Genomic DNA, 57671 nt, shown 5'->3' with positions numbered 1-57671 from the left:
ATAATAGAGGATGCTCTGAGCCAGGCATTTGGTTTTAACCGGCCCTCAGACGATGCTGATAGCGACGGTTCGCCAATGGTGGTCACCATTGACGACCCTTTTTCGCAGTCAGGTTCCCTTCGTGACGTGGCCGATTGGATTGAAGGATTGCAGAGAGGCTAGCGTTGATAGGTGATCAGATTATGAGCGCGCCTTTCTCGCTCAGCGCCACGCGGCTGGGCGAAGCATCGCTTCCCTGATCATCGCGATGGGATCGAGCGAAAAGCGGAGGTGGTGCTGACCTGCAGGCATGCAGATGGCCCTGAACAGGCCATTCGCTCGGAAATGCTGGGCCTCCTCGCCATCGACTGTGGCAACCCACCCAGGAAAGTCCAACTCGCTCACTACGACCCAGGCCGGCGCGGAGCTCTCTACGGAAAGCAGCTGCTCATTGTTGCCCCATCGCGCCGTCCGAACCTTTGACCTGCCCTGGCATATCCTCGCGGCACGCGCGATGGCTTCATCTTCGCCTGGCCTGCGCGCGGTGAGGATCAGCGCTTCGCTGAAATCCATCGTGTCGAAGTGGCTCATGACGCGGGAGAGGTCGCTCGGATCGACGACGCTCCCGCGAAAAGGCGTCAGAACCCGTGGATAAGGCATCTCCATGCGCTGGACGCTTGCCTTGGCATCCGAATAGATGACCGAGGGATCCGTCGCTTCAATCCCGGTACTCTCCGACACGACATATCGGACGCCGAGAAGGCGGTTCATCGGACTGTCGATCGAAGCATTCACCGGGGTCGACGGCCGAGGGCCGTTTCCGTCGCCATAGGCGCCGTACCATCGGTCGTAGAGAGCCCATCGCAACGGGCCGTAGCCTTGGGTGCCATGGATGCCGTAGACGGATCCCATGTTCTTCCAGACGGCACCGAGACCATTAACCTCGACACGCACCGGCGTGGCTCCGTCGGCTGCCCTGGACTCGTTCACCAGAAACCGCACCGCCCCTTCTTTGCCGTACTTCTCCGGCGTATTACGAAAGTGGTTAAATTCGCCATTCACGTTGAAGCAGCGGTAGTCGATGACAAGGCAGATCGCGCATACCGCAGCCAGCGAACGCGGATGGTCTGTTCGTAATAGCCACGCGCAACCGGCCACCAGTGTTACGGGGAGCAGGATGGACGGAACGAACCAGTCCTCGCCGTCGCCCCGCATCGAGGCCGTACCCGCCATTGCTAACAGAAGGCTGACGACAAGGGCATTGCGGAGGCATACCTGCGACGTGAGCCTCGGGGACGACACAGCCACGGCAGCGAGGGCAGCCAGCGCCACGTTGGCCAGGTAGAGCGCATCCGAGGGGCGCCTGAAGAGATTCACGCCCGGTACGTATTCGTAGAGAAACCGGTAGATCGGTGTATGACTTCCCGCAGCATAAATCGCAGACATAACCAGCAGGCCAACGAAGTAGCGACACCAGGTGCTTCGGACGGCCTGACTGACGAGATGGCGCCATTCGACCAGTAAGATCGCGAGTGGAAGTGCACCGATATAGAGGAATGTCTCGATGCGATCGACGGAGCCCCAATAAGTGCCTCGAAGGCTCTGCAAGGCGTTGGGAAGAAATAGTGTCAGGGCGGACGCCGGCCCCACGGACATGTCGAGTGCCACCGCGACATCAAGCGTCGGTCTGTTCGAGACCGCCAGAAAGGCACTGGTGAGGAGGATCTGCGGTAGCGACAGAGCGGTGCAGACGACACCGGCCGTTAGTAGGGCGGCTGATGAGACCCACCGCTGCCGGACGTTGAGCCTCGGCCACGCCTTGTACACACCGCCTGCAACTAGCGATAGCAACATCCAGAAGGCGAGATAGGTCAACTGGACGGGTTGGACCACCATGCCTGCAGCTGAGCTTCCGAGCACCAAGCCGCGAACCATGGAAGGCCGTTCCATGAAGCGAACGAGGGAGAGCATAGTCAGCGCAAGGAAGCCGTACACGACGACAATCGGTACGTGCTGAAGGCGAGATGCCGCAACGCCACCGGCCATGAAGACCAGCGCTCCGACAACGACACCGACGTCGGTGACCTTCAGGCGTTTCAGGAAGGCAGCAAAGCTAAGAGCCCCCAGGAGGACGTGCAGCAAAACGGACCAAACAAACCAGGTGGTGCCCGGTCGATCAATCAGAAGCATCCATAACGTGATCAGCGGCGAAAAGAGCATCGCCTGGGGATCCGCGGCCTGCGGATATCCGGAGAAGATGTAAGGGTTCCACCAAGGCATCTCACCCGAGCGAAGGGTGTCCACGTTGAAGCGGACCATGGGATAGAACTCGTTGACGGCATCACCTGGCAGGACGCGGAAGCCGAGCAACAGCGGCGCGTTGATGCAGAACCAACTGATGATGATCAGCGTGAGCGGTCGAAACAGCAGTTGGCGCATGGCGTCGTCGCCCCATCCTGACGAAACGCGTATTCGGCTGCATGCGGACGCTTAGTTCTATGGAAGGATTCTGAAAATCATCTACGAACTTTCGTTGCGGGCGAGATTACGGGAGCGCACTGATAGCCCACGATCGCGCGACCTGATCGTCTTTGTAGGCCTAAACTCGATGCACCGACTCCACGCCCCAGAAGCAAGGGATAGCCATGCTGAGCCTCAAGTCACCGTTCTGCTTCTTTGGCATCGCACTCGCGGTCAGCGTGCCGGCGATGGCCGAGCCACCAGCCTGGATCAGCTCGCCGACCGCCTACAGTCTGAGCAGGCTGAGCAGCGCGCAGCTGCCTGGCGTGAAGCGCTATACGTTGGTACCCACGCCTAACAGCAAATCCAACGTGGAATGGGTTACCGAAGGCCCAACCACGCGTGGCTGGCCATTGATGTTCATCGTCGACAAAAAAACAGGCAAGGCCTGCCAGGTCATGCCTGGAGGCGCTTGCCTCGGTGGCAAATAGGCGCCGCGCCCTGCGCGCGGCACCTGATCCTTGATTACTTACCTTCGGGAACAAGATTCGCCATCTTGCCCTTCTTGTCGAACTCACACGTAAAGTTCTTCTTGCCGTCCATGCCCGCATCGGCAACGCCGGCAATCGAATAGCCGGAATCGGCAGCCTGGATCGGCTGCAGCTGGACATAATCGTTCTTCACGTCGAACTTCTTGGCTGCGGCATCGAGGCATTTCGTGGTCAATTTGCCCGGATCGGGCCGGTCGGAAGCAAAGGCGCTCGAGGCCACGACGAGGCCGAACGAGGCGGCCAACAGCAGGGTGAGGTTGCGCATGGGTCTATCTCCGTACGGGGCACGAGGCCGGGTGAACTGCCATTTCGAATATGCCCTCGAATTCCTTGCGGAAAACTGAATCAGTCCGTGCATGAGCTCTTCACGTTCAGTTTGGCGGCCCACGTCTCACTGGCTATTGGTACGGCATGCGCCTTATGGCAAAAGAAAACGGCGCCACTGCCATAGCAGGGCGCCGTCGGGTGATTCGTATTGGAGCGTTGCGTTAGAACAACGCCGCCGCCTTCCCAATCGCAATCCACACGCCGATAAGGAACGGAATGCCCACCGCGGCCCAGGCAAGCAGGCCGACGACGCCGAAGCCGCCCCGTGCCGCATCCTGCGCGCGTGCCGAGACTTCCGCCGTCTCGCGCTGCAACGACTTCTCGTGCGCGAGTTCGGCTTCCGTCATCAGCGCGCTTTCATTCACCGGCCGCACCAGCAGGTTGCAGATCAGGCCGATGACGAGCAGCCCGGCGAGGATATAAAGCGTGCGGTCGTAGACCAGGTTCTTCGCCACGCCTGCGTCCAGCTGCGCCTGGCGGACCGCCGCAATCAGGAACGGACCAGCGACGCCCGCCACCGACCAAGCCGTCAGCAACCGCCCGTGGATCGCGCCGACCATCTGCGTACCGAACAGATCCGACAGGTACGCCGGCACCGTAGCGAAGCCACCGCCGTACATCGAGAGGATCACGCACACCGCGGCAACGAACAGCGCTGCGTGGCCCGCATGGCCGAGCGAGGGCAGGGTGCAATACAGCAGGATACCGAGGGCGAAGAACACGAAGTACGTGACCTTGCGTCCCATGAAATCCGACATCGACGCCCAGAAAATCCGCCCCAGGCTGTTGAACAGGCTGATGAGGCCCACCAGCCCCGCCGCCGACGCGGCAATCGCCGCCTTCTGCTCGGTCGTCAGCGTCACCGATGCATCCAGCCCGAGCAGCTTGCCGCCGAAGACGTCCTGGAACATCGGGCTGGCCATCGCCAACACGCCAATGCCCGCGGTGACGTTCATGCACAACACCATCCACAGCAGCCAGAACTGCGGGGTTTTCCACGCGCGATTCAGATGCACATGGCGGTTCGTGATCAGCTTGTTCGCCGATTCCGCCGGCGGGGTCCAGCCCAGCGGACGCCAGCCCGACGGCGGTACCCGGAAGCCGAACGCACCGGCGGTCATCACCACCAGGTAAAGCACGCCCATCACCATCAGCGTGGAGGCCACGCCAGGTACGCCGTTAGTGGTGAACTTGCCGATCAAGGCCACGGCAATCGGTGCACCAATCAGCGCGCCACCGCCATAACCCATGATGGCAAAGCCGGTGGCCAGGCCGCGCCGGTCCGGGAACCATTTAATGAGGGTAGAGACCGGGGTGATGTAGCCCAGCCCCTGGCCAATGCCGCCCAGGACACCCGCCCCCAGGAACACCAGCCACAGCTGGTGGATGGAGACGCCAATGCCGGCAAGCAGCAGGCCGCCACCCCAGCAAAGGGCGGCGATGAAACCCGCCTTGCGCGGGCCGGCATGTTCCAGCCAGGCACCCCAGATCGCCGCCGAGATACCCAGCATGGCGATAAAGGTTTCAAAGATGTGGGTGACCGCCGGGACGGTCCAGTTACAGCCGGTGGAGAACAGCTGGTCGAAGAAGCCCAGCTGGGCACACAGGGCCGGGTCGGCCTCGGTCACCAGCTTGCTCATCGGCAGCCAGAACACCGAGAAGCCGTAGGCCATGCCGATACACAGGTGAATCGCCAAGGCGGCTGGCGGTACCAGCCAGCGGTTGAAGCGCGGCCCGGCAATGGTGTTTTCACGGGCCAGAACGGAGCCCGCACCACGCCCCGACGGCTCAGCGCCGCCCCTTACTGCGTCATCCATACGTTTTCCCCCAGGGTTATCGCGAGCGAAACCAGCGGGGGGATACTCCCATGGACCGGGAGGCGGATAAAGCGTTCTTTGGTCTAGGCCTGTGGGAACCCTAGACCAGTTCCACATCCAGCCCGTAAAGAAGCCCGAAGGCCTCCGCCCGGCTGAACTTGGCCCCCTTCACCTGGTTGGCCTGGATGTCGATCAGGTAGTTCGTCGCCTCGGTGAAATCGACGCCCGCGAGCTTCGTCTTCCCAAACAGGCTCTCGGTGAAATCGGTATAGCTGAAGTTGGATTTGCTGAAGTTGCCTTCGCGCAGGTCGACCGAATGCGCCTTGCATTCTTCCAGCGTGATTTCCTGCAGATCCAGTCCGAAGAACGATGCGTAACTGACGTTCGATTTGCGGAAGATCAACTTTCCCGGTGCGGTGAAACGAGGCCAGTCGGCGCGCGTCCAGTCGATGCCGAGGAGCTTGCATTCGTCGAAGCTTGTTTCCTGCCATTTGCTCAGCGTGACCTTCGCATTACTGAGGTCGCGCGAGCGAAACGTGCATTCGATGAACTTGCAGCGTTCAAGCGCCGCGTCGCTGAACGAGCACCGTAGGAAGGTGCATGATTCAAAGGTGCGGGAGGCCAGCGTTTTCTCGGCCAGGTCCAGGCCTTCGAAATGCTTCAGGTAAAACTCGGCGTCGTCGGTGATGAGGTCAGTCATGCGCCCAGTGTAGTAATTCTACCGAGGGGCCGGTGAGGGTTCTTCGGACGCGGGCAGGCGCGGAACGTGCTGGACTGGTGGGACCCCCCAAGGAGGACCGGCCATGGCAAACGACGCGCAGTCCGTTGAAGGCATCACCCGCGCCTACGACGAAGCGGACCTCGCCCGGGCCATCCAGGCCTACAAGTTCTTCTACCCCACCGTGTCCGGTGCGGCCATCGTGAAGGGCAATGAACAGATTGGCCTGATTCCGAATGAGGTGTTCGCCACACTGGACTGCGGGCCGGAGCAACTGGTGTTCACGGCGAACTCCGACACGCCGTATGGGCCGATCCTGCTGGACCTTGCCGTCGGCCCGCTGGTCATCGACCTGCCGCCCGGCCCGCTGATCGTCTGCTCCATGGACATCAACCAGCGCTGGGTGGCCGACATGGGCCTGCCCGGCCCGGATGGCGGCAACGGTGGCAAGCACCTGCTGGTGCCGCCGGGCTACAAGGGCGCGCTACCGAGCGAGGGCTATTACGTCCACCACGCCAGCAGCAACCGGCAGATCGTCGGCGTCCGCTCGCTGCCCGTGCATGGCAACGTCGCCGAAGCCAAGGCGCGCCTGACCACCGTGAAGGTGTATCCGCTCGACAGCAAGGCGCCGTGGAAGGAACCGCGCTGGATCGACGCGACCGGCAAACAACAGGACACCACGCCCGCCGCCTGGGAAACCAACGAGGCGTTCTGGAAGGTGCTCCACGACACCCTGCAGAAGGAGCCGGCCTATGAGGGTTACCGGGCGCCTTACGGCGACCTCGCCGCCCTGGGCATCGAGAAGGGCAAGCCCTACAACCCGGACAAGCGGATGACCGCCATCCTCCAGCGCGCGGCGACGGAGGGTAATGCGCAGATGCGGGCCCAGTCTTTCTTCGACCGACGGCCCGATCGCCACGTCTGGCCGGACCGCCAGTGGGAATGGGCCAGCCTTCGTTTTGAAGACGGTGATTTCAATACGGGCGGTTATGTGGATCTCGGCGCCCGCGAGAAATGGTTCTACCAGGCGATTGGCGCCTCGCCTGCCATGTTCCGTCGCGATACCAAGGCCGGATCGCTTTACTGGCTGGGCCTGCGCGATGCGCAACGGCAGATGCTCGACGGCGGCAAGCGCTACCGGCTGAAGGTGCCGCTGCCGGTGCCGGGGAAGCTGTTCTGGTCCGTGACGGTGTACGACACGCTAACCCGCTCGCAGATCCGCACAACGCAGAACCGGGCGGCGTTGCGTTCGCTATTCGAACTGTCGACGGTCAGCGGGGACTCGGTGGAACTGCGTTTCGGCCCGGATACCGAAGACGACAGCGACACGCCCGGTATCCAGACGATTCCCGGCCGTTACTGGTTTACCTATTTTCGTATTTACGGCCCCGAGGCAGCTGCCTTCGATGGCAGCTGGAAACCGGGTGAGATCGAGCGGATATCGTGAGACGACCATGGGTGGTGCTTACTTGCCTTAGCCCCGATACCGTAACGCCTCCACCAACGCCGCCAGGGCAGGTGCCCCCTGTCGGCGATGCGGGTAATAGATGTGATAGCCGGAGAACGGTTCACACCACTTCTCCAGCACGCGCAGCAGTTTGCCTTCGGCGACATACGGCAGGGCGATGTCTTCAGGCACCCACGCGAGCCCGAGCCCGCGTAACGCGGCATCCGTCATCTGCGTGCCGCTGCTCGCGATCACCTGGCCTTCGACGCGCACCTTTACCTCGCGTCCGTCCTTCTCAAAATCCCAGATCATCAACCCGCCATGCGTTGGCAGGCGCAGGTTGATGCAGTTGTGGCCTGTGAGGTCCTGGGGGGTCTTCGGCTTCTTGTGCCGGGCGAAATACGCAGGCGCGCTCACGACGGCCATGCGTATCGGCGGCCCGATCGGCACGGCGATCATGTCGCGCGCCACCTGCTCACCCAGGCGAACACCAAGATCGAAACGCTCGGCGACGATGTCGACCAGCCCGTAATTCACCGCGACTTCCACTGAGATATCGGGGAACTGCGGGAGGAACCGTTCCAGCGCCGGCCAAAGGATCGTATTGGCGGCGTGTTCGGCCGTCGTGATCCGGAGATTGCCAGCCGGCTTCTCGCGCAACTCGCCCAGCGCATCGACTTCGGCTTCGATCTCCTCCAGCCGCGGTGCGACGGTGCGCAACAGGCGCTCGCCGGCCTCGGTGGGCGCGACACTCCGGGTCGTCCGGGTGAGCAGGCGTACGCCAAGCCGGGTTTCGAGCCCACGAATGGTGTGGCTCAGCGCCGACTGCGACGTCCCCAGCTTCGCCGCGGCGCGGGTGAGGCTCTGTTCGCGGGCCACGGCGATGAACGCCATGATGTCCTGGATGTCCTTGCGCATCGGGGGTTCCGGGCGGGGGAGTGGTTCCAGGGATGCTAGCACCGGCAGGGCACATTGATATCAGGCATTCATAAGCGCATGCCGAATTAACCGTCTAGTTCACAAGCGGCCCCGGGCTTAGATTGAGCGTCTACCTTTCCCCCATCCCTGAGGCACACCATGCAAACCCGCACACTTGGCACCAGCGGCCTCGAAGTTTCCGCCATCGGCTTCGGCTGCATGGGCCTGAACTTCGGCTACGGCACGGTGACCCCGGAAGCCGAGGCCATCGCCCTGATCCGCAGTGCGTACGAGCGCGGCGTCACCTTCTTCGACACGGCGGAGGTCTACGGCCCGTTTACCAACGAGGTGGTCGTCGGCAAGGCGCTGGCGCCGATCCGCGACAAGGTGGTCATCGCCACGAAGTTCGGTTTCGACATCGATCCGGACACCGGCAAGCAGATTGGCCTGAACAGCCGCCCGGACCACATCCGCCAGGTCGCCGAAGCCTCGCTCAAGCGCCTGGGCATCGACACCATCGACCTGCTGTACCAGCACCGCGTCGACCCGAACGTGCCGATCGAAGACGTCGCTGGCGCGGTGAAAGATCTCATCGCCGAGGGCAAGGTCCGTCACTTCGGCCTCTCCGAGCCGGGCGCCGCAACGGTGCGCCGCGCCCACGCCGTGCAGCCGATCACTGCCCTGCAGAACGAATATTCGCTGTGGACGCGCGGCCCGGAAACCAACGGCATTCTTGAAGCCTGCGAAGAACTCGGCATCGGCCTCGTCGCCTACAGCCCGCTCGGCAAGGGCTTCCTCACCGGCGCGATGAACAAGGAAACCCAGATCAACGACGGCGACTTCCGCAAGATCCTCCCGCGCTTCACCGCCGATGCCATGCAGGCAAACGAAGCATTGGTCGATCTGCTGAAGACCATCGCCAGCGAGAAGCAGGCCACGCCCGCCCAGATCGCCCTCGCATGGCTGCTCTCCCGCAAGCCTTGGATCGTCCCCATCCCGGGCACCACCAAGCAGCACCGCCTCGAAGAGAACATCGCCGCGGCCAGCGTCGAGCTCACGAGCAGTGACCTGGCGAACATCGAGAAGGCGGCTGCGGCGATTGCCGTCAGCGGTGAGCGGTATCCGGAGCATCTGATGCAGATGGTGGGGCGCTGACTCTCGCCCTGATGGACGATTCCTGTACGCCGAGCGCTTGGACTAAAGGTAACGTATGTGTTACCTTTGAGGTCATCAGGAAGAGGGCAAGGAATGCCGCGCGTGCAGGAGTTCGTCGACCGGGAAGGTCGTAACCATTACCGCCAGTTTTTCGAGTCGCTAGCGACCGCCGCTGCCGTCAAGGTGGCGGCGGTGTCGTACCGGCTTGCTGTTGGCAATACGTCCGGGCTGAAAGGACTCGGTGCCGGCTTGGCCGAGTGGAGACTCGATTGGGGGCCGGGCATCCGGATCTATGTTCATCAGGACGGAGCCGACCTGATCCTTCTCATGGGAGGAAGCGACAAAGGCGATCAGCAGAAGAAGATCGACTTGGCGCGTGATCTGGTCCTTGAATATAAGGCGAGAAAGAAAGGTGCTAACAGAGCGGTGAGAGGGCAATGACCTGTCCCAAACCACTCTCATCCAGGAGGTGTAACGCCATGGTGCTGACCGTCGACTACCGCGAGACGATCGCGAATCGTGTCCAGACTGACCCCTCGTTCGCACGGGCGCTGCTTGATGAAGCGACCACCATGCTCATCAATGGCGAAACCGAAGCTGCGCGTCTTCTGATGCGTGACCTCACGCATGGGCTGATGGGCTTCGAAGGTCTCGCCAGAGCTACTGGCACGCCTTCCAAAAGCCTGCACCGCATGCTGTCCGCCAGCGGTAATCCTGGCATGGACGCGCTGGGTGCGATCTTTCGACAACTGACGCGAGCGGCGCTTCACGCACCGGCTGCGTCGGTACATGTTGAGCCCGCGTAACGGCGGTTTTGCCGTGCGAGCTTTTGGAGCAAACGTATTGCGGATAGAGTCGGACTAGCGCGTTCAGCGAAGTCGCGAAAGATGTCGCCCACAGGGTGGGCACCTACGAGAAGCGGCGATTACGCCGCTAGGGTTGCCAGGCGGGTTTGCATGAAGCGCACGAAGGTAATCGTGGCATCCGAGGCTACGCGGCCGCTCACTGTTAACGCGTGCAACGGCGACGGCTCTGGTTCGAAGGCTTCGAGCACGGCGATGAGCTTGCCGCTCTGCAGATCCTCCGCGACAAGGTAGTGCGGTAGCTGGGCCATCCCGAGGCCGCCTTCCACGGCGGCGAGCAGGGCGGCGACGTCGGCGAAGGCCACGCGCACCTGGCGGCGACGCGGGGCCATGCCGCGGAAGTGCCAGAACGCCGCGCCGTCGGCGCCGAGCGACAGGCAGTGGCTGTCATCGAGGTCGCCGGGGAGGTGCGGGGTGCCGACGCGGCTGAGCAGGGCGGGGCTGGCCACGGTGACGCGGCGGATGCCGCCCAGCGCGCGGGCGACCACATCGCTGCTGTCTGGCGGCGTATCGCGCAGGCTGAGGATCACATCGGTCTGCTGGCGGAGCAGGCGCTCCATGTCGCCGCTGCCGACGGTGACGGAAAAGCGCGTCAGCGGATGGATGGTGGCGAAGTCGGACATCATCGACGCGGCCATCGGGGAGACCAGACCGTGGGCTTCCACGCGGATCAGTCGTTGGGACTCGTCGGGAGACTGGGCGGCTCGGCGGGCGGCCGAGGCGGCTTCGCACATGGCGGCGGCGTGCTGGTACACCCGCTCGCCGGCTTCCGTGACGCCGAACTGCCGGGCATTGCGGTGGAGGAGGCGGGCGCCGAGGCGCTCCTCGAGGGCCAGGATGCGCCGGCTCAGGAGCGAGCGGGTCGTGCCCAGCCGGTCCGCGGCCGCGGAGAAACCACCGGCCTCAACCGCCTGTACGAACAGGTACAGGTCACCAAGATTGTCAATTGAATCCATGCCTTGCACTGGCGTCCCGCCGTTGCTGCGTCGATCCGAATCTGCCGCTAACGCCGTGCCTCCCGTGTGAGGAAGACGGCAGCAGAACCTTGAGGCCCCCGGCCTCGCCGGAATCATACCCTCCATGGCCACGTTCTCCCCCGGCAAACCCGGATCGGGAAAAATTCCTAGTTGCCGATTCCGCGCATGCTCGCACACTGAGAATGCTCGCAAACCGCGCCACAGCGCCGTTTCGGCAAATTGCCCACCCTCGCGAGGCCCTCGGTCACACCGAGCGTGACATAAGTTCCTGCGTTTGCCCCTTCCCTGTATCAGCGCTGATACATAGGATCACGCGACTGGCTGTGACCGCCGTCACAGTTTCTATACCGAACCTTTACTCCTGCGACCGTTCCGGGCGCGGGATAGACCCGTTCGGTCCGTGTAATGGCTGCAATGAGCAAGGCGCATCATGTCAGGGTCCACGACGAACCACCGCTTCCGCCCCCGCACCCACCGTTACGCCCTCGAGCCCCGTCAGATGTACGACGGCGCGGCCCTGGTCGAAGCAGCCCACCACGCGGATCCCGCCGAAGCCGCCCATGATGCGGGCAAGTTCCACAGCGCCGCCACCGACCAGCCCGGCCATGCCGTGCAGGCCCCCGCGCCGGCGCCGGCCCCGGCAGCGGCCCCGGCCGCCGCACCGGTCGAGGCGCAGCCGAAAGAGGTCTACGTCGTCGACGAGAGCGTCGCCAACTGGCAGTCGCTCGTCGCCCAGCTGCCCAAGGGCAGCCAGGTGGTGGTGATCAACGACCAGTCCTCCGGCGTGCAGCAGCTGGCCGACGCCCTGCGCGGCGAGCATGACATCAGCGCCATCCACATCATCAGCCACGGCTCCAGCGATTCGATCTCGCTGGGCACGGACACGGTGAACGCGGCGAACATCGCCAGCTTCACCGGCCAGCTGGCGGACGTGGGCCATACGCTGACGAAGGATGGTGACATCCTGCTTTACGGCTGCGACGTCTCCAGCAAGGACACCACCCTCGTCACCCAGATGGCGAAGCTGACCAGTGCCGACGTGGCCTCGTCCACCGACGAAACCGGCGCGGCCTCCCGCGGCGGCAACTGGACCCTGGAAGCCAGCACCGGCCATATCGAAGCGCGCACCCTCTCGCTGGACTACGACGGCCTGCTCGAAGCGCCGACCGTGGCGTCCACCAAGGCCATCACCGTTTCCGAACCCAGCTCGCTCAACGCGGCGGGCGCCGACCGCGCGCAGCTCAGCGGCTGGACGGTGACGGACTCGGGCAACGTTTCCGTCGACGCCGTGGTCTCCGATACCAACGTCGGCTCGCTGCAGTCCGCCGCGGGCGGCACGGCCATCACCGGCGGTTTCCGTTTCACCGGTAGCGCCGCGCAGGCGGCCGCGTGGCTGAACCAGCTCACCTTCGTCGCGGCCGATGTCGAACTCGGCAACACCGCGGCGCACGCCACCATCAAGGTGACGGTCACCGATGTCGCCTCCTCGCTGACGGCGACACAGTCCGTGATCGCGACGGTCACCCCGTCGAACGACCCGGTGAGCGTGGCCGATGCCACGCAGGATGTCGCCGAAGTCGACGGCGGCGCCGGTACGGTCATCACCAAGGACACCCTGGTCGCGGTGGATCAGGAAGTTAAGGCGGGCACGCAGACCGCTTCGCAGATCGTCTACAGCCTCACCGTGGCACCGGTGAACGGCTACCTCACGCTGGCCGGCACGCGCCTTGGCGTGGGCTCGGTGTTTACCCAGCAGGATGTGATCGACGGCAAGGTGCGCTACGTGCACACCACCACCGGCGCCAACCAGGACGCCGGTGACAGCTTCACCGCGCGCGTTAACGACGGCGCGACGCCGCTGGCCAGCTCGGATACGGTGAAGGTCACGCTGAACGTCGTGCCAGAGAACCAGGCACCGAACATCGGGGGCGACGGCAACGTGTACGAAGGCCAGCCGGCCAACGCCGTGAATACCGGCAACGTCGGCCAGTACATCGTGGCTGACGGCGGCGGCGATCCGCAGGACACCACGCTCACCGTCACCATTACCGCGCTGCCCACGCACGGCACGCTGTTCTACAACGGCGTGGCCGTTACCGTTGGCCAGACCTTCGACTATGCGAACCGCGACCTGCTGACCTACAGCAACGACGGCGTCGACGGCATCACGCAAGACACGTTCGGTGTCCGCGTCACCGACCAGGGCGGCGGCACCGCGACGCCGGCGTCGAAAGACGGCACGATTACCCTGCACGTGCAGGCCGTCGATGACGACCCGGCGCTGATTCCCACCAGCACGCGCGACGCCACCGTGACCCAAGCCGGCAACGGCACGGCGGGTGGTTACTCCGTGGTGCTCACCTCGCAGATGATCGGCGCGACGGACGTGGATTCGCCGGACGCGAACCTCAGCTTCGTCACCAACCAGGCGGCGATGACCCACGGCTACCTGCTGCTGAACGGCGTGCGCCTGCAGGATGGCGCGGTGTTCACCATGGCCGATATCACCGCGGGCAAGGTGCAGTACGTGCAGTACGCCGGCGCCACCGCCGGCCAGGTCGATACCTTCAATTTCCAGGTGGTGGACAACACCACCGCGCTGCGCTGGAACGCCGATGGCACCACCTTCACGCGCGTCGGCGGTGACTACACCGGCGGCCTGAAGACGGACACGCTGAAGAACTACACCTTCACGATCCACCTGGCGACGACGACCGCTGGCAACGGTGGCAATTTCGATCCGCCGACCCACGTCATCACGCATTCGGATTCTTCCTACGCGGGCGTGGACCCGACCGGCGCCTCGAAGGGCTCGGTGGACGAAGGCGGCGTCATCCTGCTCAGCGGCACGACGACGAACGGCCAGCCCACCGACTTCAGCAAGACCCCGGGCCTGAGCTTCACCGCCGATGGCGTGCCGCCGTCGCAGGTGGTTTACACGTTCCTCGGCTTCACCCTCGATGCGGGCACCACCGGTGGTGGCAGCCTGCAGAAGCAGGTGAATGGCGCGTGGGTGGATATCGCCATGTATGGCACGTTTACCCAGGCGGACCTCAATGCCGGCCTGGTTCAATTCCAGCACGACGGTGGCGAGAACTTCCACCTCAAGGCCAGTTTCTCGGTTTCCGCCGGCCTCATGACCGTGCAGAACGGCGTGGCCACCCCGGATACGTGGACGCCGACGTTCAATATCTACGTGAACCCGGTGAACGATGCGCCGGTGGTCTCAGGCTCGTCGAACACGGTGATCGCCGAGGGCGAGACGGCGATGATCACTACGGGCCAGCTGAGCATCAGCGACCCGGATGACGCGACCAGCCAGGCCTACCTGGAAAATTCGGCCACGCTGCCGAACAGCACCAACCCGAACTACGCGTTCAACAACGACGCGACGGGCGCGGGCGCCCTGAAGTTCGTGGTGAACACGCTGCCCGCGGGCGGCAAGCTGCAGTACTCGACGGACCACGGCCAGACCTGGACCGACGTGACCCAGGGCCTGGTGCTCGACGCCTCGATCATCACCGGCGATGCCGCGACCACCGGCCTGCGTTTTGTCAGCAACGGTTCGGAAGTGCGCAACGCCAGCTTCACCGTGGAAGCGGTGGATCGCTGGGGCCAGCATTCCGCGACGACGGGTACCGTCGGCATCCAGATCACCAACGTCAACGACGCGCCGCAGATCGCGAAGAACCCGACGCTGGCCGATCCCACCGTGCCGTCCGATTCGCCGAACAACATTGGCGGCGCACCGGTGAACGAGCCGCTGACGGTGAAGGAGGGCGGTTACGCCCAGATCACCACGGCGATGTTGCAGGCCTACGACCCGGACAGCAGCTCGACCCAGGTGCAGTACACGATCACCACCGCGCCCCTGCACGGCAGCATCGCGATCTCCACCGACAATGGCGTCACCTTCCACATGCTCGGCAAGGGTTCGGCGTTCACCCAGGCCGACGTGGCCGCGGGCCGCATCTATTACTTCAACGACGGCACCGAGCCGACCGGCGCGGTGTACTCCGCCACGCCGGACGACACCTTCGGCTTCACCGTGTCCGACGGTGACAAGGAACAGGCGGGTAACTCGTTCTGGATCTATACGGCGCCGACCAACGATGCGCCGGTGGTCACCGCACCGACCGGCCCGATCGACCTGGACAGCACGCAGGCCGCGCATAACCAGGTGCCGGGCTTCAGCGTCTCCGATCCGGACCTCGTCACCCTGACCGGTGGCGAGAGCGACTACATCCAGGTGACCGTGCGCATCCTCAATGCGGACGGCACGGCCTTTAGCGCGGCGGACTACGCGGCGAACGGCGGCGTCTCCATCGGCTACGGCGCCGGTGCGGGCGTGGATGCCGACAAGAACGGCGTGAACGATTACCTCGTGCTCAGCGGCACCCGCGCGCAGATCAACACCGCGCTGGCCGCGCTCACGGTCACCTTCGGTTCGGACCGCGACGCGAAGTACCAGGTGCAGGTGATCGCCGACGACCGCCTGCGCGATGCCAACGGCAACCTCACCGGCGGCGCCAACGGCGGCACGGAGAACCAGTCGCCGACGGCAGGCACCGGTACGGGCGACTCCACCAGTCCGGTCCCGACCACGAACTACGACTGGTACAGCGCCACCGTGCCGGTGAAGGACGGCAATATCTCGGCCGCCTCGGTGACCGTGCGCGCGTCCAGCGTGAACGAGCCGGCGACGCTCAGTGGCCCGACGACGGTCACGACCAAGGAAGACCAGGCCACCTATATCGGCGGCAGCTTCGTGGTCAGCGATCCGGAATCCGCGGCCTTCGATACGCCGGTGACGGTGACGCTCAAGGTCGGTGCCGGCACGCTCGGCATCGGTGGCGCGGGTGGCCAGACCTCGGCCACGGCCAGCGCGGCGGGCAGCCGCGCGGTGACGATCACCGGCGACAACAGCGGCACCCTCGTGCTGACCGGCCGCGCGAGCGACATCCAGGCACTCCTCAACGATGCCGCCCTGGGCCTCACCTACCAGAGCGCGCAGGACGCAAACCACGACCAGAACACGACGGAAGCGGGCGACGTCACGCTGACCCTGCACTTCGACGACACCGGTTCGAAGATCGGTAGCGATACCGGCGCCGGCAGCGTCTCGAACAACCCGGCCGACAGCACGGTGGCCATCACCATCGATGCGGTGAACGACGCGCCGACGGTGACGGTGGGCGACAACTCTGTCGTCTACCTCGATGGCAAGACCGACGTCCCGGGCTTCTCCGTGGGCGACGCGGACATCACCGACGCCGGTGGCGTGACCACGGGCGAGACGGACTTCATGCAGGTGACGGTGCGCGTGACCGATGCCAACGGCGTCGCACTCGCCGAGTCCGCGTACACCAATATCAGCCTCGGCTCGTCGGCGACGGGGTCGGGCGTCACCATCGACACGAAGTATGCCGGCGACCATTCGGCGCTGGTGATCCGCGGCACGCGTGACCAGGTCAACGCCTACCTCGCCGGCCTGAACGTCGCGATCAGTGGCTCGCTGGCCAACGTGGATGCGGGCTATCGCGTGGAGGTCATCGCCGACGACCGCCTGCGCGATGTCACCACCGGCGCGCTGGATAACTCGGGCAATGCCAACGGCGGCCCGGACGCCAATGCCGCCAACACCGGAACGCAGGCCGTGCCGGAGACGGATGTCGACCCGTACGCCGCGGTGCCTACGGGCCTGACGGCGAACGTCTCCCTGGCCGACCGCTCGGTGTTCCCGTCGTCGATCAACAACCCGACGGCGATTGGCGTCACCGCACCGAACACCGGTACGGAGAATGCCTCGGGCGTCTACACGCTCAGCCACATCACGCTGGCGGATCCGGATGCTGGCACCGCGAGCATCACCGCCACCGTGGTGCTGCCGACCGGCTTCAGCGTGCACGACATCGCGGGCGACAGCACGCACAGCACCGGCACGCTGAATGGCGTGGACTGGAGCATCGGCACCGACAGCAGCGGCCATGCCACGGTCACCTTCAAGGGCAGCATCACCGACGTGCAGGCCGCACTGAACACCGTGGGCGTGAAGGTGCCGGCCTCGGTGGCCGGCGACAACAACGCCACGTGGAACGGCACGTTCCAGGTGAAGCTGGTGGTGAACGATAACGGCAACCACGGCAGCCGCCCGGATCGTCCGACGCTGAACCAGGATCAGCTGGACAACGAGGCCGACGCCACCACGCGCGGCGACCAGTATGGTTACGCCGATGGCGAAGGCGGTACCTCGAACGCGCTGGTGACCACGCGCGTGCTGGATTTCACCATCAGCGCCGTGGCCCAGGTGAAGGAATCCGGCCTGACGGATGCCACCGGCAGCCAGGCGGTGCAGGGCACGGAGACGTTTGCCCTGGTGAACGGCCTGGCCAGCGTCACCATCGGCAACACCGCCGCGGGCGCGGGCCACTTCACCACGCTGACCCTCGCCCAGCTGCAGGACCTGGCCAACGTGCCGCTCGCGCAGCGCACGATCCAGACCGCGCAGGGCACGCTGGTGATCACCGGCTACACCAGCACGGATAACGCGCACGGCACGCTGGTGTACACGTACACGCTGAACGGCGCGGTGAACCAGCCGGCGGCCGTGAGCAGCACGGACGTGATCACCATCGCCACGAAGGACAGCGCTGGCTTCACCGACAGCGGCACGATCACCGTCACCATCGTCGACGACACGCCGACCGCCAAAGCCGACCACGCCGACGTCACCGAAGACAGCACCCCGGTCACCGGCAACGTGGTGACGGGCGGCGGCACCAACGTGGCCGACCGCGTCGGCGCCGATGCCACCGCCACCCCGGTCACGGGCGTGAAGGCCGGTGCCTCCGGCACCACGGCCATCGGCAAGGTCGGTACGAGTGTCGCCGGTACTTACGGCAACCTCGTGCTCAACGCTGATGGCAGCTACACGTACACGGTGGACAACACCAACCCGACCGTCAACGCGCTGAAAGACAACGGCACGCTGACCGATACGTACACGTACACGATCACCGATGCCGATGGCGACACCAGCAGCACCACGCTGACTATCACCATCCACGGCCATACCGATGGCGAACCGACGGTGACGCCACGCGACGACAACGGTGCGGTGGCCGGCCACGAGACGGTGCATGAATCGGGCCTTGCCGACAACGACGGCAGCCAGACGGTGGGCGGTGCGATCGCGCTGACGGCACCGGACGGCCTCTCCAGCGTCGTGATCGGCGGCACGACGCTGTCGCTGGCGCAAATCCAGGCGCTGGCCGGCACCCACAAGACGATCGCCACGGCGAACGGCACGCTGGTGCTCACCGGCTTCACGGCCTCGTCCAGCGTCGGCGGCGTGCCGACGGCGGGCACGATCACTTACACCTACACGCTGACCGGCCGCGTCGCCCAGCCGGGTGCCACGGATTCCACCGACGCGATCAACGTGAAGGTGATTGACGCGGGCAACGGCTCGGTCACCGGCCAGCTGGTGATCGACATCGTCGACGACACGCCGACCGCGCATGCGGATACCGGCAGCGTCAACGAAGACGGCGTCGCCCTGACCGGTAACGTCGTCAGCGGTACCACCGGTGGCAGCGTGTCTGACCGCATCGGCGCCGACACCACGTCCACGCCGGTGACCGGCGTCGCCGCGGGTACCTCGGCGGCTGACGTCAACGGCCATGTAGCTACCAGCGTCGCCGGCCAGTACGGCGCCCTCGTGCTCAACGCCGACGGCAGCTACACGTACACCGTGGATAACAACAACGCCACCGTCAACGCGCTGAAGAACGGCGACACGCTGACCGATACGTACACGTACACGATCACCGACGCCGATGGCGACACCAGCACCACGACGCTGACCATCACCATCCACGGCCACACCGACGGCGCGCCGTTGGCCACGCCGGTGGACGGCAATGGCGCGGCCTCCGGCCATGCCACCGTGTACGAAGCGGGCCTGGTCGACCAGCCGGGCGGCGACGTGGCGAGCGGCACGATCACGATCTCGGCGGGCGATGGCCTGGCGAGCATCACGGTCGGCACCGCGGGCGGCGACGTCACGCTGTCGGCCGCGCAGCTTGCCCTGCTGACCCAGGGCACGCCCGTCACGATCACCACGCCGTACGGCCATGTCGACCTGATCGGCTTCACGGCCACGACGACCGTGGGCGGCGTGCCGACGGCGGGCTCGCTCTCGTATACCTATACGCTCGACCGCAGCGCCACCCAGACCGGCACCGACGTGCAGGACACCCTGCATATCAGCGTCACCGACCGCTCGGGCGCCACCAGCACCGCCACCAACTTCGTGATCGACATCGTCGATGACGCCCCCACCGCGAAGGCGGATACGGGTGACGTCACCGAAGACAGCGGCGTGCCACTCACCGGCAATGTCGTCTCGGGTGCCACCGGCGGCGACGTCGCCGACCGCGTGGGTGCCGATACGACGACCACCCCGGTGACGGCCGTGTCGGTCGACAAGACCGCGGGCAACGTCGCCGGCACCGTGGGCACGGGCCTGGCCGGTAACTACGGCACGCTGACGCTCAAGAGCGACGGCAGCTACAGCTACGTGCTGGACGACGCCAATGCGAAGGTCAACGCGCTCAAGAACGGCGAGACCCTCACCGAGACCTACCACTACACGATCACCGACGCGGACGGCGATACCAGCAGCACCACGCTGACCATCACCATCCACGGCCACACCGACGGCGCACCGACCATCGCGCCGCACGACGGCAACGGCACGAACGCCGCGGGCGACGCCACCGTGTGGGAATCCGGCCTGACGCCTGATGGCCCGGCGGGCCAGAGCAAGAGCGTCTCGGGCAGCGTGGACATCGCCTCGGCCGACGGCCTGGTCAGCGTCACCATCGGCGGCCGCACGCTGACGGTGGCCGAGCTGAATGCGCTGAACGGTGGCGCCCCGCTGTCGATCGCCACGGCCGATGGCACCCTGGTACTGACCGGCTTCACCATCACCAGCTCGGTCGGCGGCGTGCCGACGGCGGGATCGCTGGCCTATACATACACGCTGGGTGGGGCGCACGCGCAGCCCAACAGCGACCACAGCACCGACACCCTCGCCCTGTCGGTGGCCGATGCCGGCGGCAACACGGGCGCGGGCAACCTGCATCTCACCATCATGAACGACGTGCCGACGGCCAACACCGACCACGCCGACGTGAACGAAGACGGCGCGGCCGTCACCGGCGACGTCATCGGCAATGACCGCCTCGGTGCCGATGGCGCGGCCACGGGTGGCCCGGTCACCGGCGTGCAGGCGGGTGTCGTCACCGGCACGGTCAGCGGCCAGGTGGGTTCGGGCGTGGCGGGCCAGTACGGCACGCTCACCCTGAATGCCGACGGCAGCTACAGCTACGCCGTGGACAACGCCAACGCGACGGTCAACGCACTGAAGGACGGCCAGACGCTCACCGAGCGCTACACGTACACGATCACCGACGCAGACGGCGACACCAGCACCGCGACGCTGACGATCACCGTGCATGGCCACACCGACGGCAACCCGTCCATCGTGCCGAACGACCCCACCGTGTGGGAGTCGGCGCTGACCCCGGATGGCCCGGCAGGCGAGACGCGCACCGTCTCCGAGACCGTCTCGGTGAACGCGCCGGATGGTCTCACCAGCATCACCGTGGGTGGCCGCACGCTGACCACAGCCGAGCTGGCCACGCTTTCCAGCGGTTCGCCGGTGAGCGTGACGACGGCCGAAGGCAGCACGTTGCTGCTCACCGGCTTCGTGCCGACGGTGGCCAACGGCATCACCACCGGTGGCACGCTCTCGTACACCTACGAGCTGAACACCGCGCACGCGCAGGCGCCGAACACCAACGGCGTCGATAACATCGCGCTGAGCGTGCTGGACGCGGGCGGCGTGACCTCCACGGGAACGCTCGTCGTCGACATCATCGACGATGCGCCCACGGCGCATGCCGACCATGCCGACGTCGCCGAAGACGGCGCGGCGGTGACGGGTAACGTGGTCACCGGCGGTGGCGCGGGCGACGTGTCCGACCGCATCGGTGCCGACGCGACGACCACGCCGGTCACCGGCGTCGTCGCGGGTGTCACCGGCGGCGTGGTGAGCGGCCATGTCGGCACGGGCGTGGCCGGCCAGTACGGCACGCTCACCCTCAACGCCGACGGCAGCTACAGCTATAGCGTCGATAACGCGAACAAGGTGGTCAATGCGCTGAAGGACGGCGAGACGCTGACCGACACGTACACCTACACCATCACCGACGCGGACGGCGACACCAGCACCACCACGCTCACCATCACCGTGCACGGCCACACCGACGGCGCGCCGTCGACCGTGCCGGTGGATGGCAATGGCGCGGCGACGGGCCATGCCACGGTGCACGAGTCCGGCCTGGCCGATGGCGATGGCTCGCAGACCACTACCGGCAGCATCACCATCACGGCCGGCGACGGCCTGGCGAGCGTCACCGTCGGCGGCACCACGCTGAGCACCAGCCAGCTGGGCGACCTCGCCAACGGCAAGCCGGTGACCATCCATACGCCGGACGGCACCCTGGTGCTCACCGGCTTCCAGCCGACCACCACGGTGGGCGGCGTGCCCACCGCCGGCACGCTTACCTACGCGTACACGCTGGACCACCCGGTGTCGCAGAACGCGCCGGATAGCGTGGACACCATCGCGCTCAGCGTCACCGACGTGGGCGGTGGCAAGTCCACCGGTTCGCTGGTGGTCGACATCGCCAACGATGTGCCGGTGGCGCATGACGACACCGGTTCCATCGTGCAGGACGCGGCGCAGACCAGCACCAGCGGCAACGTCTTCACGGGCGGTGCGAACCACGATGGCGCCGATCGCATCGGTGCCGACGGGGCGGCCGCGGGTGGCCCGGTCACGGGCGTCAGCTCGGCCAACACCGGCCACGCTGGCAGCATCGGCAGCAGCTTCGCCGGTGAGTACGGCACGCTGGCGCTCAACGCCGACGGCACCTACACCTACAAGGTGGACGTGACCAACCCGAAGGTGAGCTCGCTCGATGCCTCGCGCACGCTGACCGAAGTCTTCGTCTACACCATCACCGACGCGGACGGCGACACCAGCGAAGCCCGCCTCACGCTGACGATCCACGGCAGCACGCCGCCGATCCAGGCGCGCGAGGGCGACCAGATCTTCCCGGTGGGCTACGACCGCACCCTGCGCGATATCCGCCAGGGCTGGGAGCCGGGCCTGTTCGTGTTGCCGGATGGCGTGGAGTTCTCGCAGAAGCTGCTGGCCGAAGTACATGCCCAGCGTCGCGTGGGCCTTAACGACTTCGCGCCGGACCACAGCCCGCTGTGGGATGACTTCTCGCCGTTCGCGATCGCGAAGCAGGCGGAACGCGAGCACCGCAACGACGGCCACCACCGCCACGAAACCGAACACGCGAAGCACGCTTCGCATAAGCCGCCGACCGTGCCCGTGGCCATCCACGTGCCGGCGCCGGCAAGCACCCCGGGCGGTGCGCCCTCGCTGACGGCCCAGATCGCGGCCATGGCGAAAGCGAACAGCCCCACCACTCTTGCGCATCTTAAGGATTGACCGACCGATGTCCCGTATCTCGCTGCGTTTCGCCCCGCTTGCCGCCGCCGTCGCGCTGGCTGTCTTCCTCACCGGTTGCGGCATCGCCACGCCCAAGCCGCTCACCCACGACGAAGTCGTCACCCGCGTCAACAACGACAAGCAGGTGATGTACAAGGGCCAGGACGCGATCACCGGTCCGCTGACGCTCTCGGACGTCATGGCGCGCTCGCTGAAGTACAACCTGGATTACCGCCTGAAGCTGATGGAGACGGCGCTGTCGCAGGGCCTGCTCGACGTGTCCAAGATGGACATGCTGCCCAAGCTCACCACGGACGCCGGCTACCGCTGGCGCAGCAATGATTCCGGCGGCACCAGCATCGGCATCCAGGACCGCGTGGTCTCGCTGCGCCCGTCCACCTCGGAAGAGCGCGCGCACTTCCTCGCCGATGCCACGCTCTCGTGGGACGTGCTCGACTTCGGCCTGAGCTATTACCGCGCGAAGCAGCAGGCGGAAGACGTCAACGTCACCGAAGAGCGCCGCCGCAAGGTGCTGCAGAACATCGTGCAGGACGTGCGCGACGCCTACTGGCGTGCGCTGGGCGCGCAGCGCCTGCTGGGTGAATCGCAGACCGTGGCTGACAACATCCAGGCCGCCCTCGACAAGACCCGCCAGGCCGAACGCGCCGGCATCCTGCCGCCGGTGGAAGGCCTGGAATACCAGCGCGCGCTGCTCGATGCGATGACCCTGGTCACCGAGAAGCGCCAGGAGATGGAGTTCGCCCGCCGCGAGCTCGCCGCGCTGATGAACCTCGCCCCGGGCACCGAGTTCACCCTGGCCGACGCGCGCGAAGGCGAGCTGGCCCCGCTGCCGTCCAGCCTGGATTCGCTGGAGACGATGGCGCTGGAACAGCGTCCGGAACTGCGCGAGGAAGACTACAAGGCCCGCGTGGACGTGCTTGAGGCGAAGAAGCAGATCACCGCGCTGTTCCCGAACCTCAACCTGTTCGGCGGCATCGGCTACGACTCGAACAAGTACCTGTACAACGAGAACTGGACCCAGGGCGGCCTGAGCATGTCCATGAACCTGGTGCGCCTGGCCAGCATCCCGGCGATCAAGCGCACCAACAAGGCACGCCTGGCGGTGGACGATGCACGCCGCATGGCCCTGAGCATGGCCGTGGTCACCCAGGTGCGGGTCTCGGCCGAGCGTTACAAGCTGGCCGTGTACGACCACAACCTCGCGCAGGAATCGGCCAGCGTCGACCAGCGCCTGGCCAGCGTGGCCCGCGCGGGCTCGAGCAACCAGCTGACCAGCGACCTGGAAACCCTGCGCACGCAGGCCCGCTCGCTCGTCTCGCGCTTCCAGGAAGCCTCCTCGTACGCCTCGGCGCAGTCGGCCTACGGCCGCGTGCTGAACTCGGTGGGTATCGACCTGATGCCGGCGGAAGTGGCGGGCAGCGACCTGCCGACGCTGTCGCGTGCGATCCAGGCCAGCCTGATCGACGGCGAGAAGCACGTGTTCACCCAGGTGGCCGACGTGACCCACGTCGATCGTCCGTTCCAGCTGAGCGTCTCCGGCCTGCCGGCCAAGGTCGACAGCACGGCCGTCCGCAGCGCCGTGGGCAACGTGCTCACCGGCAACCGCTTCACCCTCGGCGATGGCAACGACAGCCTCGCCGTGGACCTGCACTACACCGCCTCGCGCGGCAAGGCCACCACCCGCGCACAGTGGGACGTGACCGTGCAGGACAAGGCCGGCAAGCAGGTGCTGAAGCAGTCGTACCTGAGCTACCTGCCGGATGACGTGACCACCCGTTCGGTGAGCGCGCTGGCCGAGGCCGCCGTGCTTTCCGTGCTGGACCAGCTCCGCCAGTTGTCCGCCGCCCCGGAAACGGCATCGGCCACCACTCCTTAATTCACGCAGCAGCAGTAGAAAAACATGAAGACGTTGATGGGGTTGTCCGCGGTGCTGGTCCTGGGCCTCGGGTGTTCGGCAGGCGTGCTGGCGCAGAACGCGCCGGCGGCCACGGGGTCGCAGGCGCCGGTGCGTTTCCTGGTGGTCGCGGACCGCGAGAGCCCGATGTCGGCGGCCTCGCCGGGCCGGGTGTCGAAGGTGTACGTGCAGCTCGGCGACAGCGTGGCGAAGGGCAAGACGATGGTCGCCTTTGACTGCAGCGACCTCGATGCCAAGCACGACGCCGCGGATGCCGAGTACAAGGCCGCCCAGCTGCGTTACGAGGCGAAGGCCAAGTTGCAGGGCCTGCAGTCCGCCGCCGCGCTGGAAGTGGAACTCACCGCCGCCGACGTCAACCGCACCAAGGGCCAGCTGCGCATCATCGACGCGCAGCTGGCGCAGTGCCGCTTCGTCGCGCCGTTCGACGGCCGCGTGGCGCGCGTGCACGTGAAGGAAGGGCAGGGCGTCGCCGCCGGTGCACCGGTGATCGACTTCGTCGGTACCGGCACGCCGAAGGCGCGCCTCAACGTGCCGTCCAACTGGATCGTCTGGCTGAAGCCGGGCGCGCACCTGGACGCCACGGTGGACGAGACCGGCCAGCGCTACCAGCTCACCGTCACCCGGCTGAGCGGCCGCGTGGATGCGGTGAGCCAGACCATCGAGATTGAAGCGGACTTCACCGGCGATACCAGCCGCGTGCTGCCGGGCATGAGCGGCCGCGCGACGCCGGGCAAGGGCTAAGACGATGACCGCCAAGCCTGCGGGCAACACGCCTGCGTCGTCGCGTTTCTACGCTTTGGCGTCGCGGGTGGAAGCTGCCACCACGGCGGCGGAGCTCGGCTTCACCGCGTGCAACGACACCCGCCTGCTGGTGGACTACCGCCAGGCCGCGCTGGTGGCGTTGCCGGCCGCCCGGCCGCCGCGCCTGGTCGCGCACTCGGGCCTGGCGGATGTGGATCCGAATACGCCGTATGCGTTGTGGCTGTCGGGCGTGACCAAGGCCATCCTCGCGCGCTGCGCGGAACTGCCGGCGGGTGCCCGCGTGCTGCCGCTGTCGCCGGAGATGCTCGATGCCGATCTCGCCGCGGGCTGGAGCGAATGGTTCCCGGCGCACGTGTGGGTGCTGCCGCTTTCCGGCCCGGGCCAGTCCATCGGCGCGTTGCTCTTTCTTGGCCGCGACGAGCCCTGGCCGAACCAGCTGACCTCGGACGGCGAAGAGTTCGCGCTGCTGCAAATGGCTGGCCTGTACGGCTACGCCTGGTGGTCGCTGGTGGCTCGTCCGACGCGCGTGCAGCGCTGGTGGCGCGCGGCAACGAGCGGGCGCCGCCTGCGTTACATCCTCGCCGGCGTGCTGGTGGTGTTGTTGCTGCCCGTGCGCGAATACACGCTGGTGCCGGCGGAGATCATCTCCCTGCATAGCCAGGTGATCGCCTCGCCGCGCGAGGGCGTCATCCGCCGCATGGTGGTGCTGCCCAATGCGCCGGTGAAGGCAGGGCAGGTGCTGGCCGAGATGGATGACACCACGCTGCGCAACAAGCTCGCGGTGGCCCAGGCCGAACTGGCCACGGCCAGCGTGGAAATGCACCAGGCCGCGCAGCAGGCGATCGAAAGCCAGAACGCGAAGGCGGACCTGGGCATGGCCGAGGGCAAGCTGCACGAGCGCGAGGTGGACGTCGCTTCGCTCACGCGCGAAGTGGCCAAGCTTGAAGTGCGCGCGCCCGCCGATGGCGTGTTCGTGTACTCGGACCCGGACGACTGGGCCGGCCGCCCGGTGCAGACGGGCGAGCGCATCGGCCTGCTCGCGGATCCGCACACCCTGGGCGTGCGCGCCTGGGCACCGGTGGGCGAGCCGACCAACCTGGAAGGCGGCGCACCGATGACGGTGTTCCTGAAGACCGCACCGCTCAGCCCGGTCGACGCACGGCTGGAATACGCCGGCTACGCGCCGGTGGAAGCGCCGAACGGCGTGGCTAGCTACGTGCTGCGTGGCACGGTGGACGGCTCGCATGAGGCGGCACGCATCGGCCTACAGGGCACGGCGCGCGTCTCCGGCCACTGGAGCGTGCTCGGTTATCTCTTGCTGCGTCGCCCGCTCGCCACCGTGCGCGCATGGGCCGGGGTATGAGCGACGCGGCACTCGCGGCGGCGGGTGTGGGCGCGGCGCCGCCGTGGCCGGCGTTGCGCGACGAGCTGAAGATCCACGCCGCCGGGCGCAATCGCGACGGCTCGCCGGCGTGGCATCTGTCGGACCCGGTACGTAACCAGTTCTTCCGCGTGGGCTGGCTCGAGTTTGAAATGCTGCAGCACTGGGGCCTGGCGGACCCGGCGCGCATCGCCGAGGCCGTGGCCGAAACGACCACGCTGCAGCCGGAGCCGGAGGACGTCGTCGAGTTCGCGATGTTCCTGAAGCAGCAACAGCTGCTGCGCAGCGCACAGCCGAAGCGGGCGACGTCGACCGGGCACTGGCTGCTGCAGAACTACCTGTTCATCCGCATCCCGCTGGTGCGCCCCGAGCGCTTCCTGCGCAAGGCGCTGCCGTATGTGCAGTGGATGTTCACCACGCGCTTCCTCATCGCCACGCTGATCGCCGCCGTCCTCGGGCTCATCTTCGCCGGGCGCCAGTGGGACGTGGTGCAGGCCAACCTGCGCGGCGCGCTGAGCTGGGAGGGTGTGTTCGCCTTCGCCGGCGCGCTGGTGTTTTCCAAGTGCTGGCATGAATTCGGCCACGCGTTTGTCGCGACCAAGCACGGCGTGCGCGTGGGCCACATGGGCGTGGCGCTGCTGGTGATGTGGCCCATGGCGTATACCGACACGGGCGAGAGCTGGAAGCTGGAGCGATCCGAGCGCCGCCTCGCCATCGCCTCCGCCGGTGTTGGCGCGGAGCTGGTGCTGGCGGCGTGGTGCACGCTGCTTTGGTCCTTCGCGCCGGACGGCAACTTCCGCAATGCGCTGTTCTTCCTCGGCACGACGGCATGGGTGCTGACCCTGGCGGTGAACGCCAGTCCGTTCATGCGCTTCGATGGTTACTTCATCCTTGCCGACGCGCTGGACTACCCCGGCCTGCACGAGCGTGCGGGACGCTGGGCGAAGCGCTGGGTGCGCGGAACCTTCCTGGGCATGGACGACCCGCGTCCCGATGCGGTGTCGCGTCCGTTCGCCGCCTTCCTTACCGGCTTCGCCTTCACCACGTGGCTTTACCGACTCACGCTGTTCGTCGGCATCGCGGTGGTGGTGTACCACGCCTTCTTCAAGGCGATGGGCCTGATTCTGTTCCTCGTCGAAATCATGACGTTCGTGGTGAAACCCATGCAACAAGAAGTCCGGGTGTGGTGGCATCGCCGCGCCGAGATCCGCTGGCCCGTGCTGCGCCGCTGGCTGGCCGTGCTGGGCGTCGCCGCCCTGGTGCTGCTCGTGCCGTGGTCGGCCACCGTGCACGGCGAAGGCGTCGTTGAAGCCGGCTTCGAGCAGCCGGTGTTCACGCCGTACCCGGCGTTGATGGAAAAGGTGCTTGTGCACAACGGCGAAACGGTGAAAGCCGGCCAGGCGTTGTTCGAACTCTCCGCGCCCGCCCCGCAGGACGACGACGCCAAGGCGGCCGCGCTGCGCTCCGCGTATGAATCCGCCGCGCGCGGTGCGTCTTCGCTGGATCGCGATGGCGTCGCCAAGCAGGTGGTTGCTGACCGCATGGCCGATCAGTACAGCGCGCAGCGTCTTGCCAGCGCCGCCGAACTGCACCGCCTGCGCCTGGTCGCGTCCAGCGATGGCGTCGTCCGCGACCTCGACGAAACCCTGCTCAACGGCAGCTGGATCTCCCCCGGCGCACGCATGGCGACGGTGGTCGGCGGCACGCGCTGGCGCGTCGAAGCCCTCGTCTCCGAAGCCGATCGCGCCCGCCTCGCCCTCGGCAACGACGCCACGGTGTACCCGCAGGGCTCATCCACGCCGCTGCACGGCAAGGTCGTCTCCGTCGACAACGGCGCCCTCGAACACCTGCCCAGCCTCGCCCTCGCCAAAACCCACGGCGGCCCGATCAACCTCAATCCCACGGCCCCTGCAAAGGAACTCCGCCCCGCGAACGTGCTTTACCGCGTGCGCGTGGAAGGCGAAGGCACCGCCACGCTCCCCGCCGAACAACTCGTCAGCGTCCACATCACCGGCACCCGCGAAAGCCTCGGCCGCCGCTGGATCGACAGCGCGTTGCTGATCCTGCTCCAGCAGACGGGCCTCGGCAAAGACGGCTAGGCCCCGATACGCCGTTGTAGGAGCGCACCCTGTGCGCGACCCTACCTGGTGAGCCTCCAGAACATCGGCACCAAAAGTACGAACAGAACGCACACAAGGTTGAAGTCGTAACGCACCCACTGCTCAAGGTCGTACTTGACCAGGGTGGTGGTCGTTAGCCACGCGGTGAGTGTCGTCAGGCCGGCAGTGACCACGGCGTAGAACGCCGTCCTGGCCGTGCGGCGGTAGTCGATCTTAGGTATGCACATGTTCTTTGATCACCCGAGTGCTACGTAAATGACAACGATGGCGACCATGCCAACGACATAAAGGCACGTGGCGAGTCGGGTGCTCCGCCGCAGTGGACCGTGCCCCGTGGCCGTCACGTGGGAGCCAAAGCGGCCCCATATCAGCATGTCGTCGATCTGCGGCAAAAGGCTGGCAACGCGGTTCACCGCGCTGGCCAGATACTCCGCATCCGCCGCGCCACCGGGCGGTGCAAGTCGGTGAAGCTGTCGACCCAGCGTTGACGCGCAGAGTAGGTACTTCGAGTCCGGATTAGGCGATTCGAAAACATCCACAGGGTCCGTCAGAGGCGAATCAGGCGAGTCGTCCGGTGTACGGAAGAACTGTATGTAGAAGCTGAATGGGGCGAACCCGTGCATCATGATTTCGACGACATCAATGCCCGAGTCGCGCCTACGACGCATCAATCCAAATGGATACGTTCGCTGCTGAAAGCGCGGATCGTAAGCACCACGATCCGCCGGAGAACATTCGAATCCTCGGCAACGGAGATCGGATATGACTGCACGCTGCATCTCCGATCTGAAGGCGCTTCCCATTGATTTCGAACGTTTACGTTCGCCAGCTTTTGTCATGGGCCAGCTGCGCCTGATCGGCGGCAAGCCAAACGTCTTCCGCACCAGGTCCCGCATCACGTGCATCCGGCTACGAAGCCGCCACGCGTCTGCTCTTCCATCGTCACCAAAGCGGTCGGCCACGTAGCGGGAAAGAAGGATGTAGGGGATGCCAATCGCGAAGAGCGCAATGCCGCCAAGGTTGTAATCAATCCAGTCCGTGAAGAACGCAATGACACTGACCATTAGCGTATAGATCCAGGTGCGGCTCATTGGCTGCACTCGCACGAGCCGCTAGTCTCGGTCAACTTCTTCCCGGCCGTTTTGATTCCCGTGAAGCTGGCCTGCGGCACGGCGACTTCCCGGATCTTGGTGTGGTGATCAGTGATCCTCACTTGCAGCTTTGTAATGCGATTGGGTGTTCGTGCTGTAGCAAGTTGCGCATTCAGCGTGCGAAGTGCCCGTCCCGACGTGACGACGCGCCTTCCGACAGCGAGGAGGCCTGGCGAAACCGCACCGGCGGCGGCGGAAATGGCTACGTGCTTGAGATTGTAGTTTCGGAGATTGAGCACACCGCATCCCTGTCGGTAGTTGCCGTAAGCCTGCATTCCGATCTCGAAGGCGGCTCCGAGGATCGCGCCTACGATACCGATCTCACCATCCGGGTCGCTGTAGGTGAGGGGCGAGCCGTTGGCGTACAGGTAGGGATTCACGCCACCACCCAGGCCAATAGGATCTACCTGAATATATCGACCTGTCGTCGGGTCGTAATCGCGCGCCCCATTGGCATGAAGGCCAGTGAGGTTGTCGTAGCGCTGGCCTGGGAAGCGAAGGTCGAACACGAAGGCCATGCCATCGCCGTCCGGATCTTCGTCCGGCAGAGTCGAGCCGAAGGGGTCGGCGTTGTGCAACCCCCGCCACACAATGGCATTACGTTCCGGGTCGAGGATCTCGCGCGGCGACCCGAGGTGGTCGGGGGCAACGTAGTACAGCTTCCCGTCGGCCACGACGCCGACAAGGAGGTCATCCATCCATACGCCCTGTTGAAGTACCCGGCCCGACGCATCGACGTCGGCGAGCCACCGGCCCGCCTCGTCCTGGACAGTCATCGTCGTCTTTCCCGACGAGGTGACGGTGCGTGCGATCCGGTTGCCCTCGGCGTCGTAACCGTAGGACACGAGGAGCTTCCCACCTTCGCTGGCAGAGGCCAGGCGGCCGGTGGCGTCATACGACAGGGTCGCGTCGCCGAGGACAATGAGGTTGCCAGCGTCGTCATAGCGACGCGCCTTGCCGTCGGCTTGTGTCAGTCGGTGCGTCCCGGCCTGGTAGCCGTAACCATTCGATGCGCCGCCGCCACGCACGGCGAGACGGTCGCCGCTGGCGTTGTAATCGAAGGCAAGCAGACTCTTGCCCGTGTTGTAGTCGCGTACTTCATTGAGGTAGTCGAGCCCGTCCTGGCCGAACGCGTAAGCGTAGCCACGGGCGACGTCGGCACGAAACCGGCCGCCCGGGGATGTATCCAGCCAGTAATTCGAACCCTCTGGGTCAATGCCACCCCACCCGGTGACGCGGCCTGCCTTGTCGCGGGTGATGGAAAGCGTCCGGTCGTTGCCGTACGTCCAGTTCTCTATGCTATCGAACGGACGGTAGGCGACCTTGGTGATCAGTTCTTTCCGGGAACCACCGACGTCGACAGTGACACCGTTGATCTTTCCGTCGACGTCGTATCGGTAGGTGGTGTTCGCAGTGCCGTCCAAGCCTGTCGAGGCCAGGCGTCCCGCCTTCGTATAGGCATAGGTCACTGACGTTTGCGTCGTATCCCAACGCTGGGTCTTCCGGGAGACGTTCCCTTCGGCGTCATAGCAGTAAGCCGTCTCACTGCGAGCCGTGGACATCGTCGAGAGGCGGCCGATACCGTTCCGATGGTCACCGGAACAGGTGGCCCCGGGCACGTCATACGTAAACGTGGCGTTGAGTGCCGGATCGGCATACGTGATCTTGAGCGGGCGGCTGAGGGCGTCGCGGGTGACGTTGAACGACCCTACGCCGCCGGCGCCTTCATGGCGGACGACGAGTCCCGTAGCGTCGTACTCGTCATACGCCTCGCCCCCGTCGGGACTATCCACGTGCGAGAGATCGCCCATGCCGGTGGCGAGATATCGAGTCGTCACGCCGTCGGGGTCCGTGATGGACTTGACCTGATCGAGCGGGTCGTGGGTCACCGTGACGGCGGCTTTGCGGCCATCAAGGTCGTCGATCGATTCCCGGAGTCGGCCAAGGGCGTCATACGTCGACGCGTCGCGGCGGCTGTCCCCATCCGTCGTCCCTGTGGGACGGCCAACCTCATCGTAGGTGAAGCTGACGAGCCCCGCGCCGTCGCCCTGCTCGGTGGCCAGACGGCCAAGGGCATCGAAGGTCCGCTTGACCTGGGTCTTCTGGAAGAACTGGTCGTATGTCGTCTCCGTGACGGGCCGCCCGGACTTGTCAAGATCGAGCACCAGACGATGATTGGAAGGGTTTGACATCCTGACCATGCGACCGGCGGCGTCGTACTCGAACTGGACTGTCACGCCGTCAGCGTCGGTGATCGAGGCGACGTCGCCGCGCTCGTCATAGGTAAAGGACGTGGTGGCGACGACGCCGTCAGTGCGCGTTTCACGGGCCGAGAGCTGCCAGCCCCTGGCGTTATAGGTATTGTCGACCACCGTTCCGTTGGGCTCTCGGTGTGAAAAGATGCGACCGGCGGCATCCAGGCGAAGAACGTCAGTCCGCTGGCCAAGCGCGTTCTCGACCGTAGCGAGGTCGCCCTTGCGGTAATCGCAGGCACCGTTGGGGACGCAGTTGGCTGCCGACGCCGTCCGGTAGGTGTATCGGTTGAGCACTGCCATACCCGAAACGTCGCTGCGCGGACCCTCCTCCTGAATGAGGCGACCATCAGCGTCGTAGGTGAACTTCCAGGTCCGGGACAGTGTGAGGGGTGCGTCATTCTGGCTGGGGTCGATGGCTGCCCAGAGCTCGCGACGGGTCAGGTTGCCGGCGTCGTCGTACGTCAGGCGCTCCTCCTGCCCTGGCAAGCTGATCCGCGTTGGGCGCATCAACGACGCATGCCAGTCCGTCCTGGTGGTCCGCGCCAGGGGTGTACCGACGGCTTCGGTCTGGCTCGTTTCACGGCCATCCGCGTCATAGGTGTACTCCGTGACACGGCCGTCGAAGTCGGTGCTACGCGCGAGATTGCCGCCGTCGTCGTACTCCAGCTTCGAGAACGCGGCACCGCAGCCCGCACCCCCGGGCTGGTCGACGCCCACGAGGCGGCGCACGCCTCGCACTTCTGCGTAGCGGTAGCCGTGAACGGCGTTGGTGGGGCCAGCTACGCTGACCGAGCCGTCGGCGGCACGGGCCAGGGTGACCCGATCGGTGCCGTTGTTGTGCTCGCTGCTTACCGCACGACCCGAGGCGTCGTAGCGGAAGCTGGCAAAGCGCTTAGCCGTTTCGTCGAAGATGCCGGTGAGAGCATGGGGTAGGGGTGCATCGACATAAGATGGTTCATTGTAGGTATAGCGGTGCGACCGACCATCAGCGTAGGTCGCTTCCACCAAGTCGGCCTTTCGATCGATTCGATCGGAATAGGCATAGCTCACTACAACACCGGTCCCGTCGCGTACATTTTCCAATCGACCGGCTTCATCGTATTCAAATTGCAAGGAGCGACCCTGTGTATCGGTCGCTGCGACGAGCGCGCCGTCATACTGCAGGTGAATGTGCGAGCTGGTGCCGGGATCAATGTCGATAAGTCGGCCTTGTGCGTCATATCGCTCCACTCCGCCGTCGATTGCACGGTAGACCCATCCAGACGATGCACGCGTCAGCAAGCCTCGTGGATCGGCTACGCTTTTGTACTTTCCACGTTCTTCGACGAAATCGATACGTTCGCCTGTATGTCGAAGAAGGCGCACAGTCATCTTGTCTGCGAGGTCAACCAGAGAGCGATCGTATGTCCCCCTCCACCGGCTACCGAGGCGTGCTGTGGCGGGCACGGTGTAGGCGGACTCAGCTTCGTTGTCCGACGTGTCGAGCGCGATACCGCTATTGTAAAAGCGGGACCAGTTGAGCGCGGAGTGCGCGGTACGCGGCACGTCCGCGATTTCTTGGAACTTGTTTCCGACGCCGACGTTGATAGGATTTCCTACGGTAGGTCGTGTCCCGCATTCACCGTTGCCAAGTTCTGTTTGCCGTTCGGTCCGCGATTCGGGATCCTTATCAACGCCGCGACACACGGCCGTGCCCCACGTCGGAACACCCAGGTAGTGATTGTCGTAGGGGCCCCAGACGGTCGAGCCGCTGGTAACGAACAACGTTCCTGGTACGGAGCATCCGTAGACCATGGTTCCGATTTCGTGGGCGTAGCCTGGGTTTCCATTCGAGTTGACGTATGAGTAGGCCGCGATCCAGCTCTGGCTTCCTACCGACACATGGTCCAATAAGCAGCTGGTGTAAGAACTCACCCGGCAGTCGCTATCCATTAACGCCGTTCCCGCGGCGATCTTGTCGGCCGAGTAGAACGCGGGGCCGTCGAAAATCGGGGCCTTGTATTCGATGAAAGCGTCCGAATCGGCAGCAGCACTCGAAGCTTGCATGCACAAGGCGAGAGAAAGGAGTCGACGTGTGCCGGTGAATGTCCTTGGCATGAGCTGTCCAGATGTGACGAAGGCGGCGGAGTCTAGATGCCTTCGTGATGCCTCACCGAATTCCCCTGCGCAATGGCCCGTACGTCGCGCTTTTTAGTAGGAATACTCTCAAATTGAGCGAGGAGATCTTTCGCATCTGGTCGTTACAAGACTGACGATCAGACGCGCAGTTCATGCGCGAACAGCGATGGCAGGGAACTTCGGTTGCGCGCTCGCCGTGGCGAAAAGTGAGAAAACACTACGAGGAGAATCGACCGGTCGCTCCGCACGGTTAACGCGCGGCCGGATAAGGAAATTCGTAATGAGCAGGGCCGAGAGGAAGGTTCCAGAGGCCCGCAAGGGGGGGGGGCTGTACCCGCGAAAGCTTCGGCCGCCTCTGGATCGACGGCGCGTTGCTGATCCTTTTCCAGCAGACGGGCCTCGGCAAATACCGCTAAGCACGATGTGCGATTTTTCGTAAGGGCACGATAAGGTTCAGGGTTTAACGACAATTTGTCATATGTTTCGCACTGGACGGTCATCCGATAAGCGTAGATAAGGCCATGACCTTCCGGAGAGACCCCTGATGGCACTGGCCGCTGTACGTATCGAGACCTTCGAGCCCCTGAACGTGATCCTGGGGGTGTGTGCCGATGTCGATGACGGGACCCGCCTCGTGGATCTGCCCGAGGATGTGATCGATTCGCTGGACCGGTACATCGCCTTCGACCTGCCGACCCATGCCTCGTTCTGCGAGTGGGTGGTGCTCCAGGCCATGGACCCGACCGAGCTGCCCGTGACCGTGGGCCAGTTGAAATCCCACTACGCGTCGTAACCCGTACACGCGCACAAAAAAGCAGGAGCGCACTCGCATGCGCTCCTGCCTTTCATCGCTTACGCCTGGCTTAATCGCGGCGAGCGATCAGCAGCCCCACCAGGATGCCGATGCCGAAGCCGCTGAGGATGGCACCCAGCGGACGATGCGCGACGACGTCACGCACGCTGTCTACCGCGTCGCCGGCCTTCTGCTGCACCCGGCCCGCGGCTTCGCGGACGGCACCTTCACCTTCGAGTCCATGGTCACCGGTAAGGGCGCCGGCGGCGCGCTGCACGCGTCCACCGATGGTATTGGCTGCACCGCGGATCTGATCTTCGTTCATGGCTTGCTCCGTCCGTCATATTGACCCTAGGGAAGGTGCCTGCCCCTCAGTGCACGAATCGCCAAATCCGCGTCAATCGCACGCCTTCACCAGCACTCCATGCGGCAACGCGTCATACTGGTTCACCTCTGGTTGATGAAGGGGTCCCCGCGCCCATGGAAGCGACGAACGACCGCCAGCCCTTGCCGGGCGCCGCCGCATGGCCCGAAGCCACGATAGAGCGCGGCCCGGCGCGGTTCACGGTACTCACCCCCCGGCTGATCCGCCTGGAGTGGAGCGAGGACGGGAGCTTTCGCGATATCCGCACCCAGGTGGTGGTCCACCGGGCCCTGGATGTGCCGCCTTTCCATATCGAGGAGGACGACACCACCATCGAGGTGGATACGGGCCTGCTCCGCCTGCGCTACACCAAGGACACGGGCCGTTTCACGGCCGACAACCTGTCCATCGTGGTCCGCGGCCCCGGCCTGGAGTCCACCTGGCACCCCGGGGACGTCCAGAAGCAGAACCTCGGGGGCACCTACCGCACACTGGACCGCTACGACGGCGACACCTGGACCGACGGCAGCAAGCTGCCCCTGGAAGAAGGCCTGATCGCCCGCGACGGCTGGCACCTGGTCGACGACACCCAGGGCTTCGGCATCGGCGACGATGGCTGGGTGTCCGAGGTGCCGGGCGGCGAGCGCCAGGACTGGTACTTCTTCGGCTATGGCCACGACTTCCGCGCCGCGCTCTCGGACTTCGCGGCCATCTCCGGCCCGCAGCCGATCCCGCCGCGCTTTGTGTTCGGCTACTGGTGGTCGCGCTACTGGAACTACTCCGACGAGGAGCTGCGCACCCTCGGCGCGCGCTTCGAGAAAGAGCGCATCCCGCTGGACGTGCTGGTGCTGGACATGGACTGGCACACCACGCCGGGCCTCTCCCTGCGCCCGGGCCACGAACACCACGACGAGTTCGGCGAGCAGTCCGGCTGGACCGGCTACACCTTCAACCGCAGCCTGTTCCCGCACCCGAAGGCCTTCATGCGCTGGGCGCGTGGCGAGAACCTGCACGTCACGCTGAACCTGCATCCGGCCTCGGGCGTGATGCCGCACGAGGAGAAGTACGACGCGATGGCGAAGGCGCTGTCGTGGGATACCTCGACGAATGCGCCCATTCCCTTTGAAGGCGCGTCGCAGCCATACATGCGTGCGCTGTTCGACACCATCCTGCACCCGCTGGAAAAGGAGGGCGTGGACTTCTGGTGGCTGGACTGGCAGCAGTGGAAGGAATCGAAGAAGTTCCCCGGCCTGTCGAACACGTGGTGGCTCAACCATGTGTTCTTCACCGAGATGCAGCGCGACGACGACCGCCGTGGCCTGATCTACCACCGCTGGGGTGGGCTGGGTAACCACCGTTACCCGATTGGTTTTTCCGGCGACAGCGTCATCGGCTGGAACTCGCTGGCCTTCCAGCCGCATTTCACCGCCATGGCGTCGAACGTGCTGTACGGCTACTGGAGCCACGACATCGGCGGGCACACCTTCCGCAAGGAGATCCCGCGTCCGGAGCGCCACCTGGAGCCGGAGCTGTATGCGCGATGGATGCAGCTGGGCGTGTTCTCGCCGGTGCTGCGCACGCACTCGGCGAAGGAAGCCAGCCTGCACAAGGAGCCGTGGCACTTCGGCCCGCCGTATGGCGACGCGGTGTTCGCGGCGATCCGCCTGCGCTACCAGCTGGCGCCGTACATCTATGGCGCCGCGCGCGATGCCTACGACACCGGCATGTCGCTGGTGCGGCCGATGTACTACCACTGGCCGGAGCACGAGGAAGCCTATACGCACCCCGCGCAGTACATGTTTGGCAACGATGTGCTGGTGGCGCCGGTGACGACGCCGGTGGGTGCGGACGGCACGGCAAAGTTCCCCGTCTGGCTGCCGCCGGGCCTGTGGTACAGCCGCGATGGTGCCGAAGCCTACGATGGCGGCGGCGTGCTGGAGCGCTCGTACACGCTGGAAGAGATCCCGATCTTCGTGCGGCCGGGCAGCGTGGTGCCGCTGTATCCCGAAGGGATGCGCAACCTCTCCACCGTGCCGGACGAACTGATCCTGCAGGTGTTCCCGGGTGACGAGGGCTCGACGTCGCTGTACGACGATGACGGCCGGTCGCAGGGCTACCAGCGCGGCGAATTCGCGCGCACCTGCGTGCGCAGCCGCCGCGGCGACCGCGCGCACCGCGTGCATATCGATGCGATGGACGGCGATTACACCGGCCGGCCGAGCACCCGACGCTACGTGGTGGAGCTGCTGGATGCGGGCATCCCGGAAAGCGTGGAAGTGAACGGCGAGGTCCTGCCGTACAGCGCCGAGCCGGCGCCGCGCACCTGGTTGTTCGACACGGCGTGGCTATGCATTCGCATCGACCTCGGCTCGAAGCTGGTGAGCCGCCCGCAGGACATCGTGGCGCGCTTCGCCCCCGAGCACGCGATTCCACGCGGATTGCTCCATCGCATGCGCCGCGCGGGTGAAGCGGTGCATTACCTGAAGCAGGTGTGGGGCGATATCTCGGCGTTGCCGGACGACGTCGATCTCGCCGGCCAGGCCGCGCGGGTTCTGGCGTATGCGGTGGAGGAGGGCGACGACATGGGCCGCGCGGCGCGCTTCTCCGAGGGCGTGTCGGAGTTCGAGGAGCGCTTCAAGGGCTTGCCGGCGAGCGTGAATGCCACGCCGATCGATGATGCGTTCAAGCAGATGTTTGCTGATTTGTTGGGGCGCTAGCGCTTGGCTATGGGGGGTGTCGCGAAAGATGTCGCGCACAGGGTGCGCTCCTACATTGTGGTCGTGGTTTTGATGGTGTGTGCGCTGGACGCCCATGCGGGCGACGCGGTGCGGGTGGGCTCGAAGGCGGACAACGAGGGGGCCTTCCTCGGCCAGGTGGTATTGCAGGTGTTGAAGCACGCCGGCATCCCGGTCGTGGACCACACGCAACTGGGACCCACGTCGATCGTGCGTCGCGCGCTGCTGGGCGGGGATCTGGATGTGTATCCGGAATACACCGGCAACGCGGCGTTCTTCTTCCACCGGGAAAACGACGCCGCTTATCGCGATGCGGCGAAGGCGTATGCGCTGGCCGCGCAGCTGGACACCGTGAACCACGTGACCTGGCTGCATCCCGCGCCGGCCGATAACCACTGGGCGATCGGCGTGCGCAAGGACGTCGCGGCAGCGAACCACCTGCAGTCGCTGGCGGATTTTGCGCGCTGGGCGAACGGCGGCGGCGACGTGCTGCTGGCCGGCTCGGCGGAATTCGTCGAGAGCGACGCCGCGTTGCCTGCGTTCCAGAAAGCGTATGGTTTCACCCTGCGTGGCGAGCAGCTGCTGGTGCTCGCCGGCGGCGATACCTCGGCCACGATCAAGGCCGCCGCCGAAGGCACCTCGGGCGTGAACGCGAGCATGGTCTACTCCACCGATGGAGCGATCGCCGTCACCGGCCTCGTCGTGCTGGACGATCCGAAGCATGTGGAGATGGTCTACCAGCCGGCGCCGGTGGTGCGCGACGCCGTGTTGAAAGAGTATCCCGCCATGCGCGGCGCGCTGGACGCCGCCTTCGCACCGCTCACCGTGGAGCGCCTGCGTGCGATGAATGCACGCACGCAGATCGATGGCGAAGACGCCTCGAAGGTGGCCGCAGATTACCTGCGCAGCGAAGGACTGCTCAAATGACCGGGCAACGAGCAGGGCGCCTGCCGGTGATCGTCTTGTGCGTCGTCGGGCTGATGGCGACGGTGGCGATGGCCTTCCTGCATGTCGCGCCGAACCGGTTGCTTAGCGGTCACCCGGCGAGCCCGCATGTGTGGCTTCTCACGCTGCTCTGGCTGCTGACCGCGGCGGCGGGTGTGTATCGCGGCGGTGCCGTGATGGCTCTGACGCTGACGCTCGGGCTGCCGTTCCTCGCCGGCCATGACGCGACGCTGCTGCTCCAGCACGCGGCACCGACCACCCGCATCCAGCTCGGCGCGGGCTTCTGGACGATGTGGCTTGCCGCCGCCTTGCTGCTCCTCGACCGCCTGCGCCACCTGCGCATCGCCTGGCGCACCGCGTGCTGGGTGCTGATCGCGGCCGTGCTGATCGGCGGCGCACTGGCCGGCGCCTTCAACAGCATCGCCCTGGTGCGCGAATGGCAGGCCCAGCGCGGCGCCTTCAGCGATGCGCTGGCGACGCACATCACCCTGTCGCTGGTGACGCTGGCCATCGCCCTTGGCATCGGTGCGCCGCTGGGTTATCTGGCCTGGCGCGCGCGCAAGGCCGGCGGCACGCTGGTCGGTGTGCTCGCGTTCCTGCAGACCGTGCCTTCGCTGGCGCTGTTCGCCCTGCTGATCGGCCCGTTCGCCTGGCTGGCCCGGCAGTGGCCGGCGCTGGGGGCGCTGGGCTTCGGCGGCACGGGTGCGGCACCGGCGGTATTCGCGCTGGTGCTGTATGCGCTGCTGCCTGTGGTCCGCTACACCGTCACCGGCCTCGAGGCCGTGCCGCCGGACACGCGCGAAGCCGCCCGTGGCCTCGGCATGACCCGCGGCCAGGTGCTGTGGCGCGTGCAGCTGCCGCTGGGCTGGCCGGTGTTGCTGGCCGGCCTGCGCATCGTCGCGGTGCAGACCATTGGCCTCGCCGCCGTGGCGGCGCTCATCGGCGCCGGCGGGCTGGGCCGCTTCGTCTTCCTCGGCATCGGCCAGGGCGCGACGGACATGGTGTTGCTCGGGACGCTGGCGATCATCATGCTGGCCCTCGCTGCTGATCTTCTTTTCCAGGGCCTGATGGCTCTTACCGGGCGCCGCGCATGATCGAGTTCGAACACGTCCGCAAGGCCTTCGGCGAGCACGTCGTCATCGAAGACCTCTCGCTGCGCGTGGCGGATGGCGAGTTCTTCGTCCTCGTCGGGCCGTCGGGCTCGGGCAAGTCCACGCTGCTGCGCACGGTAAACCGGCTGACGCACATCGACAGCGGCCGCGTGCTCGTGGACGGCAAGGACGTGTCGACCCAGCCGATCGAGACGCTGCGCCGGGGCATCGGCTACGCCATCCAGTCCGTGGGCCTGTTCCCGCACCGCACGGTGGCCGAGAACATCGGTACCGTGCCGCGCCTGCTCGGCTGGGCGGCGCAAGAGATCGACGCGCGCGTGGCGGAACTCATCGCCTTGCTGAAGCTCGACGAGCCCGGCATGGCCGGGCGCTACCCGGATACGCTATCCGGTGGCCAGGCGCAGCGCGTCGGCGTGGCGCGCGCGCTGGCCGCGCGGCCGAAGATCGTGTTGATGGACGAACCGTTCGGTGCGCTGGATCCACTGACTCGCGAGTCGCTACAGGCCAGCGTCAAGTCCATCCAGCGCGATACCGGCACGGCCATGTTGTTCGTCACGCACGACATGGATGAAGCGTTCCGCCTGGGCGATCGCGTGGGCCTGATGCTCGACGGACGCCTTGCCCAGGTCGGCACGCCGCTGGAACTCATCCGTGAGCCGGCCAATGAGCGGGTAAGCGAGTTTGTGGGAGGCACGCGTGCCTACCTGCGTGAGCTGGCGGTGCGCTGCGTGCGTGAAACGATGCGGCGCGATGAACACGCTGATGGCGAGGCGATTGCGCCCGACGCCACGTTGCAGGAAGCGCTCGGGGCCATGCTGGCGCAGCGGCGCGATCGCCTCGCCGTGGAAGGCGGCGGCGCCGTGCTGCTGGCGGATATCGTGGCGAGGAAGCCGTGACGGCCACGCAGGCCAGGGCCGGGTTACCGCTGGCGGTGCTCGTCGTGCTGCTGGTCGTCCTGCCGCACGCCGCGCCGCTTTTCCACGCGTGGATGCCGGACCTTTCCCACCCGTTGTACTGGCGCACCTCGTTTACCGCGCTGGCGTTCTCGCATGCGCTGCTGGTGGCCATTGCCACTGGAATAGCGGTCGTCGTCGGGCTGACGCTGGGCATTCTCGCCACGCGACCCGCGGGCCGCTCGCTCCTGCCCACCGTGCGTGCGGTGGCCGTGATCGGCCAGACGTTCCCGCCCGTGGCCGTGCTGGCCATCGCCGTGCCCTTGCTTGGCTTCGGCGCGGCACCGACGCTGCTGGCGCTGTCGCTCTACGGTGTGTTGCCCGTGCTCGGCCAGACCGTGGCCGGCCTCGACCAGGTGCCGGCCAGCGCGCTGCATGCCGCCGATGGCATGGGCTACGGGCGCTGGCGACGCTTGTGGGACGTGGAGTTGCCGCTCGCGGCGGGGCCGATCATGGCCGGCGTGCGGCTATCGGCGATTGTCAGCGTGGGTACGGCGACGATTGGTTCGGCCGTGGGGGCTGCGACGTTGGGGGCGCCGATTGTCGAAGGGCTTGTCGGCAATAACACCGCTTACGTCGTGCAGGGCGCCTTGCTGGTCGGCGCCCTGGCCTTGTCTGTCGATGGCCTGCTTGGCCTGGTCGAACACCGGATCAGGAAACACGCCTGACCCGGTGTCGTGAGGCTTACCAGATTTTGACGCGCTGCTTCGGGTCGAGGTACAGCTTCTGGCCTTCCTTGGGCTTGAACGCGTCGTACCAGGGATCCAGGTTGCGGACGGTCTGCGCGCGGAAGTTGCCCGGTGCGTGGACGTCGCCGACCACCTGTGCACGCAGGGCGGCGTCGCGGGTCTTCTCACGCCAGCTCTGGGCGAAGGCGAGGAAGAAGCGCTGGTCGCCGGTGAGGCCGTCGATGACCGGGGCCGGCTTGCCGCCCAGGCTGTTCTTGTACGCCGCGTAGGCGATGGTCAGGCCGGAGACGTCGGCGATGTTCTCGCCGAGGGTCTGCTGGCCGTTCACATGCAGGCCGGGCAGGGCTTCGTACGCGTTGAACTGCTCGACCAGGCGCTGGCCGGCTTCCTTGAAATGCTTCTGATCGGCGTCCGTCCACCAGTTGGACAGGCGGCCCTGGGCGTCGAACTCGGCGCCGAGGTTGTCGAAGCTGTGGCTGATCTCGTGGCCGATCACCGCGCCGATCGAACCGTAGTTCGAGGCGGCATCGGCCTTCGGATCGAAGAACGGGGCTTCGAGGATGGCGGCCGGGAAGTTCAGCGCGTTCTGTAGCGGCAGGTTCACCGCGTTCACCGTCTGCGGGGTCATCCACCACTCGTCGCGGTCCACCGGCTTGCCCAGCTTCGCCACCTGGTGCTGGTACTCGGCGTACACGGCGCGCTGGTGGTTGCCCACGGCGTCGTCCGGCTTGATCTCGAGCTTGGAGTAGTCGCGCCAGGTGTCCGGGTAGCCCACGCCCACCTTGATGGTGGCGATCTTGGCCTTGGCCTTCTCGCGGGTGGCGGGGGTCATCCATTCCAGCTGGCCGACGCGGTCGTCGAAGGCCTTCAGGATGTTCTTCACCATGTCCTGCACTTCCGCGCGCGACGAGGCCGGGAAGTAGTCCTTGACGTAGATCTGGCCCACGGCGTCGCCGAGGTCGCCGTTGACCCGACCCACGCCGCGCTTCCAGCGGTCGCGCTGCTTCGGGGTGCCGGTGAGGGTCTTGCCGTAGAAGTCGAACGAGAGGTCGTCGAACTGCTTGCCGATCAGGCCGTTCGCGCCCTCGTTGATGGTGTGGAAGCGCAGCCAGGCTTTCCACGTGTCCAGCGGCTCGCTGCCGACGAGGGCGGCGAACTTGGTGACCGTGGCCGGCTGCCAGACCACGAAGGTGGGCTGGGCCTGCAGGCCGGCGGCGCTGAAGTAGGCATCCCAGTCCATGCCCGGGGCTTTGCTGGCGAAGGCGGTGCGCGGCCACGGGTTGTTGGCCTTGTGCACGTCTTCGCTGTCGACGATGGAGGCCTGGGCCTCGGCGAGCTTGGTTTCCAGGGCGACGATGGCCTTGGCTTCCGTGGCGGCGTCCTTGTCGCCGGCGGCGGCGAGCACGGCCTGCACGTAGGCGGCGTACTTGGTCCGGGCCTCGACCATGTCCTTGTCGGTCTTCAGGTAGTAGTCGCGGTTGGGCATGCCCAGGCCGCCCTGCAGCAGGTAGGGCACGTTCTTCGAGGGGTCTTCCAGGCCCTGGGCCACGAACAGGCCGAGCAGGTGCTCGGTCTCCAGCTTGGTGGCGTTGATCGGGTCCACGTCCGCGCGCAGCTGGGCGCCGAGGGCCGAGGAGAGGGCCTTGCGGTCCTTGATGGCGGCGATCTTGTCGAGGGCGGGCTGCAGCGGCTTGATGCCGGCCTTCTCGATGGCCGCCTCGTCCATGTAGGCCTTGTAGTAGTCGGCGATCAGGCGCTGATTGCTGCCCGCGGCCGGGTTGCCGGTGCCGGCGGCCTTGATCAGGTCGGCGTTGCGCTGCTCGGCCTTCTGGAACACCACCAGGAAGACGCCGGTGCTGGAGCGGTCGGCCGGAATCTCTGCCGTCTTCAGCCAGGTGCCATTGGCGTAGGCGTTGAAGTCGTCGCCGGGCTGCACGGCGTGGTCGATGCCCTTCAGGTCGATACCGGACGGGGCACCGGCGGCGAGGGCGCCGGTGCTGGCGAGGCCGCAGGCGATGGCCGCGGCGAGGATCGTGGATTTCATGCGTGCAGCCCTTTTTGGGAGGAACGGCGCCCACGATAAGCCCGCGCGGGCTCCGCCGCGCCCATGACGTATGGCCTACAGGGTTATGCCCTAATGACACTCCGGCGCCCGCAATGGGGCCGGAATGGGCGGGCCGCGGGTCGCCCGGGCTCGCCCTGACCTTCACTTGGCAGATGATCTTTAGGGAGATCGACATGAATGCACGTTTTGAACTGACCGGCCCGCAGATGGACATCAACAGCTATCCGCTCTGGGCACAGGACATGGTGTCGTCCTGTGAGGATGCACGGCGGGCCATCGTCAGCCACGACATGTGGGATCTGATGATCGCGGCAAAGCTCGACCCGGAAGCCACCCGTAACTTCATGGTGGGTGTGTGGCCGGTGATCGAGCGTTTCCCCGGATACATGGCGCATAGCCTGTTGAAGACCCGCTTTGGCCGTAGCCCCGGCGACGACCTGGCCCGGCGCTGGCTGGTGCGCAATATCCGCGTGGAACAGAACCACGCGGAGTACTGGCTGAACTGGGCGGAGTCGGCAGGGGTGTCCCGGGAGGAGGTGCTGAATGGCCAGCCGCCCAAGGGCTCGCAGGCCCTGGCGGACTGGTGCGAGGAGGTCAGCCGGCACGATTCGCTGGCTGCCGGCATCGCCGCGACCAACTATGCGGTGGAAGGGGCGACCGGTGATTGGTCGCAAATTGTCTATGAAAGCAAGGAGTACGCGGAGAGCTTGCCGAATCAGGGCCGTAAAGCCGGCCTCCGGTGGCTTCAGCTTCACGCCGCTTATGACGATACCCATCCGTGGGAGGCGCTTGAAATCGTGTGCTCCCTCCTGGGCACCAACCCGCCGGTGGACCAGGTAGAGCACATCAAGGAGTGCGTCCGCCGCAGTTACGTCAGCATGGCCATTACACTGGACCGCTGCATGGACGTGGCTGGCACCTATCGCACGTTGCGGGAGGTGGCTGCGTAACTCGCAACTTGCCTTTGATCTAATGCACACTCACTCCAGGAACGGGAATCCAGTTACCGATGCATCGCGTTGAGGCAACTCACCTGCAACCGCTCACCAGGCGCCTCCGGCCCCTGGCGTACGCGCTTGTGGCAGGCGCGGTGGTGGTGCTGGCCCTGACCTGGGTGGCGGTGCAGACCCAGGTGACTCTCGCCGGTTTCCTCAACGGCGAGAGTCTTTGGTCCAAGGCGCAGAAGCAGTCCGTGATTGACCTGGACGCCTATGCCGCGCACGGCCGCCCGGCGGACCTCGAAAGTTTTCGCAGTAATTTTACGGTACTGATGGCCGACCGCTGGGCGCGCGACGCGATTGCCAGTGGCGACTACGAACAACGCGAAGTGGAAGATGCCTTTGCCCGCGGCGGGGTGATCCCCGAAGCCATCCCCGGCATGGTCTTCATCTTTGCCCATTTCAGTGCCATGCCCTACGTGCGTGAAGCCGTGGCGGAATGGCGCTCGGTGGACACGAGCCTGGCCGAGCTCGAGGACACCGGCGACCGCCTCGAGCACGCCTACCAGACCGGCACGATGGACGCGGCGGCGATCGACCGCGAACGCGAGCACATCGCCGAGCTCAACCGATATATCGAACCGCGCGCGAAGGCCTTCTCGCTGGATATCGCCAATGGCGCGTCCTGGCTGGGCCGCGTGCTGTTCTTCACCGTTACCGCCGTGGCCTTGCTGGCCGCCCTGCTGTGGGTGCGTTTCGCCCGGCGCATCCTCGCCGGCATCCGCGGCACCGAGGAGCGCTACAGCCTGCTGTTCGACAGTGCGGCGGATGCCATCTTCATGGTGGACGAAGCCACCGGCGCCATCCTCGATGCGAACCACCGCGCCGCCGCGTGGGTAGGCTGCGAGCGCCACGACCTGATCGGCCTGCCGCTGTCGCGCCTGTTCCTGGAAGGCTCCGCCCATTCGGGCGTGGGCCTGCTGCGCTCGTCCGACGGCACCACGCGCCCGGTGGAAACCCAGAGCAGCCTCGTGGTGTGGGGCCAGCAGCAGGTCTGCCAGGCCATCGTCCGCGACATCTCGGACCGCGTGGCCATGGAGCAGGAACGCAAGATCGCCGCCGAGGCGCTGGCCAGCATCGCCGAGGGCGTGATCATCGCCGACGCCGACCGCCGCGTGACCACGGCCAACGCCGCGCACCAGAAGCTCACCGGCATCCCGCTGCACACGCTGCGCAACAACCGCCTCGACGCCACGCGCACGCTGCCCGACGGGCGGCCGCTGCCGCAGTCGCTGTGGGACGAGATTGCCGCGGGCGACAACTGGCTGGGCGAGGTGGAAAGCCGCCGCGCCGATGGCAGCGTGTATGCCGAGCTGATGAGCATCAGCAGCATCCGCGGCCAGGACGGGCGCCCGCAGCATTACGTCGCGGTGGTCTCGGACATCACCACGCGCAAGGCGGACCGCCAGCGCCTGCAGCACATGGCCACGCACGATCCGCTGACCGGCCTGGTCACGCGTTCGGAGTTCGAGCGCCGTTGCGCCGAGGCGATAACCCGCGCGGCGCACGCGCGCGGTGCCGCGGCCGTGCTGTTCCTCGACCTCGACGCGTTCAAGGTGGTGAACGACAGCTACAGCCACGCCACCGGCGATGCGCTGCTGATGCGCGTGGCCGAACGGATTCGCGCGCTGCTGTCGCCGAACGACGTGGCCGGCCGCATCGGTGGCGACGAATTCACCGTGCTGCTCTCCGACCTGCGTTCGCGCGAGGAAGCGCTGGTGGTGGCCGAGGCCTTGCTCTCCGCCATGGCCCGCCCGTTCGACCTTGGCGATTACGAACTCTTCGTCTCCGCCAGCATCGGCATCGCCGGCTACCCGCTGGATGGCAACGATGCCGTGACCCTCATCGCCAACGCCGATGCGGCGATGTACGTGGCGAAGATGGAAGAGCGCAACGCGCTGCGCTTCTACACACCCAAGATGCATGCCGATGCGCGCCGCCGCCTGAAGCTGGCGAGCGAGCTGCGTCAGGCCCTGCAGCGCCAGGAATTCCACCTGGTGTACCAGCCCAGCGTGGAAATGAAGACCGGCCGCATCGTGGCCGTGGAAGCGCTGATCCGCTGGCAGCACCCCGAGCGCGGGCTGGTGCCGCCGGATGAATTCATCCCGATCGCCGAGAGCCTTGGCCTGATCCGGCAGATCGACCAGTGGGTGCTGCAGCGCGCGTGCGAGCAGCTGCGCCTGTGGGACGACGCGCGCCTGCCGTCGTTGCGCATGGCGGTGAATGTCTCCGCCGGTTCGTTCAGTCATCCGGATTTTCTTGCGAGCGTGGGCCAGGCCTTGCTGGCCAGCGGCGTCTCGCCGAAGCGGCTGCTGGTGGAACTCACCGAGAGTGCGATCCTGCGCATGGGCGAGGACACCGAGCGGGCCATGCTGGCGCTGCATAACCTCGGCGTGGCCGTGGCCATCGACGACTTCGGCACCGGCTATTCCTCGCTGGCGTACCTGAAGCTGCCGGCGGTGGCCTACCTGAAGATCGACCGCAGCTTCGTCACCGGCCTGCCGGCCAGCGGCAATGACGTGGCGATTACCGAGGCGATGGTGGCCATCGCGCGCAGCCTGGGCCTGCATACGATCGCCGAGGGCATCGAGACGGAATCGCAGCACGAGTTCCTGCTCAAGGCCGGCTGCCAGGAAGGGCAGGGCTACCTGTATTCCCGCCCGGTCTCGCCCGAAGACATCGCCCGCCTGCTGGCCCCGCGCCCCGGCGCCAGCGTGACCAAGCGCCTCAGCGTGGTCCCGCCCCACCGCGCCTGATCGCCCGCTCCTACAAGACACCGCCGGGCCCTGTGGTTCACGCTGGCCGTCCCCATATATCCGGCCAACGTCCCCGTGCAAGGATCCTCCGTGTCCACCCACGACCCCATCGTCTTCCTGTTCGATGTCGATAACACCCTGATCGACAACGACCGTTTCAGCGCCGACCTCGCCGCGCAGCTGGAACACCGCTTCGGCACCGAAGGCCGCGACCGCTACAACGCGATTGATAAGGAGATTCGCTCGCAGGTCGGTTACGCCGATTACCTCGGGGTGCTCCAGCGCCTGCGCGGCACGCAGAGCAGCCCGGATTTCATGCAGATGAGTTTCTTCCTGCTGGATTACCCGTTCGACGAGCGCCGCTTCCCCGGCGTGTTCGAGGCGCTGGACCACCTGCGCACCCTGGGCCGGCCGGTGATCATGTCCGACGGCGATACCGTGTTCCAGCCGCGCAAGATCCGCCGCGCCGGCCTGTGGGATGCGTTCCGCGGCGACGTGCTGATCTACGTGCACAAGGAAGAGATGCTCGACGACATGCAGAAGGCCTATCCCGCCGATCACTACGTGATGGTGGACGACAAGCCGCGCATCCTGGTGGCGATGAAGAAGCTGATAGCCGATCGCGTCACCACCGTGTTCGTGAAGCAGGGGCATTACGCCGCCGCCGCGGGCAGGGAGCTGGAAGAGACGCCGCCGGATATCACGGTCAATGGCGTGGGCGAACTGGCGATGCTCAGTCGCGAGGCGTTCCTCGCCGCGGCCTGATCGCGGCGTCACGCATCAAACGCGGCCCGGATCCACTCGACGTCGTCGCCTTCAAACGCCACGACGTCGAAGCGGCACGGCCGCTGCGCATCCCACGGGTTGGCGCGCATCCACACCTGCGCGGCGCTGATGATGCGCTGGCGCTTCCGTGCGGTGATGGAGCCGAGCGCGCCGCCGAACGCGGCGCTGCGCCGGTAGCGCACTTCCACGAACACCAGTACCTCGCCGTCGCGCATGACGAGATCCAGCTCGCCAAGCCGGCAGAGGAAATTGGCGCGCACGAAGCGCAGGCCACGGTGTTCCAGAAACGAACGCGCCGCGTCTTCGAAGTGGTCTCCGGTGACGCGGCGCGGGGTTTTCCTGGGGGCTTTCTCTTGCACGCGGACTCCTTTCCGCGCCGGGGCTGGTGGGGTGATTAACCGCCGCCGCCGTTCTCCACGGTCGGCGCGGTGGCCGGCGCTTCGAGTTCAAGGCTACCCGCCACCGGGTGGGCGACGCCGTCAGCGAATCGCGCCCAGATGAGTACGCGACGCACCCGGCCGAACTCATCGGCGACGAGCTGGCCCGTGGCGCCGGGCAGGTAGCTGCCGGCGTGGCCGCGCATCCAGTCGATGTACGGCACCAGGCCCCATGCATCCATGCCGAAGGCAAACAGGCGCGCGGCGACACCGCGCGTGGACGGGATGGCACTGGCCAGGTCGGCGCGGCGCGGCAGGCCCGGCTGGGCGTCGAACAGCCACGGCGCGTCGCAGAACTCCACGCCTTCGAGGTCGCGGTCGGCCGTGGCGTCGTCGCCGCCGGAATAGACGTGCGAGGTGGCGAACACCGGCAGGTTGTCCTTGGCCAGGCGCAGCTGCGGGATCAGCAGGCGGGCCTGCTGCGGCTTCATGCTGATGAAGACGCCGCTGGTGGCCGGGTCCTGGTCGGTGGGCTCGGAGAGCTGCGAGGCGAAATCGATGCTGTTGGCATCGAGGGTGACCTGGCTGGCGAGCGTGCCGCCGCGCGCCTGCCATTCGGCCTTGAAGGCGTTGCCGGCGCGGCGGGCGAAGTCGTCGGTGGAGACAATCACCGTGGCCGTCTTCATGCCCTTGTCGGCCATGTGGTCCGCCACCTGGGCGCCTTCGGTTTCCGGCAGCAGGCCGAACTCGTTGGCACCGGCCGGCGGCAGGCTCTTGCCGTCGCTGGGGTAGTTCAGGGTGAGCATCGGCGCGGGCAGGGCGCCCTTGGCGAAGATGGCCGAGACGCCTTCGCGGTTCAGCGGGCCGACGACGAAGCGGGCACCTTCGGCCACGGCCTTGTCATACGCGGCGACAGCGTGCGCGGCATCGTTGCCGGCGTCGTACACCACCACTTCCGGGCGCGGCGCGTTGGCGTGCGCGGAATCCACGTAGTGGGCGAAGAAGCCATCGCGGATGGCGGCGCCGGCACCGGCCAGCGGGCCGGAGAGCGGCAGCAGCAAGGCCACCTTGTCCGGCACCTTGTAACCTTCGCGCACGCCCTGGTCACCGGTGACGGTGCCCACGGCCTGGTCGAGCACGGCGGGGGCGCGGCTGACGTTGCCGAGCTGTGCCTGGGCCTCGGTGACCCACGGACGCATCGGGTCGTTCGCGCCAAGCGCACTGCCGCGGGCGGTGAGGTCGGCGCTGCCCATGCCGGTCAGCAGGGTGACGATTTCCTTGCGGTTCTGTTCGCGATCCAGCCCGCGCAGCTGGCCGTCCAGTTCCACGCGGGTCTGCGCGGCGCTCCACGGATCGCCGGCGGCCACCTGGGCACGGGCGCGCAGTTCGGCCAGGCGCTGGTCGATCTGCGGGGAAACGCGCGAGGTGGGCTTGCCGGTGAGCGACAGCGCGGTTTTCGCGTCGTTGTTCTTCAGGGCGATTTCGGCACGCAGGGCATCGAAGCGCAGCGCGTCTTCGCCTTCCAGGTGCGAGCGGCGCACGTCGGTGATGGTCGGGGCCGCGCGGTCCAGCGCGCCTTCCTGCCGGTAGGCCTCGGCCGCGAGCAGCTTGTAGTAGTCGCGGTGGTCCGGATCCTGCTGGGCGAGGGCAAGGTAGGCCTGCGCCGCCTGCTCAAACTGGCCGCGGGTGTACAGCGCCTGCGCCGCCTGGGTGGCATCGCCCGACGGCGTGTGGGCTTCGGGACGCGAGCCGCCCTGGGTCACGCAGCCGGCGAGGGCGGCGCTGATGAGAAGGCACAGGGCGGTGGCGCGGATCGATCGCATCGCAAATTCCTTTGGGGTGCAAAGGCGCCTGCCCGGCGCCGAAACGAGGGGATCATAGCCCATCGTTTCGCGAGGCCGGTGTGAGCCCGGCCCGGTCAGGCGCCGTAGAGCGCCTTGCGTGGCGCGCCGGTGATCGCGGCGGCCATCTTTGCGGCCTTGGCCGGTGGCAGCTCTTCCTTAAGGATGCCGAACACCCGCAGCCCTTCGGCGATGCGTTCGTCTTCGCCGGCTTCGCGCCCGGCCACCATCACCACGAACTCGCCTTTCTCCTGGTTCGGGTCTGCCGCGACCAGGCCCACGAGTTCGCCCAGTGGCGCGCCGAGCACGGTTTCGAACAGCTTGGTGAGTTCACGGGCCATGACGGCTTCGCGGTCAACGCCGAAGACCTCGCGCATGTCCTCGAGGCATTCCAGGATGCGATGCGACGACTCATAGAAGATAAGCGTGCGCGATTCGCCGGCCAGCTCGGCCAGGCGGGCCTTGCGGGCACCGCCCTTGGCGGGGAGGAAACCCTCGAAGATGAAGCGGTCGCTGGGCAGGCCGGCCACGGACAGTGCGGCGATGACGGCGCTGGCGCCCGGCACGGGGCTGACTTTCAGGCTTGCCTGGCGCGCGGCGCGGACGAGGCGGAAGCCCGGGTCGCTGATCAGCGGGGTGCCGGCGTCGGACACCAGGGCCACGTCGTCGCCATGACGCATGCGCTCCACCAGGCCGTCCACGGCGGTGCGCTCGTTGTGGTCGTGCAGGGCCACCAGCGGGGTATCGATGCCCAGGTGTTGAAGGAGCGGCCGCGTGTGCCGGGTGTCTTCGGCGGCAATCACGGCCACCTGGCGCAGCGTGGCGATGGCCCGCGCGCTGATGTCATCGCGGTTGCCGATGGGCGTGGCGACGATGTGCAGGGTGCCGGTGCGGGGGAGGGCCATGGGTGGGATTCGGTGGAAAAGAGGCCGATTGTAGCGGGGCACTGTATAATCGGCGGTGGAGTCGGCCGGGCAGTCGCGTCGCGCCTTGTGCGCGTCGAGGAAAGTCCGGGCTCCACAGGGCAGGGTGCCAGGTAACGCCTGGGCAGCGTGAGCTGACGGCCAGTGCAACAGAGAGCAGACCGCCGATGGCCCCGCAAGGGGATCAGGTAAGGGTGAAAGGGTGCGGTAAGAGCGCACCGCGTGCGGGGCTAACGTCGCACGGCACGGTAAACCCCACCCGGAGCAAGACCAAATAAGGGGACTATGACGCGGCCCGTGTCGTCCCCGGGTAGGTTGCTAGAGCCTGGTGGTGACGCCAGGCCGAGAAGAATGACTGCTACGCCGCAAGGCGCACAGAACCCGGCTTACAGGCCGACTCCAACTTCTCTTCGCCACGAGGTGCGCTTTCTTCTCCGAAGAAGCGCACCTCGTGTGCGACATCTTTCCCTTCCTGTGAATGTGAATTCAGTCACGCGGCCTGATTTCCCCATCAGCTGCCGCCTGATGTCGTGCTCGCAAAAATCAAAAAATGCCCGCGATTCAACCACCTTCCGTAGATTGCTCAGAAATGGCTGGAATTGGTGATGAACAGGAGCTTTCTCTCTGATTCACAAGGAAAAATTCCTTGACAGTCTCAGTACCCGAGACTATCGTGGGCCCCAGTGTGAATTCGTGGGATTTGGTGGGGCGGGCATCCAGACATGTTCCAAGGTGAGACAGCCATCACGGTCGACGACAAAGGTCGTCTGACGATTCCGACCTCGTATCGGGATCAGGTGGCTGACGCCTGCGGAAACCGCCTGGTGCTGACGTACAACCCCTTCGAAACCGGTTGCCTGTGGATCTTTCCTTACGAGGAATGGGAACGGGTACGCAACGACGTCAACCAGCTTCCGACCGTAAAAGCCGTGCACCGCAACCTGCAGATGAAGCTGGTGGGCGCCGCCGCCATCGTCGAACCCGACGGTGCGGCACGCATCCTCCTGCCAGCCAGCCAGCGTGCAGCCGCGGGGATTGAGAAAAAGGCCGTGTTACTCGGCATGGGCAACAAGTTCGAGCTTTGGAGCGAACAGGCCCACCTCGCGAAGATCCGCCAGACGATCAACGAGGAAGACATCAGCGACGACATGGCGGAACTGCGGTTGTAACAGCACACCTTCGATTTTGATTTTGGCAGTACGGGTAACGGGAGTGGGATGTGGCGATGGCGGGGCGCGATGTGCACATCCCAGTGATGCTCGATGAAGTGGTGGAGGGCCTCGCCGTGCGCGAGAACGGGCGCTATCTCGACGGAACGTTTGGCCGCGGCGGTCACGCAGCGGCGATCCTCGCGCGCCTGTCGCCGGAAGGCCGCCTGTTCCTGATGGACCGCGACCCCACCGCGATTGCCGTGGCCGAAGCCGGCCTGGCCACCGACCCGCGCGTCAGCCTGCGCCACGACAACTTCGCCACGATGGGCGAATGGGACGCGCTTGACGGTGGCCTCGACGGCATCCTGCTCGATCTCGGCGTCTCCTCGCCGCAGCTGGATGACGCGAGCCGCGGTTTCAGTTTCATGAACGATGCGCCGCTGGACATGCGCATGGACACCACGCGCGGCATCAGCGCGGCGGATTTCCTGCGTGATGCCGACGAAGCCGACATCGCCGACGTGCTCTGGAAGTTTGGCGAAGAGCGCTTCAGCCGCCGCATCGCCAAGACCATCGTCGAGCGCCGCGCCACCACCCCGATCACCCGCACCGGCGACCTCGCCGCGCTGGTGGCCGGTTGCGTCGGCCGCCGCGAGCCCGGCAAGAATCCCGCCACCCGCACCTTCCAGGCGCTGCGCATCCGCGTGAACGCCGAGCTGGAATCGGTGGAAGCCGGCCTCGACGCCGCGCTGGAACGCCTCAGTGTCGGCGGCCGCCTCGCCGTCATCAGCTTCCACTCGCTGGAAGACCGCATCGTCAAGCAGTTCATCCGCTCGCACGAAGGTCGTGTGCAGGGCAGCCGCCGTGGCCCGCCGGCCGAAGCGAAGCTGGCCCGCCTGAAGCCGGTCGGCAAGGCCCTGTTCGCTTCCGATGCCGAAGTGTCCGCGAACCCGCGTTCGCGCTCCGCCGTGCTGCGCATCGCGGAGAAGCTTGCATGAAGACCTTTGGCGCGATCTGCCTCACCCTGCTCCTGCTGGCCGTCATCGGCAGCGCGATCGGCGTGGTGTGGACGCGTCACGAGAGCCGCGTGCTCTTCGTCGAACTCTCCCGCCTGCAGACGCAGAAGGATGATATCGGCGTGGAGTACGGCCGCCTCGAACTCGAGCAGGCCACTTACGCCGAGCCCAGCCGCATCGATGGCGATGCGCGCGAGAAGCTCGGCATGGTGCCGCCGAAGCCGCAGGACATCCAGCTGGTGCGTCGATGAGGGCGCGCCCGGGCAAGCTCGCCGTCCCCAGCCGCCGCCGCGGCCAGGGCCCGAGCCCGCGCAAGCGCATGACCGTGATGGTGGCCGTGCTGTGCGTGGCCGCCTCGGGCCTGCTCGTGCGCGCGTTCGACCTGCAGGTGGTGCGCAAGCAGTTCTACCAGGACCAGGGTGACGCGCGCTTCCTGCGCGAAATGCCGATCGCCGTCTCCCGCGGCACCATCTTCGACCGCAACGGCGAGCCGCTCGCGGTGTCCACGCCGGTGGCCTCCATCTGGGCGAACCCGCCGGAACTGCTCGAGAACGCCGACCGCATCCCGGACCTGGCCAGGGCCCTGCACGTGGATGCCGAGGACCTGAAGCAGAAGATCGAGCAGCGCGCCGACAAGGAATTCATGTACATCACCCGCCAGATGCGTCCGGAAGACGCGCAGGCGATCATGGACCTGAAGATCCCGGGCATTAACTCGCAGCGCGAGTACCGCCGCTATTACCCGTCCGGTGCGGTGAACAGCCATATCCTCGGCTTCACCAACATCGACGACCACGGCCAGGAAGGCCTGGAGCTGGCGTTTGATTCGTGGCTCGCCGGCAAGCCGGGTGCCAAGCGCGTCATCCGCGACCGCATGGGCCACGTCGTGGAAGACGTGGAACTGGTGCGCGCGCCGCAGCCGGGCCGCGACCTCACGCTGTCGATCGACCGCCGCATCCAGTACCTGGCGTACAGCGCGCTGAAGTCCGCGCTGGAAATCAACAAGGCCGATTCCGGCTCCATCGTCGTGATGGACGTGCATACCGGCGAAGTGCTGGGCATGGCCAACCTGCCGGCGTTCAACCCGAATGCCGTGCGCGGCAGCAGCCCGTCCGAGCGCCGCAATCGCGCCGTCACCGACGTCGTCGAGCCCGGTTCGACGATGAAGGCCTTCACGATGGCGGCCGCGCTCACCAGCGGCAAGTACACCCCGACGGCGCCGTTGATCGAAACGTCGCCGGGTACGTGGGTGGTGGGCGGCAAGCCGGTGCATGACACGCATAACTGGGGCACGCTGACCCCGACGGGCGTCATCACCAAGTCGTCCAACGTCGGCGCCGCCAAGATCGGCATGTCGCTGGATACCGACTTCCTCTACGGCATGTACAAGTCGTTTGGCCTCGGCAACAGCACGGGCAGCGGTTTCCCCGGCGAAGCCTCGGGCTACCTGCCGGTGGGCCGTACCTGGAAGCCGATCGAGAAGTCGCGCCTGGCCTACGGCTACAACCTCAACGTGACCCCGCTGCAGCTGGCCACGGGTTACGCGGCCATCGCCAACGGTGGTGCGTACCGCGCGCCGAGCTTCATCAAGGGCGCGGACAACCCGCCCAACCAGGTGATCACGCCGGAAGTGGCGCACAACATCGTCGCCATGCTGGAGACGGTGCTGGCCCCGGGCGGCACCGGTTTCGGTTTCGCCTCCGTGGCCAACTACAGCGTCGCCGGCAAGACCGGTACGTCGAAGAAGAATTCCGTGGGCGGTTACACCGCCCGCAACTACGTGTCGCTGTTCGCGGGCATGATCCCGGCGAGCGCGCCGCGCGTGGTGACGGTCGTGGTGATCAACGATCCGCAGGGCGCCCACTACTACGGTGGTTCGGTGGCAGGCCCCGCGTTCGCCAACGTCATGACCGGCGCCGTCCGACTCCTCGATATTCCGCCCGACAACGTCGGCCGCTGGTACGCCGGCGGCCCGAGCCAGGGCGGGATGATCGGCACAACCAATGCGCCACCGGCCGCCGACGACAGTGCGGCGGAAGAGGTGGTGCCATGAGCACGATGAGCCTCAACGAACTTCTGAATGGTTTCGCCGACGCCCAGGGTGCCGGCGAAATCGTCGTTTCCGGCCTCTCGCTGGATTCGCGCGAGATCACCGCCGGCGATGCCTTCGTGGCGCTGCGTGGCGGCAAGGGCCACGGCATGGACTTCGCGGCGAAGGCCGTGGAGAACGGCGCGGCCGTGATCCTGGCCGAAGGCCCGTTCGACGCGGCCGACCCGGGCGTGCCCGTGGTCACAGTGAAAGACCTGCGCGAGCACACCGGCAGCATCGCCGCCCGCTTCCATGGCGAGCCCACCCGCGCGCTGGACGTGATCGGCGTTACCGGCACCAACGGCAAGACGTCCACCGTCCAGCTGATCGCCCAGGCCCTTGCCTTCCTCGGCAAGAAGCCGGCGAGCGTGGGCACGCTGGGTGCCGGCATGCATGGCGCGATCGTCGAAGGCGAGCGCACCACGCCCGACGCCATCAGCATGCAGGGCCTGTTCGCCGGTTTCCGCGATGCCGGCGCGACCCACGTGGCGATGGAAGTCTCCTCGCACGCGCTGGAGCAGGGCCGGGTGAACGCGATCGCCTTTGACGTGGCGGTGTTCACCAACCTCACCCGCGACCACCTCGATTACCACGGCACCATGGAAGCCTACGGCGCGGCGAAAGCCCGGCTGTTCGCCTTCGATGGCCTGAAGGCCGCCGTGATCAACGTGGACGACGCCTTTGGCGCGAAGCTGGCCAAGGGCCTGCCCGAGGGCGTGCAGAAGCTGCGCACGTCGATGGCCCACGAGGCCACCGACAAGGACGCGGAAGTGCGCGCGGACATCATCGTCACCTCGGCGAAGGGCCTGTCCTTCAACCTGACCACGCCGTGGGGCATGCGCACCGTGCGCAGCGCGCTGCTCGGCCGCTTCAATGTCGCCAACCTGCTGGCGGTCGCCGCGGTGCTGGGCGCGCTGGGCGAGCCGTTCGAGCGCATCCACGCCGCGCTGGAATCCCTGCAACCGGTGAACGGCCGCATGAGCCGCCTCGGCGGCGACGGCAAGAAGCCGCTGGTGGTGGTCGATTACTCGCATACGCCCGATGCGCTGAAGCAGGCGCTGCTGGCGCTGCGCTCGCACACCAAGGGCAAGCTGATCTGCGTGTTTGGCGCGGGCGGCGACCGTGACACGGGCAAGCGCCCGATCATGGCCGGTATCGCCGAGCGCCTGTCGGATACGGTGATCGTCACCGACGACAACCCGCGCAGCGAAGACGGCGACGCCATCGTCGCGCAGATCGTCACGGGCTTCGTCCACGCGGACACCGTGAAGATCGAGCGCGACCGCGCGAAGGCGATTGCCATGGCACTCGCCTCGGCCAAGGCCGACGACGTGGTGCTGATCGCCGGCAAGGGTCACGAGACTTACCAGGAAGGCCCGGAGGGCAAGCGTCCCTTCGACGACCTCGCCGTGGCGCAGGAAGCCATGGCCGGCAGCGGCAAGGGAGCACGCGCATGATGCGTCTCTCCGCCGTCGCCCTGTGGACTCGCGGCCGCCTGCATGGCGCCGATGCCGACGTCACCGGTTTCGCCATCGATACGCGCAAGCTGA

At 66.3% G+C, this 57671-nt stretch carries 40 protein-coding genes and 1 other RNA gene (2 of these 41 only partly in view); 27 read left to right on the top strand and 14 right to left on the bottom strand.

Annotation, left to right across the window (positions count from 1 at the left end; all coding sequences use genetic code 11):
- A protein-coding gene (locus tag FIV34_RS17600) for a hypothetical protein (RefSeq protein WP_139984820.1) crosses the window boundary here: on the top strand, positions 1-162 show its 3' portion. Its footprint begins 120 nt before the window's first position; the window shows 162 of its 282 coding nt (coding positions 121-282); the start codon falls outside the window, past its left edge; it ends in the stop codon at positions 160-162.
- Between the two features lie 39 nt (positions 163-201).
- Here FIV34_RS17600 and FIV34_RS17595 read toward each other — a convergent pair whose 3' ends face one another.
- Positions 202-2418, bottom strand: a complete 2217-nt coding sequence (locus tag FIV34_RS17595) for a YfhO family protein (RefSeq protein ID WP_139984819.1) — start codon at positions 2416-2418, stop codon at positions 202-204.
- Positions 2419-2624: 206 nt separating this feature from the next.
- On the opposite strand from FIV34_RS17595, the gene FIV34_RS17590 reads away from it, so the two are divergent.
- Positions 2625-2930 (top strand): hypothetical protein, encoded by a 306-nt coding sequence (locus FIV34_RS17590; RefSeq protein WP_139984818.1) that lies wholly within the window; start codon positions 2625-2627, stop codon positions 2928-2930.
- 34 nt (positions 2931-2964) lie between these two features.
- Here the strand turns inward: FIV34_RS17590 and FIV34_RS17585 are convergent, their stop codons facing one another.
- The 3 genes from FIV34_RS17585 to FIV34_RS17575 form a co-directional block, all read right to left on the bottom strand.
- Positions 2965-3255, bottom strand: coding sequence for a hypothetical protein (locus tag FIV34_RS17585; RefSeq protein ID WP_139984817.1), 291 nt, complete (start codon positions 3253-3255; stop codon positions 2965-2967).
- A gap of 223 nt (positions 3256-3478) precedes the next feature.
- The gene (locus FIV34_RS17580; RefSeq protein ID WP_139984816.1) at positions 3479-5134 is read right to left on the bottom strand and encodes an OFA family MFS transporter; all 1656 of its coding nucleotides are present in this window, start codon (positions 5132-5134) and stop codon (positions 3479-3481) included.
- Positions 5135-5234: 100 nt separating this feature from the next.
- Positions 5235-5834, bottom strand: a complete 600-nt coding sequence (locus FIV34_RS17575) for a pentapeptide repeat-containing protein (protein WP_139984815.1) — start codon at positions 5832-5834, stop codon at positions 5235-5237.
- 103 nt (positions 5835-5937) lie between these two features.
- Here FIV34_RS17575 and FIV34_RS17570 point away from each other — a divergent pair, with 103 nt between their 5' ends.
- On the top strand, positions 5938-7299 hold the full coding sequence (locus FIV34_RS17570; protein WP_139984814.1) for a DUF1254 domain-containing protein: 1362 nt from the start codon (positions 5938-5940) through the stop codon (positions 7297-7299).
- A gap of 27 nt (positions 7300-7326) precedes the next feature.
- Here FIV34_RS17570 and FIV34_RS17565 read toward each other — a convergent pair whose 3' ends face one another.
- Positions 7327-8217, bottom strand: coding sequence for a LysR family transcriptional regulator (locus FIV34_RS17565; RefSeq protein WP_139984813.1), 891 nt, complete (start codon positions 8215-8217; stop codon positions 7327-7329).
- Positions 8218-8376: 159 nt separating this feature from the next.
- Here FIV34_RS17565 and FIV34_RS17560 point away from each other — a divergent pair, with 159 nt between their 5' ends.
- The 3 genes from FIV34_RS17560 (at position 8377) to FIV34_RS17550 (ending at position 10178) form a co-directional block, all read left to right on the top strand.
- Positions 8377-9372 (top strand): aldo/keto reductase, encoded by a 996-nt coding sequence (locus FIV34_RS17560; protein ID WP_139984812.1) that lies wholly within the window; start codon positions 8377-8379, stop codon positions 9370-9372.
- A gap of 102 nt (positions 9373-9474) precedes the next feature.
- On the top strand, positions 9475-9813 hold the full coding sequence (locus FIV34_RS17555; RefSeq protein ID WP_139984811.1) for a type II toxin-antitoxin system RelE/ParE family toxin: 339 nt from the start codon (positions 9475-9477) through the stop codon (positions 9811-9813).
- A 38-nt stretch (positions 9814-9851) separates the two neighbouring features.
- The gene (locus tag FIV34_RS17550) at positions 9852-10178 is read left to right on the top strand and encodes a helix-turn-helix domain-containing transcriptional regulator (protein ID WP_139984810.1); all 327 of its coding nucleotides are present in this window, start codon (positions 9852-9854) and stop codon (positions 10176-10178) included.
- Between the two features lie 119 nt (positions 10179-10297).
- On the opposite strand, the gene FIV34_RS17545 is transcribed toward FIV34_RS17550, so the two are convergent.
- A complete protein-coding gene (locus tag FIV34_RS17545) occupies positions 10298-11191 on the bottom strand; it encodes a LysR substrate-binding domain-containing protein (protein WP_170207649.1) in 894 nt (297 codons plus the stop codon).
- Positions 11192-11642: 451 nt separating this feature from the next.
- Between FIV34_RS17545 and FIV34_RS17540 the strand changes: the two genes are divergently transcribed.
- From FIV34_RS17540 to FIV34_RS17520, 5 genes are read left to right on the top strand one after another with little or no spacing between them, the layout of a single operon-like run.
- Positions 11643-22805, top strand: a complete 11163-nt coding sequence (locus FIV34_RS17540; protein WP_139984808.1) for a VCBS domain-containing protein — start codon at positions 11643-11645, stop codon at positions 22803-22805.
- 7 nt (positions 22806-22812) lie between these two features.
- Positions 22813-24702 carry a TolC family protein gene (locus FIV34_RS17535; RefSeq protein WP_139984807.1) on the top strand — a complete coding sequence of 630 codons (1890 nt, stop codon included), beginning with the start codon at positions 22813-22815 and terminating at the stop codon, positions 24700-24702.
- Positions 24703-24726: 24 nt separating this feature from the next.
- On the top strand, positions 24727-25482 hold the full coding sequence (locus FIV34_RS17530) for an efflux RND transporter periplasmic adaptor subunit (RefSeq protein ID WP_139984806.1): 756 nt from the start codon (positions 24727-24729) through the stop codon (positions 25480-25482).
- A gap of 4 nt (positions 25483-25486) precedes the next feature.
- Entirely contained in the window at positions 25487-26866 is a 1380-nt protein-coding gene (locus FIV34_RS17525; protein ID WP_139984805.1) for an efflux RND transporter periplasmic adaptor subunit, read from the top strand.
- On the top strand, positions 26863-28983 hold the full coding sequence (locus FIV34_RS17520; RefSeq protein ID WP_246058665.1) for a site-2 protease family protein: 2121 nt from the start codon (positions 26863-26865) through the stop codon (positions 28981-28983). The genes FIV34_RS17525 and FIV34_RS17520 overlap by 4 nt, the downstream gene beginning before the upstream one ends.
- Before the next feature lie 41 nt (positions 28984-29024).
- Here the strand turns inward: FIV34_RS17520 and FIV34_RS17515 are convergent, their stop codons facing one another.
- Genes FIV34_RS17515 through FIV34_RS17505 form a run of 3 tightly spaced genes read right to left on the bottom strand, consistent with a single transcriptional unit; the run spans position 29025 to position 34456 of the window.
- Positions 29025-29231 (bottom strand): hypothetical protein, encoded by a 207-nt coding sequence (locus FIV34_RS17515; protein ID WP_139984803.1) that lies wholly within the window; start codon positions 29229-29231, stop codon positions 29025-29027.
- Between the two features lie 9 nt (positions 29232-29240).
- Entirely contained in the window at positions 29241-30095 is an 855-nt protein-coding gene (locus FIV34_RS17510) for a hypothetical protein (protein ID WP_139984802.1), read from the bottom strand.
- Positions 30092-34456: an RHS repeat-associated core domain-containing protein gene (locus tag FIV34_RS17505; protein WP_170207648.1), complete on the bottom strand. Its 4365-nt coding sequence runs from the start codon at positions 34454-34456 to the stop codon at positions 30092-30094. The genes FIV34_RS17510 and FIV34_RS17505 overlap by 4 nt, the downstream gene beginning before the upstream one ends.
- A 616-nt stretch (positions 34457-35072) precedes the next feature.
- Here FIV34_RS17505 and FIV34_RS17500 point away from each other — a divergent pair.
- A complete protein-coding gene (locus FIV34_RS17500) occupies positions 35073-35321 on the top strand; it encodes a hypothetical protein (RefSeq protein WP_139984800.1) in 249 nt (82 codons plus the stop codon).
- Positions 35322-35391: 70 nt separating this feature from the next.
- On the opposite strand, the gene FIV34_RS17495 is transcribed toward FIV34_RS17500, so the two are convergent.
- A complete protein-coding gene (locus FIV34_RS17495) occupies positions 35392-35646 on the bottom strand; it encodes a CsbD family protein (RefSeq protein ID WP_139984799.1) in 255 nt (84 codons plus the stop codon).
- Between the two features lie 155 nt (positions 35647-35801).
- Between FIV34_RS17495 and FIV34_RS17490 the strand changes: the two genes are divergently transcribed.
- The 5 genes from FIV34_RS17490 to FIV34_RS17470 are packed head-to-tail and all read left to right on the top strand — an operon-like array spanning position 35802 to position 42098.
- Complete coding sequence (locus FIV34_RS17490; protein WP_139984798.1) at positions 35802-38402, top strand: glycoside hydrolase family 31 protein; 2601 nt, start codon at positions 35802-35804, stop codon at positions 38400-38402.
- A 42-nt stretch (positions 38403-38444) separates the two neighbouring features.
- On the top strand, positions 38445-39347 hold the full coding sequence (gene osmF / locus FIV34_RS17485; RefSeq protein WP_211352655.1) for a glycine betaine ABC transporter substrate-binding protein OsmF: 903 nt from the start codon (positions 38445-38447) through the stop codon (positions 39345-39347).
- Positions 39344-40459, top strand: a complete 1116-nt coding sequence (locus tag FIV34_RS17480; RefSeq protein ID WP_139984797.1) for an ABC transporter permease — start codon at positions 39344-39346, stop codon at positions 40457-40459. The genes osmF and FIV34_RS17480 overlap by 4 nt, the downstream gene beginning before the upstream one ends.
- Positions 40456-41373, top strand: coding sequence for an ABC transporter ATP-binding protein (locus tag FIV34_RS17475; protein WP_139984796.1), 918 nt, complete (start codon positions 40456-40458; stop codon positions 41371-41373). The genes FIV34_RS17480 and FIV34_RS17475 overlap by 4 nt, the downstream gene beginning before the upstream one ends.
- Entirely contained in the window at positions 41370-42098 is a 729-nt protein-coding gene (locus FIV34_RS17470) for an ABC transporter permease (protein ID WP_211352654.1), read from the top strand. The genes FIV34_RS17475 and FIV34_RS17470 overlap by 4 nt, the downstream gene beginning before the upstream one ends.
- A gap of 16 nt (positions 42099-42114) precedes the next feature.
- Here FIV34_RS17470 and FIV34_RS17465 read toward each other — a convergent pair whose 3' ends face one another.
- A complete protein-coding gene (locus FIV34_RS17465; protein WP_139984795.1) occupies positions 42115-44163 on the bottom strand; it encodes a M13 family metallopeptidase in 2049 nt (682 codons plus the stop codon).
- Positions 44164-44357: 194 nt separating this feature from the next.
- Here FIV34_RS17465 and FIV34_RS17460 point away from each other — a divergent pair, with 194 nt between their 5' ends.
- The 3 genes from FIV34_RS17460 to FIV34_RS17450 all read left to right on the top strand — a co-directional run bounded on the left by FIV34_RS17460 (position 44358) and on the right by FIV34_RS17450 (position 48703).
- The gene (locus FIV34_RS17460; RefSeq protein ID WP_139984794.1) at positions 44358-45134 is read left to right on the top strand and encodes an iron-containing redox enzyme family protein; all 777 of its coding nucleotides are present in this window, start codon (positions 44358-44360) and stop codon (positions 45132-45134) included.
- Positions 45135-45193: 59 nt separating this feature from the next.
- Positions 45194-47938, top strand: coding sequence for a putative bifunctional diguanylate cyclase/phosphodiesterase (locus FIV34_RS17455; RefSeq protein WP_139984793.1), 2745 nt, complete (start codon positions 45194-45196; stop codon positions 47936-47938).
- A 90-nt stretch (positions 47939-48028) separates the two neighbouring features.
- Positions 48029-48703 (top strand): HAD family hydrolase, encoded by a 675-nt coding sequence (locus tag FIV34_RS17450; RefSeq protein WP_246058664.1) that lies wholly within the window; start codon positions 48029-48031, stop codon positions 48701-48703.
- A gap of 8 nt (positions 48704-48711) precedes the next feature.
- On the opposite strand, the gene FIV34_RS17445 is transcribed toward FIV34_RS17450, so the two are convergent.
- The 3 genes from FIV34_RS17445 to rsmI all read right to left on the bottom strand — a co-directional run bounded on the left by FIV34_RS17445 (position 48712) and on the right by rsmI (position 51847).
- Complete coding sequence (locus FIV34_RS17445) at positions 48712-49083, bottom strand: YraN family protein (protein WP_139984791.1); 372 nt, start codon at positions 49081-49083, stop codon at positions 48712-48714.
- Positions 49084-49118: 35 nt separating this feature from the next.
- A complete protein-coding gene (locus FIV34_RS17440) occupies positions 49119-50924 on the bottom strand; it encodes a penicillin-binding protein activator (RefSeq protein WP_139984790.1) in 1806 nt (601 codons plus the stop codon).
- Between the two features lie 95 nt (positions 50925-51019).
- Positions 51020-51847 (bottom strand): 16S rRNA (cytidine(1402)-2'-O)-methyltransferase, encoded by an 828-nt coding sequence (rsmI, locus tag FIV34_RS17435; protein WP_139984789.1) that lies wholly within the window; start codon positions 51845-51847, stop codon positions 51020-51022.
- Between the two features lie 57 nt (positions 51848-51904).
- On the opposite strand from rsmI, the gene rnpB reads away from it, so the two are divergent.
- The 7 genes from rnpB to FIV34_RS17400 form a co-directional block, all read left to right on the top strand.
- Positions 51905-52270, top strand: an RNA gene (gene rnpB, locus FIV34_RS17430) — RNase P RNA component class A.
- Positions 52271-52587: 317 nt separating this feature from the next.
- Positions 52588-53034 (top strand): division/cell wall cluster transcriptional repressor MraZ, encoded by a 447-nt coding sequence (mraZ, locus tag FIV34_RS17425; protein WP_139984788.1) that lies wholly within the window; start codon positions 52588-52590, stop codon positions 53032-53034.
- Positions 53035-53090: 56 nt separating this feature from the next.
- Positions 53091-54014, top strand: a complete 924-nt coding sequence (gene rsmH / locus FIV34_RS17420) for a 16S rRNA (cytosine(1402)-N(4))-methyltransferase RsmH (RefSeq protein ID WP_139984787.1) — start codon at positions 53091-53093, stop codon at positions 54012-54014.
- Entirely contained in the window at positions 54011-54283 is a 273-nt protein-coding gene (gene ftsL, locus FIV34_RS17415; protein WP_139984786.1) for a cell division protein FtsL, read from the top strand. The genes rsmH and ftsL overlap by 4 nt, the downstream gene beginning before the upstream one ends.
- Positions 54280-56085, top strand: a complete 1806-nt coding sequence (locus FIV34_RS17410) for a peptidoglycan D,D-transpeptidase FtsI family protein (RefSeq protein WP_246058663.1) — start codon at positions 54280-54282, stop codon at positions 56083-56085. Before ftsL ends, FIV34_RS17410 begins: the two co-directional genes overlap by 4 nt.
- The gene (locus FIV34_RS17405; RefSeq protein WP_139984785.1) at positions 56082-57578 is read left to right on the top strand and encodes a UDP-N-acetylmuramoyl-L-alanyl-D-glutamate--2,6-diaminopimelate ligase; all 1497 of its coding nucleotides are present in this window, start codon (positions 56082-56084) and stop codon (positions 57576-57578) included. The genes FIV34_RS17410 and FIV34_RS17405 overlap by 4 nt, the downstream gene beginning before the upstream one ends.
- A protein-coding gene (locus FIV34_RS17400) for a UDP-N-acetylmuramoyl-tripeptide--D-alanyl-D-alanine ligase (protein WP_139984784.1) crosses the window boundary here: on the top strand, positions 57575-57671 show its start. Its footprint extends 1271 nt past the window's final position; only the first 97 of its 1368 coding nucleotides appear in the window; it begins with the start codon at positions 57575-57577; the stop codon falls past the right edge of the window. Before FIV34_RS17405 ends, FIV34_RS17400 begins: the two co-directional genes overlap by 4 nt.

Origin of the sequence: Luteibacter pinisoli (genome assembly GCF_006385595.1) — a bacterium.
GTDB classification, from domain to species: Bacteria; Pseudomonadota; Gammaproteobacteria; order Xanthomonadales; family Rhodanobacteraceae; genus Luteibacter; species Luteibacter pinisoli.
The sequence above is the reverse complement of the archived record's forward strand: the minus strand, read 5'-3'. Positions and strand labels throughout refer to the sequence as shown.

What these genes read in the sequence shown, in the direction of transcription:
- FIV34_RS17590 (WP_139984818.1), top strand. Translation starts at nt 2,625, where the DNA reads ATGCTGAGCCTCAAGTCACCGTTCTGCTTCTTTGGCATCGCACTCGCG.
- FIV34_RS17550 (WP_139984810.1), top strand. Translation starts at nt 9,852, where the DNA reads ATGGTGCTGACCGTCGACTACCGCGAGACGATCGCGAATCGTGTCCAG.
- FIV34_RS17530 (WP_139984806.1), top strand. Translation starts at nt 24,727, where the DNA reads ATGAAGACGTTGATGGGGTTGTCCGCGGTGCTGGTCCTGGGCCTCGGG.
- FIV34_RS17540 (WP_139984808.1), top strand. Translation starts at nt 11,643, where the DNA reads ATGTCAGGGTCCACGACGAACCACCGCTTCCGCCCCCGCACCCACCGT.
- FIV34_RS17440 (WP_139984790.1), bottom strand. Translation starts at nt 50,924, where the DNA reads ATGCGATCGATCCGCGCCACCGCCCTGTGCCTTCTCATCAGCGCCGCC.
- FIV34_RS17520 (WP_246058665.1), top strand. Translation starts at nt 26,863, where the DNA reads ATGAGCGACGCGGCACTCGCGGCGGCGGGTGTGGGCGCGGCGCCGCCG.
- FIV34_RS17560 (WP_139984812.1), top strand. Translation starts at nt 8,377, where the DNA reads ATGCAAACCCGCACACTTGGCACCAGCGGCCTCGAAGTTTCCGCCATC.
- rsmH (WP_139984787.1), top strand. Translation starts at nt 53,091, where the DNA reads ATGGCGGGGCGCGATGTGCACATCCCAGTGATGCTCGATGAAGTGGTG.
- rsmI (WP_139984789.1), bottom strand. Translation starts at nt 51,847, where the DNA reads ATGGCCCTCCCCCGCACCGGCACCCTGCACATCGTCGCCACGCCCATC.
- FIV34_RS17405 (WP_139984785.1), top strand. Translation starts at nt 56,082, where the DNA reads ATGAGCACGATGAGCCTCAACGAACTTCTGAATGGTTTCGCCGACGCC.
- FIV34_RS17570 (WP_139984814.1), top strand. Translation starts at nt 5,938, where the DNA reads ATGGCAAACGACGCGCAGTCCGTTGAAGGCATCACCCGCGCCTACGAC.
- FIV34_RS17575 (WP_139984815.1), bottom strand. Translation starts at nt 5,834, where the DNA reads ATGACTGACCTCATCACCGACGACGCCGAGTTTTACCTGAAGCATTTC.
- FIV34_RS17595 (WP_139984819.1), bottom strand. Translation starts at nt 2,418, where the DNA reads ATGCGCCAACTGCTGTTTCGACCGCTCACGCTGATCATCATCAGTTGG.
- FIV34_RS17410 (WP_246058663.1), top strand. Translation starts at nt 54,280, where the DNA reads ATGAGGGCGCGCCCGGGCAAGCTCGCCGTCCCCAGCCGCCGCCGCGGC.
- FIV34_RS17545 (WP_170207649.1), bottom strand. Translation starts at nt 11,191, where the DNA reads ATGGATTCAATTGACAATCTTGGTGACCTGTACCTGTTCGTACAGGCG.
- FIV34_RS17465 (WP_139984795.1), bottom strand. Translation starts at nt 44,163, where the DNA reads ATGAAATCCACGATCCTCGCCGCGGCCATCGCCTGCGGCCTCGCCAGC.
- FIV34_RS17565 (WP_139984813.1), bottom strand. Translation starts at nt 8,217, where the DNA reads ATGCGCAAGGACATCCAGGACATCATGGCGTTCATCGCCGTGGCCCGC.
- FIV34_RS17510 (WP_139984802.1), bottom strand. Translation starts at nt 30,095, where the DNA reads ATGAGCCGCACCTGGATCTATACGCTAATGGTCAGTGTCATTGCGTTC.
- FIV34_RS17480 (WP_139984797.1), top strand. Translation starts at nt 39,344, where the DNA reads ATGACCGGGCAACGAGCAGGGCGCCTGCCGGTGATCGTCTTGTGCGTC.
- FIV34_RS17500 (WP_139984800.1), top strand. Translation starts at nt 35,073, where the DNA reads ATGGCACTGGCCGCTGTACGTATCGAGACCTTCGAGCCCCTGAACGTG.
- FIV34_RS17460 (WP_139984794.1), top strand. Translation starts at nt 44,358, where the DNA reads ATGAATGCACGTTTTGAACTGACCGGCCCGCAGATGGACATCAACAGC.
- mraZ (WP_139984788.1), top strand. Translation starts at nt 52,588, where the DNA reads ATGTTCCAAGGTGAGACAGCCATCACGGTCGACGACAAAGGTCGTCTG.
- FIV34_RS17535 (WP_139984807.1), top strand. Translation starts at nt 22,813, where the DNA reads ATGTCCCGTATCTCGCTGCGTTTCGCCCCGCTTGCCGCCGCCGTCGCG.
- FIV34_RS17580 (WP_139984816.1), bottom strand. Translation starts at nt 5,134, where the DNA reads ATGGATGACGCAGTAAGGGGCGGCGCTGAGCCGTCGGGGCGTGGTGCG.
- FIV34_RS17585 (WP_139984817.1), bottom strand. Translation starts at nt 3,255, where the DNA reads ATGCGCAACCTCACCCTGCTGTTGGCCGCCTCGTTCGGCCTCGTCGTG.
- FIV34_RS17505 (WP_170207648.1), bottom strand. Translation starts at nt 34,456, where the DNA reads ATGCAAGCTTCGAGTGCTGCTGCCGATTCGGACGCTTTCATCGAATAC.
- FIV34_RS17525 (WP_139984805.1), top strand. Translation starts at nt 25,487, where the DNA reads ATGACCGCCAAGCCTGCGGGCAACACGCCTGCGTCGTCGCGTTTCTAC.
- ftsL (WP_139984786.1), top strand. Translation starts at nt 54,011, where the DNA reads ATGAAGACCTTTGGCGCGATCTGCCTCACCCTGCTCCTGCTGGCCGTC.
- FIV34_RS17455 (WP_139984793.1), top strand. Translation starts at nt 45,194, where the DNA reads ATGCATCGCGTTGAGGCAACTCACCTGCAACCGCTCACCAGGCGCCTC.
- FIV34_RS17490 (WP_139984798.1), top strand. Translation starts at nt 35,802, where the DNA reads ATGGAAGCGACGAACGACCGCCAGCCCTTGCCGGGCGCCGCCGCATGG.
- FIV34_RS17515 (WP_139984803.1), bottom strand. Translation starts at nt 29,231, where the DNA reads ATGTGCATACCTAAGATCGACTACCGCCGCACGGCCAGGACGGCGTTC.
- FIV34_RS17495 (WP_139984799.1), bottom strand. Translation starts at nt 35,646, where the DNA reads ATGAACGAAGATCAGATCCGCGGTGCAGCCAATACCATCGGTGGACGC.
- FIV34_RS17475 (WP_139984796.1), top strand. Translation starts at nt 40,456, where the DNA reads ATGATCGAGTTCGAACACGTCCGCAAGGCCTTCGGCGAGCACGTCGTC.